Annotated in this window: 55 protein-coding genes, 3 tRNA genes and 1 pseudogene (1 of these 59 running past the window's edge); 34 read left to right on the top strand and 25 right to left on the bottom strand. The window is 46.4% G+C overall.

What is annotated here, in order from left to right; all coding sequences use genetic code 11:
* The 4 genes in view from pseH to flgH are tightly spaced (at most 5 nt apart) and all read right to left on the bottom strand, a layout consistent with a single transcriptional unit that may run on beyond the window.
* Positions 1 to 485, bottom strand: partial view of a UDP-4-amino-4,6-dideoxy-N-acetyl-beta-L-altrosamine N-acetyltransferase gene (gene pseH / locus C6H04_RS00295; protein ID WP_104695484.1) — the 5' portion only. It extends 88 nt beyond the left edge of the window; only the first 485 of its 573 coding nucleotides appear in the window; it begins with the start codon at positions 483 to 485; its stop codon lies beyond the left edge, outside the window.
* Positions 475 to 1401, bottom strand: coding sequence for a hypothetical protein (locus C6H04_RS00290; RefSeq protein ID WP_158653794.1), 927 nt, complete (start codon positions 1399 to 1401; stop codon positions 475 to 477). Before C6H04_RS00290 ends, pseH begins: the two co-directional genes overlap by 11 nt.
* Positions 1349 to 2041, bottom strand: a complete 693-nt coding sequence (pseF, locus tag C6H04_RS00285; protein ID WP_104731993.1) for a pseudaminic acid cytidylyltransferase — start codon at positions 2039 to 2041, stop codon at positions 1349 to 1351. The genes C6H04_RS00290 and pseF overlap by 53 nt, the downstream gene beginning before the upstream one ends.
* A 5-nt stretch (positions 2042 to 2046) precedes the next feature.
* Positions 2047 to 2751: a flagellar basal body L-ring protein FlgH gene (flgH, locus tag C6H04_RS00280; protein WP_104731992.1), complete on the bottom strand. Its 705-nt coding sequence runs from the start codon at positions 2749 to 2751 to the stop codon at positions 2047 to 2049.
* A gap of 79 nt (positions 2752 to 2830) precedes the next feature.
* Here flgH and C6H04_RS00275 point away from each other — a divergent pair, with 79 nt between their 5' ends.
* Positions 2831 to 3526: an outer membrane protein gene (locus C6H04_RS00275; RefSeq protein ID WP_104731991.1), complete on the top strand. Its 696-nt coding sequence runs from the start codon at positions 2831 to 2833 to the stop codon at positions 3524 to 3526.
* Here the strand turns inward: C6H04_RS00275 and C6H04_RS00270 are convergent.
* A complete protein-coding gene (locus tag C6H04_RS00270; RefSeq protein ID WP_104695489.1) occupies positions 3523 to 4065 on the bottom strand; it encodes a phospholipase D-like domain-containing protein in 543 nt (180 codons plus the stop codon). The two genes, C6H04_RS00275 and C6H04_RS00270, sit on opposite strands and share 4 nt — an antisense overlap.
* A gap of 90 nt (positions 4066 to 4155) precedes the next feature.
* On the opposite strand from C6H04_RS00270, the gene C6H04_RS00265 reads away from it, so the two are divergent.
* The 5 genes from C6H04_RS00265 (at position 4156) to hsrA (ending at position 9392) form a co-directional block, all read left to right on the top strand.
* Positions 4156 to 5952: a hypothetical protein gene (locus C6H04_RS00265; RefSeq protein ID WP_104731990.1), complete on the top strand. Its 1797-nt coding sequence runs from the start codon at positions 4156 to 4158 to the stop codon at positions 5950 to 5952.
* Entirely contained in the window at positions 5952 to 6581 is a 630-nt protein-coding gene (gene gmk, locus C6H04_RS00260; RefSeq protein ID WP_104695491.1) for a guanylate kinase, read from the top strand. Before C6H04_RS00265 ends, gmk begins: the two co-directional genes overlap by 1 nt.
* A gap of 49 nt (positions 6582 to 6630) precedes the next feature.
* The gene (locus tag C6H04_RS00255) at positions 6631 to 6870 is read left to right on the top strand and encodes a twin-arginine translocase TatA/TatE family subunit (protein WP_104695492.1); all 240 of its coding nucleotides are present in this window, start codon (positions 6631 to 6633) and stop codon (positions 6868 to 6870) included.
* 3 nt (positions 6871 to 6873) lie between these two features.
* On the top strand, positions 6874 to 8475 hold the full coding sequence (argS, locus tag C6H04_RS00250; RefSeq protein ID WP_104695493.1) for an arginine--tRNA ligase: 1602 nt from the start codon (positions 6874 to 6876) through the stop codon (positions 8473 to 8475).
* 236 nt (positions 8476 to 8711) lie between these two features.
* Positions 8712 to 9392, top strand: coding sequence for a homeostatic response regulator transcription factor HsrA (gene hsrA / locus C6H04_RS00245; RefSeq protein WP_104695494.1), 681 nt, complete (start codon positions 8712 to 8714; stop codon positions 9390 to 9392).
* Here the strand turns inward: hsrA and C6H04_RS00240 are convergent.
* The 5 genes from C6H04_RS00240 to tsaD form a co-directional block, all read right to left on the bottom strand.
* Entirely contained in the window at positions 9389 to 9736 is a 348-nt protein-coding gene (locus C6H04_RS00240) for a hypothetical protein (RefSeq protein ID WP_104695495.1), read from the bottom strand. The genes hsrA and C6H04_RS00240 overlap by 4 nt on opposite strands.
* Complete coding sequence (gene dapE / locus C6H04_RS00235) at positions 9711 to 10877, bottom strand: succinyl-diaminopimelate desuccinylase (protein ID WP_104695496.1); 1167 nt, start codon at positions 10875 to 10877, stop codon at positions 9711 to 9713. The genes C6H04_RS00240 and dapE overlap by 26 nt, the downstream gene beginning before the upstream one ends.
* Positions 10874 to 12769 carry a tRNA uridine-5-carboxymethylaminomethyl(34) synthesis enzyme MnmG gene (mnmG, locus tag C6H04_RS00230; RefSeq protein ID WP_199766059.1) on the bottom strand — a complete coding sequence of 632 codons (1896 nt, stop codon included), beginning with the start codon at positions 12767 to 12769 and terminating at the stop codon, positions 10874 to 10876. Before mnmG ends, dapE begins: the two co-directional genes overlap by 4 nt.
* Before the next feature lie 39 nt (positions 12770 to 12808).
* Positions 12809 to 14404: a methyl-accepting chemotaxis protein gene (locus tag C6H04_RS00225; RefSeq protein ID WP_104731989.1), complete on the bottom strand. Its 1596-nt coding sequence runs from the start codon at positions 14402 to 14404 to the stop codon at positions 12809 to 12811.
* A 76-nt stretch (positions 14405 to 14480) separates the two neighbouring features.
* Complete coding sequence (tsaD, locus tag C6H04_RS00220) at positions 14481 to 15509, bottom strand: tRNA (adenosine(37)-N6)-threonylcarbamoyltransferase complex transferase subunit TsaD (RefSeq protein ID WP_104731988.1); 1029 nt, start codon at positions 15507 to 15509, stop codon at positions 14481 to 14483.
* Between the two features lie 47 nt (positions 15510 to 15556).
* On the opposite strand from tsaD, the gene C6H04_RS00215 reads away from it, so the two are divergent.
* The 9 genes from C6H04_RS00215 (at position 15557) to C6H04_RS00175 (ending at position 22877) form a co-directional block, all read left to right on the top strand.
* Positions 15557 to 16552 carry an agmatine deiminase family protein gene (locus tag C6H04_RS00215; protein ID WP_104731987.1) on the top strand — a complete coding sequence of 332 codons (996 nt, stop codon included), beginning with the start codon at positions 15557 to 15559 and terminating at the stop codon, positions 16550 to 16552.
* A gap of 80 nt (positions 16553 to 16632) precedes the next feature.
* Positions 16633 to 17550: a PLP-dependent cysteine synthase family protein gene (locus tag C6H04_RS00210; protein ID WP_104731986.1), complete on the top strand. Its 918-nt coding sequence runs from the start codon at positions 16633 to 16635 to the stop codon at positions 17548 to 17550.
* 14 nt (positions 17551 to 17564) lie between these two features.
* Positions 17565 to 18707, top strand: coding sequence for a cystathionine gamma-synthase (locus C6H04_RS00205; protein WP_104732004.1), 1143 nt, complete (start codon positions 17565 to 17567; stop codon positions 18705 to 18707).
* Positions 18708 to 18725: 18 nt separating this feature from the next.
* Positions 18726 to 19184, top strand: coding sequence for an S-ribosylhomocysteine lyase (locus C6H04_RS00200; RefSeq protein ID WP_199767058.1), 459 nt, complete (start codon positions 18726 to 18728; stop codon positions 19182 to 19184).
* Positions 19185 to 19381: 197 nt separating this feature from the next.
* Positions 19382 to 19456, top strand: a tRNA-Gln gene (locus C6H04_RS00195).
* A 3-nt stretch (positions 19457 to 19459) separates the two neighbouring features.
* Positions 19460 to 19536 (top strand) — tRNA-Met (locus C6H04_RS00190).
* Positions 19537 to 19715: 179 nt separating this feature from the next.
* Positions 19716 to 19940: a tautomerase family protein gene (locus C6H04_RS00185; protein ID WP_104695503.1), complete on the top strand. Its 225-nt coding sequence runs from the start codon at positions 19716 to 19718 to the stop codon at positions 19938 to 19940.
* Between the two features lie 220 nt (positions 19941 to 20160).
* Positions 20161 to 21453, top strand: a complete 1293-nt coding sequence (gene gabT / locus C6H04_RS00180) for a 4-aminobutyrate--2-oxoglutarate transaminase (RefSeq protein ID WP_104731985.1) — start codon at positions 20161 to 20163, stop codon at positions 21451 to 21453.
* Positions 21450 to 22877: an NAD-dependent succinate-semialdehyde dehydrogenase gene (locus C6H04_RS00175; RefSeq protein WP_104731984.1), complete on the top strand. Its 1428-nt coding sequence runs from the start codon at positions 21450 to 21452 to the stop codon at positions 22875 to 22877. Before gabT ends, C6H04_RS00175 begins: the two co-directional genes overlap by 4 nt.
* A gap of 129 nt (positions 22878 to 23006) precedes the next feature.
* Here C6H04_RS00175 and C6H04_RS00170 read toward each other — a convergent pair whose 3' ends face one another.
* The gene (locus C6H04_RS00170; protein ID WP_233710460.1) at positions 23007 to 23819 is read right to left on the bottom strand and encodes a glycosyltransferase family 2 protein; all 813 of its coding nucleotides are present in this window, start codon (positions 23817 to 23819) and stop codon (positions 23007 to 23009) included.
* Between the two features lie 69 nt (positions 23820 to 23888).
* Here C6H04_RS00170 and C6H04_RS00165 point away from each other — a divergent pair, with 69 nt between their 5' ends.
* From C6H04_RS00165 to prpB, 7 genes are read left to right on the top strand one after another with little or no spacing between them, the layout of a single operon-like run.
* Positions 23889 to 25553, top strand: coding sequence for a 30S ribosomal protein S1 (locus tag C6H04_RS00165; RefSeq protein ID WP_199766054.1), 1665 nt, complete (start codon positions 23889 to 23891; stop codon positions 25551 to 25553).
* Between the two features lie 9 nt (positions 25554 to 25562).
* On the top strand, positions 25563 to 26039 hold the full coding sequence (locus tag C6H04_RS00160) for a hypothetical protein (protein WP_104695508.1): 477 nt from the start codon (positions 25563 to 25565) through the stop codon (positions 26037 to 26039).
* Between the two features lie 8 nt (positions 26040 to 26047).
* Positions 26048 to 27625, top strand: a complete 1578-nt coding sequence (serA, locus tag C6H04_RS00155; protein ID WP_104731983.1) for a phosphoglycerate dehydrogenase — start codon at positions 26048 to 26050, stop codon at positions 27623 to 27625.
* A 3-nt stretch (positions 27626 to 27628) separates the two neighbouring features.
* On the top strand, positions 27629 to 29476 hold the full coding sequence (locus C6H04_RS00150; protein ID WP_104731982.1) for a menaquinone biosynthesis decarboxylase: 1848 nt from the start codon (positions 27629 to 27631) through the stop codon (positions 29474 to 29476).
* The gene (locus C6H04_RS00145; RefSeq protein ID WP_104731981.1) at positions 29463 to 30137 is read left to right on the top strand and encodes a YggS family pyridoxal phosphate-dependent enzyme; all 675 of its coding nucleotides are present in this window, start codon (positions 29463 to 29465) and stop codon (positions 30135 to 30137) included. The genes C6H04_RS00150 and C6H04_RS00145 overlap by 14 nt, the downstream gene beginning before the upstream one ends.
* 43 nt (positions 30138 to 30180) lie before the next feature.
* On the top strand, positions 30181 to 31647 hold the full coding sequence (gene prpD, locus C6H04_RS00140) for a 2-methylcitrate dehydratase (protein ID WP_104731980.1): 1467 nt from the start codon (positions 30181 to 30183) through the stop codon (positions 31645 to 31647).
* Between the two features lie 9 nt (positions 31648 to 31656).
* Entirely contained in the window at positions 31657 to 32532 is an 876-nt protein-coding gene (gene prpB / locus C6H04_RS00135) for a methylisocitrate lyase (protein ID WP_104731979.1), read from the top strand.
* Here prpB and C6H04_RS00130 read toward each other — a convergent pair.
* The 3 genes from C6H04_RS00130 to C6H04_RS00120 are packed head-to-tail and all read right to left on the bottom strand — an operon-like array spanning position 32529 to position 35056.
* A complete protein-coding gene (locus C6H04_RS00130) occupies positions 32529 to 33665 on the bottom strand; it encodes a hypothetical protein (protein WP_233709747.1) in 1137 nt (378 codons plus the stop codon). The two genes, prpB and C6H04_RS00130, sit on opposite strands and share 4 nt — an antisense overlap.
* 57 nt (positions 33666 to 33722) lie before the next feature.
* Complete coding sequence (locus C6H04_RS00125; protein ID WP_104731978.1) at positions 33723 to 34136, bottom strand: CoA-binding protein; 414 nt, start codon at positions 34134 to 34136, stop codon at positions 33723 to 33725.
* Positions 34133 to 35056 (bottom strand): DMT family transporter, encoded by a 924-nt coding sequence (locus tag C6H04_RS00120; protein WP_233711793.1) that lies wholly within the window; start codon positions 35054 to 35056, stop codon positions 34133 to 34135. Before C6H04_RS00120 ends, C6H04_RS00125 begins: the two co-directional genes overlap by 4 nt.
* 367 nt (positions 35057 to 35423) lie before the next feature.
* Between C6H04_RS00120 and C6H04_RS08295 the strand changes: the two genes are divergently transcribed.
* Positions 35424 to 37547: a methyl-accepting chemotaxis protein gene (locus tag C6H04_RS08295; protein WP_104731977.1), complete on the top strand. Its 2124-nt coding sequence runs from the start codon at positions 35424 to 35426 to the stop codon at positions 37545 to 37547.
* A 24-nt stretch (positions 37548 to 37571) separates the two neighbouring features.
* Here C6H04_RS08295 and C6H04_RS00110 read toward each other — a convergent pair whose 3' ends face one another.
* A complete protein-coding gene (locus C6H04_RS00110; RefSeq protein ID WP_104732001.1) occupies positions 37572 to 38345 on the bottom strand; it encodes a sulfite exporter TauE/SafE family protein in 774 nt (257 codons plus the stop codon).
* A 96-nt stretch (positions 38346 to 38441) separates the two neighbouring features.
* Between C6H04_RS00110 and C6H04_RS00105 the strand changes: the two genes are divergently transcribed.
* The 8 genes from C6H04_RS00105 to C6H04_RS00070 all read left to right on the top strand — a co-directional run bounded on the left by C6H04_RS00105 (position 38442) and on the right by C6H04_RS00070 (position 44399).
* On the top strand, positions 38442 to 39581 hold the full coding sequence (locus tag C6H04_RS00105; protein ID WP_199767059.1) for an FtsW/RodA/SpoVE family cell cycle protein: 1140 nt from the start codon (positions 38442 to 38444) through the stop codon (positions 39579 to 39581).
* Positions 39543 to 39619 (top strand) — tRNA-Ile (locus tag C6H04_RS00100). The genes C6H04_RS00105 and C6H04_RS00100 overlap by 39 nt, the downstream gene beginning before the upstream one ends.
* A gap of 16 nt (positions 39620 to 39635) precedes the next feature.
* Positions 39636 to 40265, top strand: a complete 630-nt coding sequence (gene rpe / locus C6H04_RS00095; protein ID WP_104731976.1) for a ribulose-phosphate 3-epimerase — start codon at positions 39636 to 39638, stop codon at positions 40263 to 40265.
* A gap of 75 nt (positions 40266 to 40340) precedes the next feature.
* On the top strand, positions 40341 to 41108 hold the full coding sequence (fliR, locus tag C6H04_RS00090; protein ID WP_104695519.1) for a flagellar biosynthetic protein FliR: 768 nt from the start codon (positions 40341 to 40343) through the stop codon (positions 41106 to 41108).
* A gap of 130 nt (positions 41109 to 41238) precedes the next feature.
* Positions 41239 to 42540, top strand: a complete 1302-nt coding sequence (rho, locus tag C6H04_RS00085; RefSeq protein ID WP_013469104.1) for a transcription termination factor Rho — start codon at positions 41239 to 41241, stop codon at positions 42538 to 42540.
* The gene (gene murI, locus C6H04_RS00080; protein WP_104731975.1) at positions 42540 to 43325 is read left to right on the top strand and encodes a glutamate racemase; all 786 of its coding nucleotides are present in this window, start codon (positions 42540 to 42542) and stop codon (positions 43323 to 43325) included. The genes rho and murI overlap by 1 nt, the downstream gene beginning before the upstream one ends.
* Positions 43326 to 43405: 80 nt before the next feature.
* Complete coding sequence (locus C6H04_RS00075; RefSeq protein ID WP_104695521.1) at positions 43406 to 43939, top strand: hypothetical protein; 534 nt, start codon at positions 43406 to 43408, stop codon at positions 43937 to 43939.
* A complete protein-coding gene (locus C6H04_RS00070) occupies positions 43929 to 44399 on the top strand; it encodes a glycosyltransferase family protein (RefSeq protein ID WP_233711362.1) in 471 nt (156 codons plus the stop codon). Before C6H04_RS00075 ends, C6H04_RS00070 begins: the two co-directional genes overlap by 11 nt.
* A gap of 167 nt (positions 44400 to 44566) precedes the next feature.
* Here the strand turns inward: C6H04_RS00070 and C6H04_RS00065 are convergent.
* From C6H04_RS00065 to tnpA, 3 genes and pseudogenes are all read right to left on the bottom strand, one after another.
* Positions 44567 to 45223, bottom strand: a pseudogene (locus tag C6H04_RS00065) (glycosyltransferase family 10 domain-containing protein); the annotation flags it as partial.
* 159 nt (positions 45224 to 45382) lie between these two features.
* Positions 45383 to 46501, bottom strand: a complete 1119-nt coding sequence (locus C6H04_RS00060) for an RNA-guided endonuclease InsQ/TnpB family protein (RefSeq protein ID WP_104731973.1) — start codon at positions 46499 to 46501, stop codon at positions 45383 to 45385.
* The gene (gene tnpA, locus C6H04_RS00055; RefSeq protein ID WP_104731972.1) at positions 46455 to 46934 is read right to left on the bottom strand and encodes an IS200/IS605 family transposase; all 480 of its coding nucleotides are present in this window, start codon (positions 46932 to 46934) and stop codon (positions 46455 to 46457) included. The genes C6H04_RS00060 and tnpA overlap by 47 nt, the downstream gene beginning before the upstream one ends.
* A 506-nt stretch (positions 46935 to 47440) precedes the next feature.
* On the opposite strand from tnpA, the gene C6H04_RS08025 reads away from it, so the two are divergent.
* The gene (locus C6H04_RS08025) at positions 47441 to 47686 is read left to right on the top strand and encodes an aldo/keto reductase (protein WP_104731971.1); all 246 of its coding nucleotides are present in this window, start codon (positions 47441 to 47443) and stop codon (positions 47684 to 47686) included.
* A 289-nt stretch (positions 47687 to 47975) separates the two neighbouring features.
* A complete protein-coding gene (locus C6H04_RS00045) occupies positions 47976 to 48926 on the top strand; it encodes a D-2-hydroxyacid dehydrogenase (protein WP_104694911.1) in 951 nt (316 codons plus the stop codon).
* Here the strand turns inward: C6H04_RS00045 and coaBC are convergent.
* The 5 genes from coaBC to C6H04_RS00020 form a co-directional block, all read right to left on the bottom strand.
* Entirely contained in the window at positions 48923 to 50197 is a 1275-nt protein-coding gene (coaBC, locus tag C6H04_RS00040; RefSeq protein ID WP_104731999.1) for a bifunctional phosphopantothenoylcysteine decarboxylase/phosphopantothenate--cysteine ligase CoaBC, read from the bottom strand. The two genes, C6H04_RS00045 and coaBC, sit on opposite strands and share 4 nt — an antisense overlap.
* Positions 50190 to 51194, bottom strand: coding sequence for a UDP-N-acetylglucosamine 4,6-dehydratase (inverting) (gene pseB, locus C6H04_RS00035; protein ID WP_104731970.1), 1005 nt, complete (start codon positions 51192 to 51194; stop codon positions 50190 to 50192). Before pseB ends, coaBC begins: the two co-directional genes overlap by 8 nt.
* Before the next feature lie 11 nt (positions 51195 to 51205).
* On the bottom strand, positions 51206 to 52171 hold the full coding sequence (locus C6H04_RS00030) for a phospholipase A (protein WP_104694948.1): 966 nt from the start codon (positions 52169 to 52171) through the stop codon (positions 51206 to 51208).
* A gap of 88 nt (positions 52172 to 52259) precedes the next feature.
* On the bottom strand, positions 52260 to 53594 hold the full coding sequence (locus tag C6H04_RS00025) for a sodium-dependent transporter (RefSeq protein WP_104731969.1): 1335 nt from the start codon (positions 53592 to 53594) through the stop codon (positions 52260 to 52262).
* A gap of 1 nt (position 53595) precedes the next feature.
* Positions 53596 to 54930, bottom strand: coding sequence for a sodium-dependent transporter (locus tag C6H04_RS00020; RefSeq protein ID WP_104694908.1), 1335 nt, complete (start codon positions 54928 to 54930; stop codon positions 53596 to 53598).
* A 109-nt stretch (positions 54931 to 55039) separates the two neighbouring features.
* On the opposite strand from C6H04_RS00020, the gene C6H04_RS00015 reads away from it, so the two are divergent.
* The gene (locus tag C6H04_RS00015) at positions 55040 to 55426 is read left to right on the top strand and encodes a YbgC/FadM family acyl-CoA thioesterase (RefSeq protein ID WP_199766057.1); all 387 of its coding nucleotides are present in this window, start codon (positions 55040 to 55042) and stop codon (positions 55424 to 55426) included.
* A gap of 47 nt (positions 55427 to 55473) precedes the next feature.
* Here C6H04_RS00015 and C6H04_RS00010 read toward each other — a convergent pair whose 3' ends face one another.
* Positions 55474 to 56262 (bottom strand): hypothetical protein, encoded by a 789-nt coding sequence (locus C6H04_RS00010; protein ID WP_104694907.1) that lies wholly within the window; start codon positions 56260 to 56262, stop codon positions 55474 to 55476.
* A 692-nt stretch (positions 56263 to 56954) separates the two neighbouring features.
* On the bottom strand, positions 56955 to 57476 hold the full coding sequence (locus C6H04_RS00005; RefSeq protein ID WP_104731968.1) for a hypothetical protein: 522 nt from the start codon (positions 57474 to 57476) through the stop codon (positions 56955 to 56957).
* Between the last annotated feature and the right edge of the window lie 195 nt (positions 57477 to 57671).

Here is a 57671-nt window from a genome sequence, read left to right as displayed (position 1 = left end):
CCTTCTTTGCGGTAGGCATGGCGTTGATAGAAATGTAGGGCTCTGGTGTTGTTGCCCAACACTTCTAAATGCAATGCATGCAAGTGCAATTTATAAAAGGCAATAAATTCCAGCGCATCGAGAATCTGGGTTCCCACATGGTTTAGAGAGGGGTTTTTATAAATACCCAAAAAAGCATGGCGGTGGGTGGGGTGGATTCGTGTCAAAGACCCCACTCCTAGAAGTGTTTCCTCTTGCTTGAAGAGATAATAAGCGCTGCTAGGATGGGTTTTGAGCTGTTCGATAAAGTGTAGATGTGCTTCTAGGGTGATATTTTCATTGAGCATCCACGCACTGGTATCTGGATGGTTGCGAAAGCTCAAAATGGTGAGCCGTTCGACCTGAGTTGTGTGGATGAAATGGCAGGCACGCAGGGGTTTGGCATCTGGCCTGAGGGCGGTAGGAGGGATATCAAAACTCGACCATAGAGGGTTATCAGTATCCATACAATATCTCCCTCAAGCTAGATTCAAGGGCATGGCCGATACCCAAAGTTCGTTGAGCAGCTTGGCAGCATTCCCGCACTTCCAGATTGCATTGGGCTAGGTCTGTTAGCAGAGTTGCCAAGCTGGTAGGGATACACGCGTGGGCCTTGCTGAGAGTTTGGAGCTGGTGGGCTTGGTTAGGGGCAATGGATAGGGCTAAGATAGGTGTTAGGCTAAGCATGGCTTCATAGAGCATACCGCCCGCGCCCAAAAGCGCGATGTCACATGCATGCATAAGAGCGGCTATTTCGCTCAAAGAAGCATGGGTGTGCAAATTGATCCGTGTGGAGGGGAGGGATTGGACAAACGCGTGTGGCAAGACTACATGCACTTCTAGGGGGTCGTGGGCCAAAATTTCTAAGGTCTGTTGGTAAAAGGGAAGGCTTTGGACGCTGCCTCCAAAAGACACAAAAAGAGTTTTTGGAATGCTTTTAAGGACCTTTGTAGAAGCTTGAAAAGCCCTTTCATAAGGCATAAAAGCGCATCCCAAAAAATGGCGCGCACTGGGGTTGAAATAGAGTTGTGCTGCGCCATAAGAGGGGTTGAAGACCCAGGTATCAGCAGGGAGGTTTAGTGGCATGTCTTCAAACACGATGAGAGTTTTAGCATGAGTGAGGGCATGGTGGTAAAAAGATAGAGGAGCTAGATAGCTATCTACAATGAGGACATCACCCTGCTCTATGACATCAGAATGCAACCAATCTAGGGGGCGATCAGCCAAAGAATGCGGGGCTATGACACATGCTTCAAGGTTGAGATGGGCTAGATGTTTTTGGAGTTTCTGAGCGCGCCTAAGATGACCTAGCCCAGCACTGGGACTGGCATCAGCTAAGATTTTGAGCGTGGGCATGCAAGAGTTGGTATTTGAGTTTGGCAAGCTCCAAGTCTTCTAGGGTATCGATGTCTTGGGCATGGAGATGGGGCACAATGAGAGGAAAGGAGTGCGCAGCCAAGAGGGGCTCAAGTCGCTTAAAATGCTGGGCTTGGCCCATGTAAAAGAGCCCCGTATCGTGGTAAAGAGGGGGGAGGTCTTGGGAGCGTGTGCCCACATGCTCTGCAAAAAGAGGGGTGAGTTCGGGCGTGAGCCTAAAAGAGCGGTAGGGAGAAGAGGCATAGGGAGTGAGAGCGAGGGCGTATTTGTAATGGGGGTGTTGGCGCAGAGCACTAAGCGCGTCCTGGAGATAGTGTGTTTGGAGAAGCACGCTAGTGCCATAGAGGACACAGAGCAAGCACTCGGCAGGAATCTGCAGAGTTTGGATGGCATGCGCGACCACTTCCAAAGTGGGGGTGAAGTCATCGGCCAAGTGGGCAGGGCGTAAAAAGGGGATGTGTGCCCCGTGTTCTCGAGCGATTTGAGCGATCTCTGGGCTATCGGTAGACACCAGCACTTCTGTAAAAAGCCCAGAGCGCAGAGCGATGTCGATCACATGGGCTAGGAGTGGCTTGCCTAAAAACGGGTAGACATTCTTTTTAGGAATGCGTTTACTCTGGGCGCGGGCTAGAATGAGGGCAATCATACACACTAATAGGGGAATTGGGACTCCATAACATCGCTAGCGAACTTCTTTTTATTACTCGCGCTCAACGCACCAATATTGGTGTAGGAAATCTTGGCATTGGCCATATACTTAGATTGTACGGTGTTATCGCGTGTGATGTCAAAGGGGCGCACAACCCCGCTCAGTTCGATGATCTGCTTCTCTCCATCTACGAGAATCTCCTTGCTCCCATGGATGAAATAATTCCCATTCTCTAACACTTTGACAATGCGCGCCGTGAGGGTGAGCTTGAGGTCTTCGCTCTTTTTTTGTGCCCCCCCGCCCTTAAAGCTATTATTCGTTGTCGATTGAGTTAGGCTGTAATTATTGCGATCGTCCAAAAACTGCGCTTCATTGCGCTTATTGGGATCGGCGCCATTGTAAGTCAATCTAGGCGCGCTGGAGGTGCCATTAGAAGTGCTCTTGTAATCTTTAGAAGTGCTGTAATTAGCACTGGAAGCCTCAGAAATCTCCACGGTTACCAGGTCATTGGGCTTCATGGCGCGTCTATCTGCAAATAGAGGTCTCTCGCCCTGTCCAAAGAGACTCCCGGGTTTAGAGATTTCAGGGATAAACTCCTTGGAGGGCATCTCTTCTACATAGTCAGGGGGGTCAAATTTAATTCCGGGTTCCACGGCACTCATAACATTAACCAATGCCATGAGCCATATCCATTTGAGCTTGCGCATGACACTCCTTAGAATTTTTTTGCCTCTAAATTATACTATAATAGAAGTCTTGCAGTCATTAATTATTTGAGGAAAGAAAATGCAAAAACGACTTGTATTGCAGTGGGTCTTGGGGGCGATTATGGGAATGAACCTGCAGGCTGAGGACAAGCCCAATTGGATGAAGGGACTCATTGTAGGAACGAGTTACCAAACTGGAGCGATCAATATCCAAACCCGTTCTAATGGAGTGCGCAGCGACATGAATGTGGGAGCTAATGGTCTAGGATTTTTGGTGGGATATAATGGATATTTTAGAGACGATCAGATGTTTGGGGCGCGTTATTACGCTTTCTTAGACTGGCAGGGGTTTGGGGCGCATTATAAGAAGGGCTACTATGGAGGTGGGGGTTATTATGGGGGAAGCAACATGCTTACTTACGGTGCTGCCGCCGATGTTTTTTATAATTTTTTTCAGGGAGCCTTCTATCGTGATGATATTTCCTTGGATTTAGGTGCCTATGCGGGCATGGCGATTGCGGGTAATTCGTGGTACTTGGGCGATCAGGGAAAGAATAAAATGGGTATCCCATCATCGGGGGACAGTAGCGTGAGTGTGAGCACCTTCCAATTTCTCTTCAATGTGGGTGTGAGAGCACTGGTGATGGGTGAGCATGGCATTGACATGGGCTTCAAAATCCCTACGATCAATAACCGCTACTACTCTGGCAATTACTTTAGCGTCCAGATTCGTAGAACCTTTGCCTTTTACATCGGCTATAACTACCACTTCTAGCGATAGGGCGTGCAGGCCTTGAACATTTTTGTGTAGTAGCTCTGCGCCTTTTGAATGAGACTAGGGTTATCATCTCTGAGGAGCAATTCGTAGCTATTCTCAAAGGCATTTTTACTCCAGTTAGCAGAACCTAAAAAAATCCATCGGTTGTCGATGAGGGCAAGTTTTTGGTGCATAATGCCCCGATGAGTGGCCTTAGACCCCTTAGCCTGGACTCCCTGAAGCAAGCAAGTGTTGATTCCTCTATATTTGGACAAATAGCCAATGGTGGAATGCTTGGCATCAGTATTGCTACCATAGTCATAAATAATGTTGATCTTAACACCTCGATTCGCGGCATCTTTAAGCGCTTTGGCAATCTTTTGATGTGTAAAACTATAAATGGCAATATTGATGGTGCTTTTGGCTGCATTAATACTTGAGATGAGACTATTGAGCGCTTCATTTTGTTCATAGGGGAGCACATAAAGTGTAGAGCTAGCATGGACAATCCCTGCCAACGTACAGGATAGGTAAAAGGCCTTCCAAGATAATTTCACGGCAACTCCTCATTCTGTATTTAGTTAAGCAAAATAGGGCGAACTTGTATTATAATGCGGGGTTTAGGTAGTTTAGCTTAAGGAGTGGCGTTGAAGATCCTATTGGTTAATCAAAATAAGATGGTCGAGAAGTTGTTTGAGAACATCGCCAAAAAGCTTGCATTGGACTTAGTAGTACGCGAACATGTAGGGGATGCGCTTTCCAAACTTCAGGAAGACGCAGAGTGTTTCTTTTTTGCAGACGATACCGTAGTGGATGAGGAAGGCTACCAGCATCTTGCACCCTACTTAGAAGGAACTAAAATAAGTGCTTTCGTACACCGCAAAAGTGTGGCCCCCTTTGGGTCCTTTACCCATTATATTCAGAAACCCTTTTTGCCCACCGATGTTTTACACATCCTAGAAAAGACCCTGGAGGCCCTACATATCCCCCCTGAACCGGCTCCTCTTCCTCCCCAGGAACCTTCTGTGTTGCCAGAAACAGACATGGGTCTAGGTGATTTGAGCTTAGATTCTAGTTTGAATCAGTTGGAAGAATTGGAGGGACTATTAGGTGCATCCGATGGAGTAGCACCTACTTCTGCTCAGGATTCCCAGGAGACTTCTATAGTAGAGGAGCAACAAGAGGAAGCACTCGATGTGCCAGAGGTTTCGGACACATCGCTTCAATCCACCCCCCCTTCCCCAGAAGACGAACCAGTTCTCTCGCCCACAGAGGAATCTACCTCCCCTGAACCTCAGACAACAGAATCTTCCGCGCCCCAGCCCGCTAGAGGGCTTATGGATTTGTCCTTTGAGGATCTATTGCCTGTAGATAATAGCAATGATGAGGAAGAGGCGCATGGTGAGTCGTTTCACGATACACAGATTCAAGAGCAGACTCCTTCCTTAGAGCCTGATGTTCCCGTAGAAGAACCCCACGCGCCGCACATGGATTCTCCACAAATGCAGGAAGATTCCCAACCCATTTCTGACAATAAGGTTCCAGAATCTCCTGTAGGTGCGGATTCCCTAGAGGGGAGTGATCCATCCTCAAGAGATTCTGCAGCACTTTCAGAAGATGCGCAGGACCTAGAGCCCCAAGAAATTGAGCATATTGAGGATATCCCTGAACCTGTTATGGCAAGTGTGATGGACGAGCCCTTGGAGACTCCACAGACAGACTTACACGAGCACACTCCAGAGGATACGGGAGAGCAATCTGCTACTCAAGCAGAGATTTCACAGGAATCTGAGGAAGACTCTCCATTGGATGTTGCTTCTCCTAAGGATACGGAGGCGATCCCTGCAGAGCAAGGCGCAAAGCTAGATAACCCCACAGAAGAGGAGACGCAGGAGAGCGAGCTTCTCAGCCCAGCGCATGCGCCCCTACTGGATGATGTGCAGGAGGGCGATCAGACCCAGGATGTAGCTTCATCTGTAGAGGCCTCTTCTGGAGAACCTCCAAGCGAAGAGGGCCTAGAGACTGAATCTGCAGCAGAAGATCAGATAGATCGGGATATTGAGACAACTCTGTTCACGCCTACTCCAGAGCTTGCTACCGCACCTGAGGAAGCCCTTGAAGAGAGTGAGCCGGAGGCTGAAGTCCTAGAATCTGCGGAAACATTGCCCGTGACACAAGCCTTAGATTCCACACCCCAAGATTCTCCTGATTCCACTCCCCTTTCCCCTGATAGGCCTGAAGAGGAAGTGCTTGCACCAGAGACTACCCAAGAGCATGTATCAGAAGCCACACCAGATTCGACACCCACAGCGAGTCCAGCCACGCTAACCTTAGATTTACAGCCTTTCCTGCCTTTTTTGCAAACCTTATTCAAAGATGCACCCCTCGATCCCAAACTTTTAGAAGACAAGGTGTTACACATTCAGATCGCTGATAAGACCTAATGCATACAGATGCTTATAGGATGCTCATCCTCGCAGGTCCTAGCGGTTCTGGGAAGAGCACTTTAGTCAAGCACCTGAGCGCACATTGCCAGGACATTTACTTCTCTATCTCTACGACTACGCGTCCCAAGCGAGAGGGAGAAATTCAAGGACAACATTACTACTTTGTGAGTGAGCAAACTTTTTTAGAAGGGATAGCACAACAGCAGTTTTTAGAATGGGCGCGCGTGCATAACTACTACTATGGCACATCTATGCAGCCCATACAAGAGGCCTTAAAGGCCAACAAGCTGGTTTTATTTGACATCGATGTACAGGGCCATAGGAGTGTAAAAGCACTCTATCCTAAAGCTACCTCTGTTTTTATCACCACTAAGAGTGCACAGGTTTTACAAGAGCGCTTGGAGCAGCGCGCCACGGACTCCAACGAAGTGATTGCGCGGAGATTGACCAATGCGTACCAGGAATTGCAAGAGATTGATCAATTCGATTATGTGGTGGTCAATGAGTCTTTAGAACAAGCGCAGCAACAGGTGTTGTGGATTGCTAAAACTTTAAGCTACAAACAGCAGATGTTTCCCAAGGAAGACTTCTGCAAAGCGTGGAGGGCAGGCAACCTCACGCTTTAAGCCCATGTGTAGTAAAATGCCTCCCGTTATCTCTGCATAAAGGATAGTCATGGGTGGCTTTACAAGTGTATGGCATTGGCTCATTGTCTTATTTGTGATAGTGTTGTTGTTTGGGGCTAAGAAGATTCCTGAGCTTGCTAAGGGGCTTGGAAGTGGCATTAAAAACTTTAAAAAGGCCCTTAAAGAGGATGAAGAAGAGGGTAAACCACAAGAGCCTCAGGTTATACACGCCCAATCACAAACCCCTCCTCATACGGCCTCTCCCTCTTCTGAACAACATAAGGCTTAGGGCATGTACCAGCGTGTCAAGGGGGTTTTAGAGCGTCTGTTGGGCACAGATATTGTCTTAGAACACCCTAGGGATAGGAATCTGGGGCATTATGCGAGTGTGGTGGCGTTTTCTTTGGCCAAAACGCGTAAAAAGGCTCCCAAGGTTCTTGCCCTAGAACTTGTAGAACTCCTTAGACAAGAAGAGGAATGCAACGCACTTTTTGCATCCATTGACGCGCTCAATGGTTATATTAATTTCACACTCAAAGACACTTTCTTAGACTCTCTATGCCAGCAAGCTTTGCAATCAGGGCGTGATTTTGGCAGGGGGTATTCTCATCAAAGTTTATATGTAGAGTTTGTGAGCGCTAACCCTACGGGACCCCTGCATATTGGGCATGCCAGGGGGGCAATCTTTGGAGATAGTCTGTGCCGTTTGGGGCGTTTTTTGGGCTTTACAACCCATGCGGAATACTATGTCAATGATATGGGTGCGCAGATCAAAATGCTGGGTCTCTCCGTGTATTTGAGGATTCAGCAAATCCAAGGTTTGCAAGTGGAGTATCCGCCCAATGCCTATCAAGGAGATTATATTACGGAACTGGCTCAGAGCGCACTAGAGCATTTTGGCACCCTAGAGGGGGAGGAAGAGATATTAATAACGCAATTAGGAGACTTTGCCAAGGACTTAATGCTGGTAGAAATCCAAGAGACTTTGGCAGAAACAGGGATCAGCATGGATGCTTATGTGAGCGAAAAGGCCATGTTTAATGCGCAAGAGGGAGTTTTTGCGCGTTTGCAAGAAGCGGGGGGAATTTATGAAAGTGAGGGGAAAATGTGGTTAGCTTCCAGCAGGCATGGCGATGAAAAGGATCGCGTGATTCGCAAAGCCGATGGCCATTTTGCTTATCTAGCAGCGGATCTAGTCTACCATGACCACAAATTCCAGCAAAATTACGATCGCTACATCAACATCTTTGGGGCAGATCACCATGGTTATGTCGCACGAATCAAGGCTGCCATGCAGTTTTTGGGCTATGAGGCACAAAAGTTAGAGGTATTATTAGTGCAGATGGTAGCTTTACTCAAAGAGGGTAAACCCTATAAAATGAGCAAACGCGCCGGGAATTTTGTCCTCCTGAAAGATGTGCTACAGGACATTGGTAAAGATGCCCTGCGTTTTGTCTTTCTCTCCAAAAAATTGGATACACACCTAGAATTTGATGTCGCCAGTTTGCAAAATCAGGATAGCTCTAACCCTATTTTTTATATCCACTATGCCAATGCGCGTATTCACACTTTATGGCATAAATTTTTGCAAACAGGAGATAAGGAAGCGGTGTACACATGCGCTCTGAACAATCTTCCTCCCCAAGCTATGCACCTTCTGTTCAATGCACTCAATCTCCCTAAGGTGCTTGTGGGGGCTTTTGAAGATCGCGAGTTGCAAAAGATCTGCGAATACCTGAAAAATCTTGCAGGGGACTTCCATAGCTTTTACAATGCTCATAAAATCTTAGACACTCCCGAAGAACTCGCATATCTCAAGTTATGCCAAATGGTCAGTTTGAGCTTAACAATCGGATTGGATATCTTAGGAATCAGCGCTAAGACGAAAATGTGAGGGGAAGTGCGGGACGGGGAAGGAGGGGGAGGTTACCCCGCCCCGCATCGCTATTATAATAAAACTTTTGAGTTTTTTAGCTTAAACTGATCCAAATTTTCAAAAGAATTTACCTTTATTGATGAAAACTCGATTTTTTCCTGCCCCGTACATCCAAGAAATGTCAAGGGGTAGGGCGTATCTTGGATTAAAAACTTATGTTATAATTCTTTAAGTTTAACGACAAAAGGATTGTGATGCGCATTTTATTGGTGGAACACGATGCTCACTTGAGCAAACAGATCGGTGTTTATCTAGGCGAGAAGAGTTTTCAAGTAGATATGGCAGAAAATTTGGAAGATGGAGAGTACTATATTAGCATCCGTAATTACGATCTCATTTTGGTGAGTATGGAGCTTAGTGATGGGAGTGGGCTCACTCTCATTCCTTATGCTAAGTCCAAACATCCAGCCATTGTAAGCATCATGTTTGCCAACAAGGCTTCAAGTGAGCAGGAAATCAAGGCCTTTAAGGAGGGTGTGGACGACTTCATTGTCAAGCCTTTTGATTTGGGTGTGTTGGCGGCTAGGATTGAGGCCCGCCTGCGTTTTTGGGGCTCAAGTATCATCGAGATCGAGGATTTGGTCATTAATCCTGATGAAGAAAAGATTATTTACAAAGGTAAAGAAATCGAGGTCAAGGGCAAGCCCTTTGAGGTGCTCACCCACTTGGCGCGCCACCGCGATCAAATTGTTTCTAAAGAACAGCTGCTAGATGCTATCTGGGAAGAGCCCGAACTGGTAACTCCCAATGTGATCGAAGTGGCGATCAACCAGATTCGCCAAAAGATGGACAAACCCTTAGGGATTTCCACGGTGGAAACCGTGCGCCGTAGAGGCTACCGCTTCTGCTACCCCAAGGGTGGATCGGAAAACTAGAACGAAATTGTATTCTCACTGCCAAGCAGGTATTGTAGCACTTCTGGAGCGTTGGTAAGCCTGCCCACTGCCACTTCCGCTTTAAAGTGTTCTACGCAAGTCTGACAAGAAAGTATCTCTACCCCTAGTCTCTCCAGACTTTGCAAAGCCTGCAGAGCCTGGGTATTGTCTATATGAGAGTTATGCGTGCTCAAAAGTACACCGCGATTCAAAAAGATTACCTGCTTGGGCAACAGGTCTGAGGACACTTGAGAGAGACTGTTTAAAAACCCCACCACCACCTTAGCCCCCAAATCTCCTTCTCCGATTTTGTCTGAACTAAAAACTAGATGCTTGTTTGACATGCGCTTCCTTAATCATCAGATGGAGTAATTCTACAAATACTTGATAGAGATTGTTTAAATCGTGGATGTGCACACACTCATCCACGGAGTGGATGCGATCATTAACCAGGCCAAATTCTACTACCTCCACCCCACAGGCTGCAAAAAAGCGTGCATCGCTTGTACCCCCACGTGTGTTGAGTGAAGGTGTGCGCTGGAGAACTTTAGCGATGGCTTCTTGAATGTGCTCTACCAAAACACAATCCTGGGAACTTAGAAAGGGTAAAGAATTTTGTTGTAGTGTAACACTATAGGGGACTTTTTCTAACACCACATCCAAAAAATTGCTGATATCTTCTAGGGTGACTCTAGGTGAATGCCGCACATTAAAGAGAATTTCTAGGGTTTTTGGAGTCACATTGCTTGCCCCTGATTCACTTTTGATAGAGGTGATTACCAGCCTAGAAGCCTCAAACAGACTATCTGCTTTGTCTAAATTTGCATTGGCAACAAGATTGAGTTTGTCTGCGATGAGATGGATGGGATTTAAACAAGTTCTAGGATAAGCGACATGCCCGGGGATACCCTGTACGATAATTTTCCCTCCAATAGAGCCTCGTCGCCCAATTTTTACACTATCACCTAACACTTTTACACTCGTAGGTTCGGCAACAAGGGCAAAAGTAGGCAATAACTCTTGTTGTTGCAACACCTCTAACATATGCCTGGTTCCAAAACGCGCCTCACCCTCCTCATCGCTAGTGAGCAAGATAGAGAGAATAAGCGGAGGAGGATTGCTTACCGTTAAAAGAGCACACACATCACGCACCGCGCATGCAAAAGCTGCGATCCCGCCCTTCATGTCTTGAGCCCCTCGGCCGTATAAAAAATTCTCTTCTAGCACACCTTTGAAGGGATCATGCTTCCACCCTTCTTCTACAGGCACCACATCTACATGCCCTGCAAAGCAGAAATGCAAGGGAGTTTGGTTAGGATTACCAAAGCGTTTATAGAAAAATACATTGCTCACATCATTATGATCCGCGCGTAAAACCTCAAAATCCCCTAAAAATGTCCCGATATGATCAAAAATACCTTCTTCTTTGGGGGTGATGGTTTTATACGAAAGTAGTTGTTGGGTAAGTTGAACAACTGCGCTCATGAAAGCACCGCCTGTGCTTTGGCATGCAAGTGCAAATAGAGCTGTAAAACCTCCAGATTAGCCGGAGTGATTCCACTAATGTAAGAAGCCTCTAGGAGAGTTTTTGGGCGGTGTTTACTCAACTTTTCAATGGCTTCTAGTCCTAAACCAGTAATTCGCTCAAAGCTAAAGTCTTGCGGGATTTTGGTCTCCCACATACTCTCCATTTTGGCAATAGAGGCACTTTGTTTTTCAATGTAACTATGGTATTTGCATGCGATCTTGATCTGCTCGAGCACTTCGCTACCCAAGCCCTGCAAGCAGGCAAAAAAAGCACGCAACTCTTGCTCTTCAAAACCATCGCGCCCAGCCAAGAATACCCCATTGCACTTTTCATTGAAAGGAGCTTGGTTTAAGGCCTGCAACTTTTCTAAAGTTTGTCTATTGGGGGTTAAGGTGGTGTGCTGGAGGGTGTGCATGGCCTGTGTAATTTGGGCTTGCTGAGCCTGGAGTTTAGCGTAATCTCTAGAATCCATCAAACCTAGCGCGTGCGCATAAGCCCCTAACCTAAAGCACGCGTTATCCTCCCTGAGAAGGAGGCGGTATTCAGCGCGTGAGGTGAACATGCGGTAAGGCTCTTGCGTGCCCTTGCACACAAGATCGTCAATCATCACCCCAATATAGGCTTGGTTGCGCGCCAGAACGAAAGTTTTTTCTTGAAAATCCTTGCCCAAACCTAGCGCTAAAGCGGCGTTAATGCCCGCCATCAAACCTTGCGCGGCAGCCTCTTCATAACCGGTCGTGCCATTGATCTGCCCAGCTAAGTAGAGATTGGGGATTTTCTTGGTTTCCAAAGTGTGGTGCAGTTCTGTAGGCTGTACAAAATCGTATTCAATGGCATAGCCATAGCGGGTGATGTGGGCATTTTCCAGTCCCCTGATGGAGTGGATTACTTCTTCTTGAATATCAAAGGGTAGAGAGGTGCTTAGTCCATTGACATAGTATTCGCTCTGGCTACGGGTTTGGGGTTCTAAAAAGAGTTGGTGGCGTTCTTTATCTTTAAAGCGCTGAATCTTGTCTTCAATACTAGGACAATAACGGGGACCCACACTCTCAATTTGCCCGCTAAACATGGGAGCTCTATGCAAATTAGCTTGGATAATCGCGTGCGTGGTGGGGTTAGTGTAGGTTAAAAAACAAGGAAGCTGGACGGGGTAGAAATCCTGGGTTTTATAGCTAAACTTGGGGGGGTTGGGGTCTCCGTAATGAGGCTCTAAATCTCTAAAATCGATACTATGACCGGCCAACCTAGGACATGTCCCTGTCTTCAATCTCCCCACTTGCAAGCCCAGCGCACTCAAGTGCTTAGAAAGTTGGATAGAGGCACTCTCTCCAAAACGCCCGTGCTGGCTTTGGTGCGTGCCAATGTGCACCAGCCCTTGTAAAAAGGTGCCAGTGGTAAGGATGACCTTTTTGGCATGGTAAATCTTGCCTACATTGGTTTTAACCCCCACGACTTCCTCCCCCTCTAATAAGAGAGCTTCCACCATTTCTTGAGAAACGCTCAAGTTAGGGGTTTGTAACGCGAGATTTCTAGCCAAAATGCGATACGCATCCATGTCGATTTGGGCGCGTGTGCCCCGCACAGCCGGCCCCTTGGAAGCATTTAGAGTGCGCAGCTGCAAGGCGCTCTGATCGGCCAAAAGCCCCATCACCCCCCCTAGAGCATCGATCTCCTTGACCAAATGCCCCTTACCTAGCCCTCCAATGGCCGGGTTACAGCTGGCTAGAGCCATATTGTCCACTAAAAGGGTGAGCATGTGCACCCGCGCCCCCATTTTAGCCCCTACAAGGGCTGCCTCCAAGCCCGCATGTCCTCCTCCGACGACAACAATATCCACTTTCATAGCGATTCCTTTTTGGGAAATTATACCCCAAACAACCTCAATACACTAGACTTTGAACTTCATAAACTCACTTTCGAGTTCCTGATTCTTAGTCACTAACTTAAGACTATGCGCTTCTAGCTGCTTGCGCACTTCTTTAACTTCACTGAATATATTGAGAAACTCAAGGGTAACCTGATTGAGCTCCTCCATCTTGGCCACCACCACATTGGTTTGCGCGTGGGTTTCTTGAGATTTGCTCTTGGTAGCACTCAGATTCTGCGTGGCGTTCCTAGCATCTGTGATGAGCAGAGATGTTTTTTCTGAAACCTCCTGGGATTGGGTCGCCATATCCTGAATCCGTGCCCCCATGTTTTCAATACTTTGAGTAACCATATTCACCATTGCCGTGATTTCGCCTAAGGATTTCTGCGTTTTACTGGCCAAGTTGCGCACTTCATCAGCCACCACAGCAAAGCCACGCCCATGCTCGCCTGCACGCGCAGCCTCAATGGCTGCATTGAGGGCGAGCAAATTGGTTTGGTTGGCAATCTCCTCGATAATGGAGAGCACGCCCTTAATTTCATTGGCATGGCTAACTAAATCGCCCGACTCGGTGGCGATCTCTTGCTGATTCTGCGCAGAAACCAAAATCATATCCACAGAATTTTGAATCTTATCGACAAAAGCCCCTAAGATCACGCTTGTCTGATCTAGATACTCGATTGTGCTCCCCAAATTTCCCTTAGCCAAATTCAAATTTTCGCTCACCTCATGGTTAATACTTTTTAAATTTTCGACAGATTTAAATTCACGATTAGCCGCCTCATTGAGAGTGATGGTAGAGCTTTTGAGTGCGACTCCCACTTGGTTATTCTCTTCCACAATACCTTTCCCGATTTTGACAATCTCAGCGATTTTAGTGATGAATTGGTTAATGTGACTAGAGGCAATTCCCACCTCATCTTGAGACTTAATCGCAAGTTTTTTAGTCAAATCTGCTTCTTGAGAGGAAGCGAGATTTTGGGCCGTATTCTTGAGATTGTTTAGGGGGTTAATCACATCCTTTTGCACAACGAAAAAGATCAGCACAATGATGCCCAATGAAATACTCATCATCCAGATCAGAGTTTTCTTGCTAAAGGTGTCGGCATTGTGCTGAGGTTCTTCTAATGAGAGCTTAACTTGCATCACACCGATCATATCTCCAGGTTTGTTATTGGTATGGCAAGCAACACAGCTTTTATCCCCCACCAAAGGTTGCAAAACGCGCACATGACGCTCCTTGCCACTCCCACGCACTGTCACTTCTTGAGGTGTGCTAGGATTGTGGAAATACTTCAAAACTTCGGGGTCTTTTGTAAAGGTTTCATTGAGCCCAAAGAGCTTAATATCTCCCTCGCCCGGATAAAATTTCATCTGTACTCCAGGTAAGCGATTGCTATCGTCGATAGCCTTATAAATGGCTTCGGTTGTACCCACAGCGATCGCCTGTACGATGGTGTTGATAATGGAAGCATTGATGCTCTTAGCAACTTCTTTGCCCTGCATTTCTGCTAAACTTGCGTAATCGCGTTTGACAATCATAAAGATTGCAAACGCCAATGATCCAAGCAAAACAATCAAGTAAACCAACGCGCGTACCTGCAAGCTTTTAAACATCAAAACTCCTCCACCTATACAATTTGTACACCTAAAGCCGAGCCATTCTAACATAAAAAAGTAGCAAAAAATTTAGCTAGGAGTTCTCTAAAATCTCTGTCTGTGGGCTGATGTCTAAAGTTTGTAAATCTGCAAAGATTTTGTTGTGATAATTGACCACCCCCGCGCGTCCAATCATCGCAGCATTATCTGTGCAAAACTCCAGGGGGGCGAGTAAGAGCTCTGCTCCAAATTCTGTGCATAGTGCTTCCAATTGCGTACGGATATAAGCATTGGCACTCACCCCTCCCACCAAGCCAAAGCGCGTTACTTGTGTGTGTTGTAAATAGAAACGCACCTTGTGTAAGAGATGTGCGCACGCAATCTTTTGAAACCCCGCACAGATACGCGCTTGTTTTTCTTGACTTAAGGGCTGTTCATTAGAGATAGCTAGACGCACCGCGTTTTTAAGCCCAGAAAAACTAAAGGCCAATGTGCTTTTTTGCTTAAGGGGTAGGGGGAAGGGATACTCTTCTCCTACAGGACAAAGGCGCGCCAGCCTTTCCACCACAGGCCCGCCCGGATAGCCCAAACCTAGCATTCTAGCTACCTTATCAAAACTCTCCCCCAAACTATCGTCCAGACTTTTAGCGATAATACACATCTCTGTAGGACCATGTGCTTCAACAATAAGGGTATGTCCCCCAGAGACCAATAACACGCTTAAGGGGAAGCGCGGGGTAGCTTGGTTGATAAAGAGCGAATACACATGCCCTTTGAGATGATCCACACTGATAAGGGGGAGTTTTAAACTTAAGGCCAGCGCCTTAGCCATCATTAGACCTTCTAAAAGCGTGATGGCCAGTCCGGGACGTGTTGTTAGGGCGATGGCTTTAAGGAGCTTAAAGGGGTCCTGGTTCTCTTTGGTTAAAAACTCTTTAGCCTTTTGGAGCAATAGAGGTAAGTTATGGGCATGCAGGCGCGAAGCCAATTCAGGCACCACACCCCCATGTGCGCTGTGCTCCTTCTCTTGAGAAATCTTGGCATGCCAGAGTAATTTGGCATCTTCTAAGCGTGTGAGGGCTAGCGAACTATCATCACAACTACTTTCAATACTTAAAAGCATCCATTCCCTTTAGGGTATAATGTTCTCATTATACTACAAGGCAAAACATGGCACGATTTAAAGCAGAGTGGGAGGAACAGAGCGCGATTTTAATGGCATTTCCGCATGCTTCCAGCGATTGGGGGGAATATTTGCAGGAAGCACGCGCGTGTTTTTTGAATATTATCGATACCTTAGCGGCCTACCAGCGTGTGCTTGTCTGTGTGCACACCAGCGATAGCGCGGGGATTGATAAGCTAGCGCGTTTGCATAATGTTGAAGTTGTGCTGCTAGACACAAACGACACATGGGCGCGTGACTTTGGACCTTTGTGCGTGGAAACGGCAGGGGTGCATTTTTATTTAAATTTTGTTTTCAATGCATGGGGAAATAAATACGAAAGCAGGTTAGACAATACCATTAGCATGAAGCTCGCTCAAAAGGGGCTTTTGCAATACCCTTTGCGTTTTGTAGATGTGATCTTAGAGGGGGGAAGTCTTGAATGCGACGGGGCGGGTACGCTTTTAGCCAACCGTCACAGTTTGCTCAATTCCAACCGCAACCCCGACCCGGAAAAATCCATTGCTCGACTCAAACAAGAGCTCAGTTTATCTAGGATTTTATGGCTGGACACCCCTCCCTTGGCTGGCGATGACACAGACGGACATATCGATACCTTAGCGCGCTTCTTAGACCCAGAGACGATCGCTTATGTCAGTTGCGAGGATTCTAGCGATCCTCACTACCGACCCCTGCAAGCCATGAAAAAAACCTTGCAAGGTTTTAAAACCCTCGACAACAAACGCTACAAACTTGTACCTTTGCCGCTGCCCAGCCCCAAGTTTTATCAAGATCAACGCCTACCTGCTACTTACGCTAATTTCTTATTTGCTAATAATGGGGGGCAGCGCGTGCTCTTTGTACCCACTTATAACGATCCTATGGATGCACACATCCTTAGAACCCTAGAAAAGCACACCCATGTTGAAGTGGTGGGAGTGGATTGCTCCTTTTTGATCCGCCAACATGGGAGCTTGCACTGCGCGACCATGCAACTCTACTAGTTTGGATTGCTACAAGTGATTTAGTGTGTGTCTATTTTGACGATCTTCCAGCTTGGTTCATTTTTTTTAGAGGAGAAACTATGATTATCACTACAATGACAGAAGTCATTGGCTCTACCCCTATTTTTAAATTCACTAGCCAGCATTATCCTATCCCAAAGGATTCGGTGATTTATGCCAAATTGGAGTATTTAAACCCGGGAGGAAGCATTAAAGACCGCTTAGGCCAATACCTCATAGAGGAGGGATTAAAAACGGGCAAGATCACCGCTCAAACAACCATCATCGAACCTACGGCAGGCAATACAGGCATTGCCCTAGTCCTTGTGGCTTCAGAACATAAGCTTAGGAGTATTTTTGTTGTCCCAGAAAAATTTAGCCTAGAAAAACAGCAAATCATGCGCGCTTTGGGCGCAGAGGTGATCAATACGCCCACTGATCAAGGCATTAAGGGAGCAATCGCCAAGAGCAAGGAGTTAGCTCAGAGTATCCCTAATAGCTACCTGCCCCTGCAATTTGAAAACCCGCTCAACCCTCAAACCTACTACCACACCCTAGGGCCAGAGATTATCCAAGAGCTGGGCACACAGCTTACTAGTTTTGTAGCTGGGATAGGGAGTGGAGGCACTTTTGCAGGCACAGCTCAATACTTAAAGGAACACATCTCCACAATACGCCTCATTGGAGTAGAACCAGAGGGCTCGATTTTAAATGGAGGAGAGCCAGGACCCCATGAGATTGAGGGGATCGGGGTAGAGTTTATCCCCCCATTTTTTGCAGGCTTAGAGATTGATGGCTTTGAGACTATCACAGATAAAGAGGGGTTTGATTGCACTAGGGAGTTAGCTAGACAAAGTGGCTTATTAGTGGGGAGCTCTAGTGGGGCGGCTTTTGTGGCGGCACTGCGTGAGGTACAACGCCTACCAGAGGGTAGTCGAGTTTTGACGATCTTCCCTGATATGGCGGATCGCTATCTCTCTAAGGGTATTTATCTATGAAAAAAGGAAGTAGCATGCACATGCGAACAAAACTCATTCATGGGGGCATTAGTGAAGATGAGGTAACTGGGGCGGTGAGCGTGCCCATTTATCAGACTTCTACCTACCGCCAAAATGGAGTAGGGCGACCTAAGGGTTATGAATACTCGCGCTCAGGTAACCCCACCCGCTTTGCCCTCGAGGAACTCATTGCAGACTTAGAGGGCGGGGTCAAAGGTTTTGCCTTTGCCTCTGGGCTGGCAGGAATTCATGCAGTCTTTTCCCTCTTGCAACAGGGCGATCATGTGTTACTGGGTGATGATGTCTATGGAGGGACTTTTCGCCTATTTGACAAAGTGCTCACTAAGGGCGGGCTCTCTTATAGCATTATAGACACCAGCGACACCTCTCAAATAGAAAGGGCCATCCAGCCCAACACCAAAGCCCTTTATTTAGAAACCCCTAGCAATCCCCTGCTCAAAATTACCGACCTAAAACAATGCGCCAGTATTGCCAAGAATCATGAGCTAATCACCATTGTAGATAACACCTTTGCGACCCCCTATTATCAAAACCCCTTACCGCTAGGTGCGGATATTGTGGTGCATAGTGGCACCAAATACTTAGGTGGGCATAGCGATGTGGTTGCTGGACTTGTAACTACTAATAGTCAAGACTTGGCCCAAGAGATCGCCTTTTATCAAAACGCCATCGGAGGGGTGCTAGGACCTTGGGATAGCTGGTTACTCCAGCGAGGCATTAAAACCCTCGCTTTACGCATGGAGGCACACCAAAGAAATGCCTTGAATGTGGCTGAGTTTTTAGGCGCACACCCCAAAGTAGAAAAAGTCTATTACCCCGGCCTACCTACCCACCCCAACCACACACTGGCTAAAACCCAAATGCGCGGGTTTGGCGGAATGCTCTCTTTCACCCTCAAAGATGATAGCAAGGCAGTTCCCTTTGTGGAAAGCCTGAAATTGTTCATCTTAGGCGAGAGTTTGGGCGGGGTGGAGAGTTTGGTAGGTGTCCCGGCATTAATGACCCATGCGAGCATCCCTAAGCAACAGCGCGAGGCTGTGGGGATTAAAGATGGCTTGGTGCGCCTCTCTGTGGGCATTGAGGATGGCCAAGATTTATTAGAGGATTTAGAGCAAGCCCTTGCTAAATTGGGCTAATTTTAAAAGGAGTAAAACATGAAAATGAATGTGGAGAGTTTTAATTTAGATCACACTAAAGTCAAAGCCCCCTATGTGCGTGTGGCCGATCGCAAGAGAGGAGAACATGGGGATGTAATCGTTAAATACGATGTGCGCCTTAAACAGCCCAACCAAGAACACATGGACATGCCCGGCCTACACTCTTTGGAGCACTTGGTCGCAGAGTTGATTCGCAACCACGCTAATTATGTGCTAGATTGGTCACCCATGGGTTGCCAGACGGGTTTTTATTTGCTGGTGTTAAACCATGACAATTACCAAGAGATTTTAGAACTCTTAGAAAAAACCATGCAAGATGTGCTCAAGGCTACAGAAGTGCCCGCGTGCAATGAAGTCCAATGCGGTTGGGCGGCCAACCACAGCCTAGAGGGCGCACAAGCCCTCGCGCGCGCCTTTTTAGCCAAACGCGCCGAGTGGAGCGAAGTAGGGGTTTAAAAACGGATGGAGGCCTGCTAGTGAAATGTAGATAGCCGAGCTTGTTCCTGATTAAATTTGTAACTTCTTATCCTTGAGAAGAGTCCTTGCAAAGTGCCTGACTATCTTGGTGCATGTCTGGTGAGTTCAGGACATGCGCGACTCGTCATCGTCTATCTTGACATTGTTTCTAAAATAGAGTACAATCGGGCTTTTGTTGGGGTATCGCCAAGTGGTAAGGCAGCAGGTTTTGGTCCTGCCATTCCGAGGTTCGAATCCTTGTACCCCAGCCATGGCGCGGGATAGAGCAGTCCGGTAGCTCGTTGGGCTCATAACCCAAAGGTCGGTGGTTCAAATCCATCTCCCGCAACCATCTTCTACATTAGGTGAAGTCATTTTTTTTGAATGCCTAGGTGATACGCATTAGGTGTTTCTCGTTCTCTTAAAAAGTTCAATCAAATCAAAATATCCTTTAAGTATGTTGCAATGAGCGGCATGCTAGAATGCCTCCGCTATTTTTAGCAACATTATAAAATACAAGTAAGGGGATTTATGCCATATATTAACATCCGTATCTCCAAAGAACATGGAGGAGCTACAGCAGAACAAAAGCGAGCGTTGATTAGCGGTGTAACTGATCTGGTCGTTAATGTGCTGGATAAGAAGAGAGAGGCGACTATAGTCATTATCGATGAAATCCATACAGACAATTGTGGTTTAGGCGGTGAAACTATCACTCGACTAAGGCACACTCCTCCCGAACAAAAGCAAGACTGATTCGTCTTCAGAGAGCGGGTGCGTAGCCCAAGTGGTGTGCCCCCTCGGCTCTTATTCTATGGTGTTCTCCATGTTTGGTTTCTGCTGTGGTTGTGACTGATGTGAGGGTGCGTACCTTCTAGTTTCTTTTTTGTGTTGCACTTGCAGACTTTGATCTTTTATTTAGCTAGTTTCTATACAATTGTTCTCGTTGTTTTTGATCACAAAGAAGGAGTAGAACATGGAAGATTTGCTCAGTCGCAGAATTGCAGCCACGCCTAGGGGCATTGGCATTGTATGCGATTGGTTTATCAAAGAGGCACAAAACGCCACCCTCAAAAGCACGGATGGGCGCGAGTTTATCGACTTTGCCGCAGGGATTGCCGTCTTAAATGTGGGGCATCGCCACCCGCGTGTGATTGAGGCGGTGAAAAGACAATTAGATCACTTCACCCACAGCGCTTATCAAGTAACCCCCTATGAGAGCTATGTGGAGCTAGCTGAGAAAATCAACGCTTTAGCACCCATCAAGGGTGTTAAAAAAACCTGCTTTTTCACCACAGGAGGAGAAGCCACCGAAAATGCCATCAAGATTGCCAAGGGGCATACCAAACGCTACGGAGTGATCGCCTTTGGGGGAGCGTTCCACGGGCGCACTTCTATGGCGGTGAGCATGACGGGCAAGGTCGCCCCTTACAAGGCTGAGATTGGCGCAGGGATGCCAGGGGTCTACCATGCCTATTATCCTAATGCCCTACATGGAATTAGCACAAAGGACGCGCTCAAGAGTTTGGAATTTATCTGCAAGGCCTCGATTTCTCCCCTAGATGTGGCGGCCATTATCTTTGAGCCCGTGCAGGGGGAGGGGGGTTTTAATCCCGCCCCAGCGGATTTTGTGCAAGGATTACGGGAGTTTTGCGATGCACATGGAATCGTCTTAATCGCCGATGAGGTACAAACGGGCTTTGCGCGCACGGGTAAGATGTTCGCCATGGAGCATTTCAATGCGAATGCGGATATCATTTGTATGGCCAAGAGTTTGGGTGGGGGTTTCCCTATTTCGGGTATTGTAGGCAGGGCGGATCTGATGGATTCTTTGAGCGCAGGGGGAATGGGGGGCACTTATGCGGGCAATCCTCTAGCCACCATAGCCGCCTTAGAGGTGTTAAAGATCATCGAAGAAGAACAGCTTAATGCGCGCGCGCTGACACTAGGTCAAGAGTTAATGGACAGTCTCAAACAACTCAAACAAGAAGCTAATATTACCCAAATGGCTGAAGTGAGAGGATTAGGTTCTATGGTCGCCTTAGAATTCTTTGAGGGAGAAAAACCTAGCCCAGAGTTGGCTAAGGCGGTGCAAAAGGAGGCGATGGATCAAGGGCTCTTATTGCTCACTTGTGGGTCTTATGGGAATGTGATTCGCTTTTTATACCCTTTAACCATTCCCCACGAGCAATTCCAGCGTGCGTTGGAAATTTTGCGCCAAGCGATCAAAAGGGGCGTATCTAAGCTTCCTAAAAAGGCAGTTTCATGAATTTTGACCTCTTAGAACACCCTTTTGTCAGCCAAACCCCTAAGGAGGGTTTTATCGCTATTACCAATCCAGCAACTTTGCAAGAGATCGCCTATGTTAAAAGTGTAGATCGGGAACAACTAGAGCATATCATTGCTAGGTCTTATAGAGCACAAAAGGAATGGGCACATAAATTAGCCCTAGAACGGGCAAATATCTTGCTCAAATGGCGCGAACTGCTCTTGGAGAATTTAGAAGATTTAGCCCGCATTCTCACCCAAGAGATGGGCAAGCCCCTCAAGGAGGCGCGCTCTGAGATCGCTTATGGGGCAAACTATTTGAGGTGGTTTGCTGAAGAGGCACGGCGCATTGATGGGGACATTCTGCCCAGCGTGGTGGAAGGACAGAAGATCTTTGTGCTCAAACAACCTATTGGGGTATGTGGGGCGATCACGCCCTGGAATTTCCCCTCAGGGATGATTGCGCGTAAGGCCGCTCCCGCCCTAGCCTGTGGGTGTAGCATGATCATTAAACCCGCCACCCAGACCCCTTTAAGTGCCTATGCTCTCATGGTGCTCGCCCTGCGAGCGGGCGTGCCTGAAGGAATTTTGAGTGTGGTTACGGGGGACACACGCATGATTTCTGAGGCGATTTGCCAAAGCGAGCTAGTGCGCAAGCTCAGTTTCACTGGTTCTACTGAGGTGGGCAAAATTTTGGTCAAACAAAGTGCTGGTACACTTAAAAAACTCTCCTTAGAGCTGGGGGGCAATGCGCCCTTTATTGTTTTTGAGGATGCCAATCTTGAAAAGGCTGCAGAAGGCATTTTGGCTTCCAAATTTAGAAATAGCGGGCAAACCTGTGTGTGCGCTAATCGGATTTATGTGCAAAAGAGTGTATATGAACCTTTGAGTAGCATTTTAAAACGCAAGGTCGAAGCCTTGAAACTGGGCAATGGCCTAGAAGAACACACCACGCAGGGACCCCTCATCGATTCTAAGGCGGTGGCAAAAGTGCAAGAGCATATCGATGATGCCACCTCTAAGGGCGCGCATGTGCTCAGTGGGGGCAAGCCCAGCGCGTTGGGGGCAAGCTTTTTTGAACCTACAATTTTAACCGGAGTGAATCAAGGCATGCTTGTGGCTAAAGAGGAAACTTTTGGGCCCCTCGCGCCCTTATTTGAGTTCGAGCATGAAAATGAAGTCTTAACTTGGGCTAATGATACACAATATGGCCTTGCTGCCTATTTTTACACCCAAAACCTCGCCAGAGTATTTCGGGTAAGCGAGGCGTTGGAATATGGCATGGTGGGGGTCAATTCGGGGCATATTTCCACAGAAACCGCGCCCTTTGGAGGGATTAAGCAGAGTGGAATGGGGCGTGAGGGCTCTAAATACGGCATTGAAGACTATTTAGAGATCAAGTACATGGGTGTCAAATTAGATTGAGAATTCCATGGGCATTGGCAATGTTGAGCAAGAGTTTTTAACAGAGCGGGCTATAAAGTGCAAAGTCTTTCGGGTTGGTGTCCGTTGGAGTGTTTTAGCTAGGAATCTCCCCTTTCACGGGGGAGCTGTTCACCGCCAGCTAGTTCTGCGCTCTTGCAAAGTTTGCAAATAAAGCGCGTGGTTGGCTTCTAAGCTAGCGCGGCTGTTTTCTTGGTGGTGAATGTGGTAGGCCAGCGCGCAAAAGCGCAGGCGTTTCATCACCCCCGTGTTAAACAGAAAACGCGCCACGAACTCGCTGTCCTCTCTGCCCCAACCTACAAAATTTTCATTAAATCCCTCGATAGCTAGAAAGTCGGCTTTGCTAAAACTCATGTTGGCACTTCTTACCCCCTTGAGCAAGGTATTAGGCTCACAAGTGCGCACACTAAAGATATAAAAGAGTTTAGCTAGGGTTAACTGACGGTGATTCTTGTAGCTTTTTTTGTCAATGGCTAGAGTATAATCCTGGCGATCCAACATCACTTGACTCTCAGCAGAAGTTAGAATTACACGCCCCCCTTGCAATAAGGTTTTAGGGCGCGCGAAGCAAAGATGATCGTAGATAAAATAAGGGTGCAAGATCATATCGGTATCTATAATAATGATGTAGTCCCCCATGGCGCGCATGATAGCGTTATTACGACTCCTGGCCGCGCGAAAACCTAGGTCTTCCTGCCACACATGAATCAAGGGCAGGGCTTTAGCTTGGAATTTAGCCTGATAATTTTCTAAGAGTGTACGGGTCTTGGGCGTGCTACCATCATCGGCAATCAGCACTTCATTGGGCATGCAGGCTAGATGGAGCACAGAATCTAAGACCAATTGTAAGCGTGCCTCCTGATTATAGGTGGTGATCACCAAAGAGACCTTGTTGAAATAGGCGCGCACAAAGGGCAAGGACATAGGCATTCTTTTTGGTAATTATAAGTAAATAAAGGCTACAATAGCCTGAATTTTTTAGCAAGGTTGTTGATGAATCAAGAGTTGGAATCTTTGGACGAGTCTGAAGTCTTCAAGCAATACATGGACAATATGGGCAAAGAGGACGAGACAGAACAGAAGGGCATGGTCAAAGAGGGTGTTGTAGTTTCGATTAACCAGACAGAGAACTATGCCATGGTGAGCGTGGGAGGTAAGACGGAAGGGCGACTCTCTTTGGAGGAAATCAAAGATGCACAGGGGAATTTACTCTTTGGTGTGGACAGCCCTATTCGTGTCTATGTGTCCCAGAGAGGCGAACGCCCCAGCGTCTCTTACAAGCGTGCAATTGTTTACGACAAAGTGCAGGCCAAGATTGCTCAATTGGGAGAAAATTACAAAGATAAGGTGGTTGAAGGCAGGGTAGTGCGTGAAAACAAAGGGGGGTATATTTTGGCTGACAAGGAGGGAGCGGAGTATTTCCTCTCTAAATCTCAGTCCTCTTTGCGGCGCGATAGCAAACACCTTGGCAAGCATATCAAGGCTTGTATTACCTCCATAGATAAGGAGGCGGGCTCCATTGCCGTGTCTCGCAAGCGCTTCTTTGATGTACACGACAAGCAGCAGCACGAGGGCGCTAAGAAATTGATGGAATCCCAAGCAGTTTGTAGGGGTGTTGTCAAAAGCATTACGGGCTTTGGAGTGTTTGTGGAAGTGGACGGCGTGGAGGGGCTGGTGCATTACAGCGAAATTACGCACCGTGGTTCAGCCAATCCTGCAAAACATTTTAAGGAAGGGGATGAGGTGCAGGTGAAAGCGATTGCTTATGATGAAGAGAAGAAGCGGCTTTCCCTCTCCATTAAAGCCACGGTGGAAGACCCTTGGGAGGAGATTCAGAGCAAGCTCAAGGTAGGTTATGCGATTAAAGTTGTCGTGAGCAGTATCGAGAGCTATGGAGCCTTTGTGGATATTGGCAATGACATTGAAGGTTTCTTACATATTTCAGAAATCTCTTGGAATAAAGATGTCAAACACCCCCAAGATTACCTGGAGCTAGATCAAGAAATCGATGTCAAGATCATCGAAATTGATAGCAAAAACCGCCGTTTGCGTGTCTCTCTTAAACAGCTTTCTGACAAACCTTTCAATGAATTCGTTTCCAAACACAGAGTAGGAGATTTGGTAGAGGGCAAGGTGGTGAGCCTGACAGATTTTGGAGCTTTCCTCAATTTGGGGGGTGTGGATGGTTTGTTGCACAATAAGGACGCTTTTTGGGAACCCGACCAAAAGTGCAAGGATCATTTCAAACTGGGTGATGTGGTGCAGACCAAAATCGCGCGCATCAATAGGGAAGACGAAAAAATTTCTTTAGAGATGAAGTTCAAGCGACCTTCTCCCGTAGAGGCTTTTGCCCAGCAGCACAAGGTGGGTGATGTCATTCAAGGCAGTGTGGTGAACATTAAAGACTTTGGAGTATTCGTGCGCGTGGATAATATTGACATCTTAATTAAAAACGAAGACCTATCCCCGCTCAAAAAAGAGGAAATCACCATGGGGCAGGAGATTACGAGCGTGCTTGTTTCTCTTGACAAGGTCACCCACAAGGCACGCGCTTCCGTGCGTCGTTTGGAGCATAAAAAAGAGCGTGAACAATTACAAGCGTTCAATGCTGAGGGCGATAAAATGACTTTAGGGGACAAGCTCATCGGCAAATTTTGATTTTAAGCGATGAAGAAGCGGCATTTTAGGCTTGCGGTTTTTTTGGTCGTGACGGGGGCTGTACTTTTAGTCATTGCAGATATGGGTTATAAATTTTACCTCGGACATGTCAAGTCCCCGCCCTCTTCTCCGCGCACCTCTACTGATCTCAACTTAAGCCTTGCTCGATCTCAATCTTTGAACCTTCCCCATTCCAAGGTAATTGACAACATTCCAGAAGTCAAAGATTTCGACTACCCTGTCTTGGAACGTCGCGTCACTTTAGAATTCCGTGATCGCGCACAGGTGCAGAAACTCTTTATCCGCAATTTGGATGCCTACAAATTTTTCTGTCTACACGAAATTCTAAAAGAGAAGCACATCGATTTTGCTACCGATAAAAAAGGGCACACCACGACTTTGATTATCTATCTGCCTAACTCTCCCATGCGTCAAGCTTTTTTGGACGATTTGCGCTATTACCAAATCCCCTATCAACTCAATTAAGGAACACCATGCCCCAAGTTGTCATCTGCGATCCCATCCACCCTGCAGGTAGCACTCTGCTCCGGGCACAGACAGATTTAGAGCTCTTAGATCACTCTAGCACCCCTAAAGAGGCATTGCCTTGTGCACTCAAAAATGCCCACGCGCTTATCACGCGGAGCATGACCCCCATTGATGCACCTATACTCGAGCACGCCTCTGAGCTTAAGGCCATCGTGCGTGCAGGGGTGGGTGTGGACAATGTCAATATCGATCTGTGCTCCCAACAGGGAATCGTGGTGATGAACGTGCCCACAGCCAACACCATCGCAGCCGTGGAGCTCACCATGGCACATTTGCTCAACGCCGTGCGCTATCTTCCCAGTGCCAATGCACAACTTAAATCTGAGAGAATTTGGAGGCGTGAGGATTGGTATGGCACAGAACTTAAGGGCAAGAAGTTGGGTATTATTGGCTTTGGGAATATCGGTTCGCGCGTGGGGGTGCGCGCACTTGCCTTTGGGATGGAGGTGATCGCCTACGATCCCTATATCCATAAATCTAAGGCCACAGACTTGGGTGTGCACTACACCACGGATTTTAACGATATCTTGGCCTGTGATTGTATCACCATCCACACTCCTAAAAACAAAGAAACTATCAACATCATCGACGCGCCCCAGATCGCCCAAATGAAAGAAGGGGTCATTCTCATCAACTGCGCACGCGGCGGGCTTTACAATGAAGAGGCCCTTTTAGGGGCACTGCGTTCTAAAAAAGTGCGTTGGTTGGGCCTAGATGTCTTTAGCAAAGAGCCTGCCACTCATAATCCTCTGCTAGATTTAGACAATGTCTATGCAACACCCCACATCGGGGCCAATACTTTGGAATCCCAAGAACAAATCGCCCTAGAAGCCGCCCAAGCTGTGATCCAAGCTCTAAGAGGCAGTAGTTATCCTAATGCACTCAATCTCTCCATCAAATCCCATATGCCCCCCTATGCCAAGGACTATCTGCAACTCACTCAAAAGCTGGGCTTTTTCTCTGCACAGATCAACAAAGATGCTGTTGACGCGCTGGAACTCATTGTAGCCGGGCCGGTGCGCGAATACGCAGATTCCCTACTCACATTTGCCCTTTTAGGACTACTCAAACCCACCTTAGGTGATAAAATTAACGAAGTAAATGCGCGCTTCATCGCTAAGGAGCGCAAGATTGCCATTAGCACGCGCGCCTTAGATAACGCCACGCCCTACACCAATGCGATCACGCTCCAGCTTACTACTTGTACACAAACCACCCAGGTGAGCGGGACTATCTTTGCAGATAATTTACTCAAAATCACTAATATCAACGGCTTTGAGATGGATATTAAACCCCATGGGCATATGATTTTATTTAAAAACACTGACATGCCCGGAGTAGTGGGGAATGTGGGGCAGACTTTGGGTAAACATGGAATTAATATTGCAGATTTCAGGTTGGGACGCAATGACAAGCAAGAAGCTTTAGCGGTGATTTTGGTAGATGCGCCTGTGAGTGCAGACATTTTACACGCACTCCAACAAATCCCTCATTGCTTGCACGCTTGCTTGGTCTGCATTTAACGCGTGCGCGCCTTTCTTACCCAGTTGGAAAGCTTAGGGGAGCTACAGACCCTAGAAACCCCCTTAGATATTCACTTAGAAATCCCCCATTTAGCCTATTTAGAAGCCAAAAAACCCCAAGGGGGTAAAGCTCTCTTATGCACAAAACCCATGGATGCTAAAAATAATAAGCATTTTGATATACCCGTGCTCATTAATCTTTTTGGTTCCTCTAGGCGCATGGAGCTCGTCTTGGGCAAGCCTATTAGTGCGTGTTGTGTCCAATTAGAGGCTTTGCTCAGTGCGCGAAAACCCAAAAACCTTAAAGAAATTTGGCACGCGCTTAGAACTCTCAAAACCCTCTATCATATTTTCCCCAAAATCTCTAATAAACCCACTGATCACATCAACTATACTAGCGATCAAGTCAACCTCTACGACCTGCCCATTCTCACCACTTGGGAGAGGGATGCCGCTCCTTTCATCACAATGGGGCAGATTTACACCCAAAGTTTAGACGGGGCACACAAAAATTTGGGACTATATCGCTTACAGGTCTATGACAAGAATCATTTAGGCCTGCATTGGCAAATCCACAAGGATGGCAACCACTTTTTTCATGCCTATAAGCGAGTGGGGCGTAAAATGCCCGTGAGTGTTGTTATTGGAGGTGATCCACTCTATACTTGGTGTGGGCAAGCACCTTTGCCCCATGGCATGTTTGAGCTATGGCTCTATGGTTTGCTCAGGGGTAAACGCGCTCATCTGATGCGCTCGCGCACCAATCCTATTTGCGTGCCCCGTGATGGGGACATTATTATTGAGGGCTGGGTAGACCCAGAACAGATGCGCTTAGAGGGTCCCTTTGGGGATCACACGGGTTTTTATACCCCTCAAGAGCCCTACCCGCTCTTAGAAGTGAGTATGCTACGAATCAAACCTGACCCTATTTATCTCGCCTGCGTGGTGGGCAAACCCCCTTTAGAAGACAAATACATGGGCTATTTGACCGAACGGCTCTTTTTACCTCTGATTCAAAAAAGCACTTATGGACTTTTGGACTACCACATGCCCGAAAATGGAGTGTTTCACAATCTGATTTTAGCCCAAATTGCGCCCAGCTACCCCGCACATGCCAGCCAAATCATGCACCACTTTTGGGGTACGGGACAGATGAGTTTTGTCAAGCACGCCATTTTTGTCGGCCCCAATGCCCCCAGTTTGCAAGATTACCCGGCTATTTTTGCCCATATTTTAAACCACTTTGATCCACATAAGCTTGTGGTGAGCGAGGGGGTGTGCGACGCGCTCGATCATGCCAGCCCTAACTTTGCCTTTGGGGGGAAATTAGGCATTGATGCCACCATGCCTAGCTCTAAGACTCCTTGTATCTTGGAAGATAGCGTGCTATTAGCCCGCATGCAAGCGGTGTTGCCCCAAGCCCTGATCCTAAGACAATATGGCATCCACACCGCTAACCCCCTTTGTGTGGTGGGGGTGCAAAAAACGCGCCCCTTATTAAACGCGGTGCATGGACTCAAAGACCTGCAAAGCGCGTTAAGCATTATCATCTTTGTGGACGCGCTTAAAAACGATCTCAACAATCCCTATATGTTACTCTGGCGCATCACCAATAACTTAGATGCCAAACGCGATCTCAAGATAGAGGAGGGACTAGTGTTCTTGGATGCCACAGATAAAAGCGCACTAGAGGGGCATACTCGAGAGTGGCCCCTAGAGACCGATTGCAGCCTAGAAGTCTTGCAAAAATTATCTAATCTAGGACTCATTCCTCCTTTAGATGATCCTATCTACCACCGCTACCATATCTACAACTCCCCCAGCACTAAGGAGTCGCATGAGTTTTGCTAAACGCTTGGATCAGATCATTAAGCGCATTGAAAAAGCCCGCTTAAACTACAATCGCCACCATATTGTGCAACTCATCGCCGTGTCCAAATACGCTACCTCCCAACAGGTGCGCGCGCTGTATACCTGTGGGCAACGCGCCTTTGGGGAAAACAAGGTGCAGGACCTACAGAGCAAATCCAGCGCTCTGGAGAGCTTGCCCCTAGAGTGGCACATGCTAGGCTCTCTGCAACACAATAAAATTAACAAGCTCCTAGCCCTCAAACCCTTTTTATTCCACGCCCTAGACTCTTTACAACTCGCCCAAGCCATAGAAGCGCGCAGCACAGACACCCTAAATGCCCTCTTACAGGTCAATATCTCTAAAGAACACACTAAAAGCGGGGTGATCCCAGAGCAAGCCCTAGAAATCTACACCCGTATTAATCAAACCTGCCCGCATATCCACCTCAAGGGCATGATGGTAATTGGTCCCACCCCCCCAGCTACCCCCAGCTTCAGCCACGCCCAAGCCCTAGAGCGCGCTTTTGCGCAGGCCAAAGATATTTTCGATACTTTACCTAACGCCTCTATTCTCTCCATGGGCATGAGCGCAGATTTTGAGTGCGCGATTGCTTATGGAGCCAACATGGTGCGTATTGGGCAAGCTCTCTTTGCGAATTAAAATTCGTGGGCTATAATTTTTCATCTCAACATTAAGGACATACATGGCACACATGGGCACTTTACAAACCGCTAGACCTGAATTTGACACTTTGCTTTCCACCATCGCGCGTTATGTGGTGGATTATGAAATTACCTCCGATCTCGCCTACCAGAGCGCTAGGCTATGCCTGATCGACTCCATTGCCTGCGCTCTGCTCTCCTTAAAACACCCTGAATGCACTAAATTGCTAGGCCCCAGTGTTCCGGGCGCACAATTGCGTCCTCTAGGCACGAAAGTTCCAGGAACTGCCTACCAGCTCGAACCCATCCGCGCGGCCTTTAACATTGGATGCATGGTGCGCTGGTTGGATTTCAACGATACATGGTTAGCGGCTGAATGGGGACACCCCTCAGACAATCTAGGAGCAATTTGGGGCTTGGGGGATTACCTGAGTAGAGAGAGGCGCACTAGGGGGCAAAAACCCTTGCAGGTTAAACAGATTTTAAGCGCAATGATCAAAGCCCATGAAATTCAGGGAGTCCTAGCTTTGGAAAATTGCTTTAACATGGAGGGATTAGATCATGTCTTGTTAGTGCGTATTGCTAGCACGGCGGTGAGTGCTGGGCTATTAGGAGGGAGCTTTGAGGAGGTGCGCAATGGAGTTTCTAATGCCTTCGTGGATGGGGGAAGTTTACGCTGTTATCGCCACGCCCCCAACACGGGCTCTAGGAAGTCGTGGGCAGCGGGGGATGCGAGTAGTCGGGGCGTGGATTTAGCCCTCAAAGCCCTCAGTGGGGAGATGGGTTATCCATCAGCTCTAAGCGCGCATTACTGGGGTTATCAAGATGTCTTCATGAAAAACCAACAGGAGAGGGGCGAAGCGTTACACATTCCCCAAGAGTTTTCTAGTTATGTAATGGAAAATGTACTCTTTAAAATTTCTTTTCCTGCGGAATTCCACGCCCAAACTGCTGTAGAATGCGCGTTCAAATTACATGCTGAGGTCAAAGACAGACTAGACGACATTGTAAAAATTGAGATCACTACTCAAGAATCCGGACACCGCATTATCAATAAGGAAGGGGAACTGCATAATTACGCCGATCGCGATCACTGCATCCAATACATGGTTGCCTACGCGCTCATTTACGGAGAGTTGGACGAGCATTCCTACAGCGATGTAAGTGCGTCTGATCCGCGCATTGATACGCTCAGAGCACTCAGTGAGGTCAAAGTGGACGATCGCTATACACGCGAGTACCTAGACCCCACCAAACGCTCCATTGCTAACGCGTTGCAGGTATTCTTTAAGGATGGGAGTAAAACCCAAAAGTTAGAGATTCACTATCCCATTGGGCATAAATTCCGACGCGAGGAGGGGTTGCCTTTGCTCTATCAAAAATTCAAACAGGCTTTGAGAGGGGTGTATGCCCCCAAACGCGCTAGCCAGATTGAAGAAATTGTGTTCCACGAGGAGGCGTTATTGCACATGGATTTTGATAGCTTTAGCGATCTCTTTGCCCTCTAGGAGGCATGCATGAGTGCAGGAAAACGCTTTAGAGAAGCTTTAGCCACACACACACCCCTACAAATTGTAGGCACGATCAACGCGTATCAAGCCCTGCAAGCCACCCAAGTGGGGCACAAGGCTTTGTATCTTTCAGGGGCAGGGGTAGCTAACGCGTCTTATGGCTTGCCAGACTTGGGGATCACGGGTTTAGAAGAGGTGTGTATTGATGTGCGGCGCATCTGTGCGATCTGTGATACTCCCTTGATTGTAGATGCAGATACAGGTTTTGGACATGCTTTTAACATCGCTAGAACGATCACCCAGCTCATTAAAAGTGGAGCAGCAGGAGCGCATATTGAAGATCAGGTGAGTGCGAAACGCTGTGGACACCGCCCCAATAAGGCATGTGTAGATACCCAAGAAATGTGCGATCGCTTGCAGGCAGCCCACCATGCGCGTCAATTAGACCCATATTTTTACTTGATTGCGCGCACGGACGCACGCGCTAAGGAGGGTTTAGAGTCTGCCATTGCGCGCGCACAAAGTTATGTGCAAGCGGGCGCAGATGCGATCTTTGCAGAGGCTTTAGAGAGTTTGGAGGAATATAGCGCCTTTGTTAAAGCTCTACATGTGCCTATTTTGGCCAATCTTACCGAATTTGGACGCACCCCTTTATTTAGTCTTGAGAAGCTTAAGAGCGCGGGCGTGCAAATGGCCCTCTATCCTTTGAGTGCCTTTAGGGCGATGAACAAAGCTGCCTTAGAAGTCTATCAAGACCTTAAAGACAAGGGCACACAGCGCGATTTGATCGCGCGCATGCAAACTCGCGAGGAGCTTTATAATATGCTCCATTACTACGATTATGAAGCCCAGATGGACGCGCTCTTAACACGCAAAGACTAGGGCTTATGCACGAGATTGTAGCTGGCGACTATTTGATGGTTGTAGGTAATGTTAATGTCTCCGAGTTTGTTGGATTCAAGGAGGAAAGTTTTTCCCCCCTCTTGGATGCCGTAAAAACGCAGGCGTAGCGCCATTTTAGGAGAAAAAGTGTGTATGCGTTGCACCCCACGCGCTTGCAATTCTAAGGCTAATTCTTTAGCAATGTAGTGTGTGCGCACGAAAGGGTTATACCCCCCCCATAAATACAGACTTTCTAAAAGTAGAGTGCCAAAGACCAAACTATAGCGGATGCGGTAATGGGTGCGAAAGAGGGGTAGGTGCACACGGATGCTCGAGAGAGCATGGTTGAGTAATACTGGAATGCCCAGCACCCCATAAGCCAAGAATTGTGGGCTAATTTCTTGGCGTAAGGAGAGCAGCAAGGGCAAACAAAAACCCACTGCGCCTACCATGCCTACCAGGCTATCTTGTTGGCGCGCTTTAATCACCTGTGCATAAAGCGCATAAGGGTAGTAGAGGCATAAACAAGGGGAATAGAGCACAAACATCACAAAGAGTGTTTCTAAAAAAAAGCCCTGAGGCATGCCAAAAACAGGTTTGAAGTAAAAGACATTGAATGCCAAAGCTAGTCCCAGTAACCCTGTTTTAAGACGATAGTGGTGTTTGAGCGCGTAGAGAAAAAGGGCGGTGAGTAGGACCATACAGCTTGGATCAAAGAGGGCGAGCAGGGGAATGAGAGCGTAGAAAATGCGTGTGTGGAATAAGAGCATGCTAGAGAGGGCTAGAGTGAAGAGCAAGCTCACTTTGCCCAAGAGAATTGCACCTAGCTGCACGCCCGGAAGGAGTGCAAAGGTGAGCACACTTAAAAGAGGATCATAGGGTTTTTTGGGTTGGAGTTTAAGACTTAATTGATAGAGTAAGACGAGGTTAAGCGCGTGCAAGAGCAGGCTGGGTAGACGCAAAGCTAAGTCATGAGGAAGGGATTTACCTAGAACCCCTACAAAATTACGCAATGCCCCCAATAAAAGGGCATCCAACCAAAAACTGGGCACGCTGAAATAGAGCAGGGCTTCTTTATAGCTAATGGAAATTTCCAAGCTTTTGATCGCCCCTAGCACTAAACTCACTAACACAAGCAGACCCAAGAGGCGGCTATAAAGAGGGCTGGACGCGCTGGAGGGGAGAATTGTCTAGCCTTGTGTTTTGCGATGCTCGATGAGGGCACAATGATTTTGTACCACCACCACACCATGTGCTTGTAATAATTCTTGGGCTTGGGCGTTTGTAATGCCCAATTGCATCCAAAAGAATTTGGGGAGGGGCGTGAGATTTAAAAACTCTTGGGCTAGGGGCAAAATTGCCTCAGATTTTCTAAAGATAATCACTCCATCCAATGGCTGGGCGTGTTGTGCCTCTTGTAATGTAGCAAAGACAGCCTGACCTAAAATGGGCGTATCTGTCTTAGGATAAATAGGCACAATGTGGTATCCCTGTGCCTGCAAATAAGCCCCAACCCTGTAGCTGTCTTTGTGCGCATCGGGGCTTAAGCCCACAATTCCTAAATAATGGCTTTTTAGAAGTAAGTCTAAAGCTTGTGCGTTCATGTTTTTACCTTTGTTTTAGTTTTACTCTCTAATACGATGAGAATCCCAGAGAGCACGATGAGTCCCATGCCCAAAATTTGCAGGGTGTGCAAGGGCGGGTCGCCCAAGAGCATACCAAAGAGCACTGCCCAGAGTAAACGGGTGTAATCCACGGGTGAGATGAGCCCGGCTGGGGCAATCATGTAAGCCTTAGTTATAAAACACTGCCCTAAAGCCCCGCTCAAACCCGTGCCAATTAGAAGCCACAAATCCCAGTGCCACCACACCCCCTCAAAGCGCAGGGGGTGGTAGCCTGAGGCAAAGGGGGGAATGTTAAAGAACATGAGAGCTAGGCTCATCAGTGTTAGAGATATCGAAAAGACCACGATCACAAATCCTCCATCGTAGTACTCTTTGAGTTTATTCAAACTCACATAGGCACAGGACATCATCAAGCCGCTCAACACCCCTGAGACCACCAACCCCCAAGAGAGACCGCTAGTGTGCGGGTCAGCCACCAAACCCACCCCAAAAATCCCCAAGAGTGCTGAGAGCACTAATTGCCAAGTAATGCGCTCTTTAAGCACCCACCACGCGATGAAGATAGCATAGATAGGCCCACTTTGGCTAAAGGCAATCGCGCTACCCAAGTCCATGTTGGCGATATTGTAAAAGATCAAAATCATGCCCACTTGCCCGATGAAAACCCTAGAGATCAACAAAGGGAGTCCGCCGGGTTTGTGCGCTCTAAAAGAAAAGGGTTTGATATAGTAAAGCCCCCACAAAAAGAAGAGCATGAAAAAGGAGCGATAAAAGACATTCTCTAGGGGCGAGTAATAAGAACCCAGCATTTTAATGAGCGCATTGAGTACTCCAAAGCTCAACGCACTTAAGGCCATGTAGAACACCCCCAAGCGCACATTTAAATTCGAATCTCTCACAATGCGTAAAAATCTCCACGAGAAATAACCTCCATGTTAGCATAGATTAATGAATACAGCCTATGTAGGAGCGGCTGGCTTTTAGTGCACTCCCTACAGCCTTTAGTTTCTGAATGTGAGGATATTTGGCATTTTGTTTATTTTCTATAATATAATGCCCTTATAGAGTTGGGGCATCAACTCTTGGAAGAGAGCTCATAAGGTCCCGCTGACATGTAAGCTCTAGGATGGTGTGGTCCTACAGGCTTTAGACCCGGCGGGATGTATTAGAAATCAACATATAAGGTTTTTGTATGCCCCATTGAAGCCCCTATCTAGTTTTGATCAAGCTGGAATGAGACATCCGGTATCTAAGGAAGGATAAACCATGCGTCTGTCAAATCTCAAGATTGGGACAAAGCTCGTTGCCCTAGTCATTGGGGTTCTTCTCCTCATTTTCATCGTGCTCTCTTGGATCACGGCTTACAAATCTTCCAAGACTCTACAGGCAGAGGCTTACAAAACGCTTTACAATGTCGCCAAAAGACATGCTAACCGCATCATCCCTTCCTTCAACCAAAGCTTTGCCCTGTTAGAAACCTTGCGCGAAACCATTCAAACCTCTATCGCCAATGATTCTCTATATCAAGATGTGTTGACTACCTTTGTCCGCACGGCTTTTGATGAAGCTAACTGGTCAGACTACTGCTTCCTCTATCTTCCACGCTCTGTTTTTAAAGATGCACAAGAACATGGAAAACTTGCCCCCCGACTTAATCATGCCAACCATCCTGTTCCCCAAGGATTCTACTTGGCTCTCAAAGACACCGATCCAGACCGTATAGGCGGGATTATTCCTTTGTCCATCCAAGCAACCATGAATGTCTTTAACAACACCCATGTCAAACAGGCTTTGCACGACAATAAAGAGACGCTCAGCGACCCCATGCACATCGAGATTGCAGGTGTAGACGCAGTGGCTGCTCTGATCACCGTACCCATTAGAGATGAGCAAGAACAAGCCATAGGGTTCATCAGCTTGGTCGTCAATTTGGCTAAGATGCGCCACGATATTATTTTAGATAAGACGAGTTCGGTTTATCAGGGTGACATCATTGCTGTGATCTCCTCTGCAGGTAAGGTTGCCGCCTTCCCTGACGCTAAAATGATTGGGAAGCCATTGATTGAGGTTAATCCGGGACCCTTGACAGAGGCTGCTCTGTCAGCCATGCGAGAGCATAAAGATGGAGTGTTTCCCTATATCAACATTAGACACGAGGAGGCCTTTATCGGACTCGTGAATTTCAAAGTTTGGCGCGATCTCGATCAGTTTTGGTCAGCTTTTATCGTCACACCCAAGCATTCTATCTTCAAACCCAGGGATGAACTCACGCGGCTTATCATCATCACCGCATGTCTTTCGCTCATTATCGCTGGGGTGTGCGTGGCACTCTTGGCCAATAGGCTTATCTCCGCGCGTTTATCCATGGTATTGGAGGGCCTGATCTCCTTCTTCAAGTTTTTAAACCATGAAAACACCTCTCCAAAACTTTTGAAGCCTCGGAGTGAGGACGAATTAGGGCAGATGGTCAATGCTATCAATACCAATATTCAAAAAATTCAAGTTTCTTTGGATGAAGACAAGCAGGCGGTGTCCCAATCTGTCAGCACAGCCAAAGCCGTAGAGGCAGGCGATTTAAGTGCTAGAATCACGCAAATCCCTGCTAATCCCCAGCTTAAAGAACTCAGAGATGTGTTGAATACTATGCTCAATACTTTGCAAGACAAAGTGGGGAGCAATATGAACGCAATCAACACGGTTTTTGAGGCATACAAGAATTTTGACTTTACGGCTAAAATTCCTGATGCTAAAGGTGCTGTAGAAATCACCACTAACATGTTGGGTCAGGACATGCGCAAGATGCTCAACGCATCTTCCCAGTTCGCTAAGGAATTGTCTATACAGAGTGAGGCTTTAAAAGAAGCGATGCAAACTCTTTCTAAGAGCAGCACCTCACAATACACCTCCCTAGAAGAAACTGCCAAACAAATTGAGGAGATCACCACATCTATACAAAACACGAGTGCAAGAACTACAGAGATCACCAAGCAGGCTGAAGAGATTAAGAGCATTATTGGGATTATCAAGGATATTGCTGACCAAACTAATTTGCTCGCCCTAAATGCTGCCATAGAGGCTGCGCGCGCGGGCGAACATGGGAGGGGATTTGCAGTAGTGGCCGATGAAGTTAGAAAGCTGGCGGAGAGAACTGGCAAATCTCTAGGGGAGATAGAAGCTAATGCCAACCTGCTGGTCCAAAGCATCAATGAAATTGTTTTTAATATCCAAGAACAAGCAACAGGCATCGGACGAGTCAACCAAACCGTCGAGCAACTAGAGGTTGTGGCGCAAGAAAATGCCCAAATCGCTCATAGCACTAATGAGATCACTCAAAAGGTCAATAGCATTGCTAAAGAAATTTTGGACGATGTAAACAAGAAAAAGTTTTAGCAATCTTGTTCAGTTGTGTGCAGCTCAAAACCACTTGTAAATGGAGACTGCGATCGCGCAAGCATAAACACCCAAGAGCGCACGTCTGTGCCACAGAGCACTCACTGAGGGCATGAGCTTTACACCTACCATCACTCCTCCCACGCTCCCAAGTCCTACCATCAAACCCCATTGCAAATCGTGCAAATTGAAGAGTGCGTGGCGCGCTAAAGAGATCACCCCACTTATGGAAGAGAAAATGACAAAAAACAGTCCCAATGGCACGCTCTGCTTGGCAGGGATTTTGAGATAATAAGCCAGCAAAGGCACCATTAGCACCCCTCCCCCAATGCCTAAACTAATGGCAAACACTCCAGTGAGCGCGCCAATACCCAGCAAGAGGGTTTTTTGTTTAAGTCCTAGAGTGTGGAGGCCCTCTAAAGACGCAGGGGGATTTTTGGATTTAAAAGCAAAGCGTATAAAGGAATATAATGTTACTAAAATGAATATTCCCAAGAGCATTTTATGCGAAAAACTGCGTAAAATAAGTCCGCTAAAACTCGCTCCAACCATCCCTCCAAGTCCGACATAAATTCCTGTGCGTACATCTAAAAGCCCCTTTTTGAAATTGGCCAAACTCCCCACGATAGATGAGCAAGCCATCTGTAAAATTGAAATTCCCACTGCACTCTCATAAGAATGTCCAAGCAGTAACATAATGGGCACAATCACCATGCCTCCCCCAATACCAAAAAATCCCGACAGCACTCCAGTGATCCCTCCCAACAGCAAGAACAACCCCAAGTAAAATACTTCCATACATACCTCTAAATTTTTATGGCTCAATCAGGCAATCCAAGACCAATGCCCTTGAATTACAATCAAGCGAGTTTGTGTTATGCTAATGCCATGCAAATTATGTTCGACCGGCGCATGCTCACGCATTTTGATTTCCTCTTGTTTTTCTTCTTGCTCCCCCTCATGGGCTTATCTGCTTTTCTCATCCACGAAGCCAATGGTGCCTTGAGTTTCAAGCAAGGGATTTATTTTGGCTTGGCTTTTGGAGTTTTTTGGATAGCTTTTTTCATCCCCTTCCGCCGCTTGGATCGCAGTTTTCATGTGTTTTATTGGATTTGTATTGTTCTATTATTGCTGGTGAATATCATGGGCACGAGCAAGCTGGGCGCGCAACGTTGGTTGACCATTCCAGACACCTCCATCTCTTTCCAACCTAGCGAACCCGTCAAGATCGCCATTTTATTGTTGTTAGCTCATCTGATCCGCGCCAATCCCGTGCCCAGTGAAGGGTATGGCTGGAAAACTTTTGGCAAGTTGAGTTTTTACATTGTACTCCCCTGTGTCTTGATCCTAAAACAGCCTGATTTGGGCACGGCGTTGGTCATTTTGATCATGGGTTTTGGAGTGCTTTTCTTGGTGGGCGTGCACCCCAAGATTTGGATCACTCTAGGGTTAGTTTTTGCCATCGCCTCTCCACTCATCTATAGCTCCTTACATGATTATCAGAAAAAGCGTATTCACGATTTTATCGCTGAAAAACCCAATTACCATGTCCGCCAGTCCATCATCGCCATTGGTTCTGGAGGATTCCTAGGCAAATCCCAAGAAGAATCCACGCAGGCTAAACTCAAATTTCTACCCATCGCTACCAGTGATTTTATTTTTGCCTATTTTGTAGAACGCTTTGGATTTTTGGGCGCGTTTTTATTATTGAGCTTTTACATGGGCTTTGTGTTGCATTTTCTAGCCTATTTCAGAAGCGATCCAAGAGATTATTTCCTGCAGGCTATCACGGCTGGCATTGCGATTCTGATTTTTGTCTACACCAGTGTGAATGTAGCGATGACATTGGGTTTAGCCCCCGTGGTAGGCCTGCCCCTACCCTTATTTAGCTATGGGGGCAGCAGTTTTATCACTTTCATCGCGCTCTTTGGCATCTTTGAAAATCTACTTGCTTTTAAATTCGGTTTTGGTTATAATCGCCCCGCTCGGAAGAAGGGATTCTTAGCTCAGCTGGTTAGAGCACTCGGCTCATAACCGATTGGTCGTAGGTTCAAGTCCTACAGAATCCACCAGCTTTAAGGATTCCACATGCACATTGCCGCCAGTCTTTTAAGTGCTGATTTTCTCAACCTCCAAACCAGTTTAGAAAGAGTTAGGGGAGTGGATTTTTTCCACATCGATGTGATGGATGGACATTTTGTGCCCAATCTCACCTTTGGACCCTGTGTGCTCAAAGACCTACACAAGGTGTTTAACACACCCTTAGATATCCACTTAATGGTAGAAAATCCTCTCTTCTTTGTGGATCTCTACAAGGACTTGCAACCCACTTTTATCACTTTGCACATAGAAAATACGCCTCATCTACACAGAAGTGTGCACTATATCAAAAGTCTAGGTATCAAAGCAGGTGTAAGTTTAAACCCGGCCACACCTCTATGTGGGCTGGATTATATTGTGCAAGATTTAGACTTGGTGTTGCTCATGAGCGTCAATCCGGGTTTTGGAGGGCAGAGTTTTTTGCCCTTTATCCTAGATAAGCTCAAAGCGTTCAAAACGCGTTTTCCTCACTATCAAGGTGTCTTGGAAGTGGATGGAGGGATTAATGCCAATAATGCCCCCTTGTTGCGTGTCTGTGGGGCTAATATGCTTGTGGTAGGCAACTACCTTTTCACGCACAGCGATCCCACCCAAGCGCTTTGCAAATTGCGCTCTTGAATATGCGGTTTACCTACACGCAAGTTCCTAGTTTGGTGGCGGGTTCTTGCGCCATGAGGGCTAGGATCGTTTTCTGTGCTTGATTGGCTTGTATGGATGCAAAATCAGAATGTGGTGGGGTTTTGGCTGCTTTTCGTGCGCCTTGCAGGGGTGATGGCGTTTTTCCCTTTTTTTGACAATAATTTGGTCCCCATGTCGGTGCGGGGAGTTCTAGGGTTTTTCCTAGCCTTAGTCTTTTACCCCACTATCTCGCACACTCCTCTCAATCTCAATACACAAGAATTTCTCATTGCCCTGCTTTCAGAACTCTTGCTAGGGCTATGCGCCTCATTCTTTCTGCATTTGGTTTTCAGCACTCTAGCCTTTGCCACGGACACCATTAGTTTTTCGATGGGTTTGACAATGGCGAGCGCTTACGATCCCATTTCGGGTGCGCAAAAAGCCATCGTGGGGCAAGTGGTTTTGCTCTTGGCAATTTTGGTTATGCTCCAAACTTCCATGCATCATTTCATCATTCTTTGGGTGCAACACAGTTTGCAAAAAGTGCCTTTGGGGAGTTTTGTGCTCTCAGCTGATGTCGCTAAAGCGAGTGTCAAGGCATTCGCCTACCTGTTCAGCATAGGATTTAGCATGGCTTTTCCTATTCTCGCCCTAATCATGTTGAGCGATGTGGTGTTTGGCATGATTATGAAAACACACCCTCAGTTTAACCTGCTGGCCATCGGTTTTCCTCTTAAAATTGCGATCGCGCTCATTGGGCTTATTATGGTTTTAGGTTCCATAATACACCGCTTTAAGGATCACCTCCTAGATGCCTTTCAACTGCTCGCCAAATTATTCTAGGCTCCAACCCCTGCCAATATAAGCCATTTGTAATTTTAGCTATGTTAGAGTGGGTTCTTTGATCGCTTCCCTAAATTTTAAAAATATCAGCGTAGGTTTGGCTTGACCCCATCCGCCCCTAAGGATTTTAATGGCTCACGAGCAACATAAACAAAGAACCCATACCCCTGTGAGTGGGTATCGCATCGAGGAATTGCGCGCAAAACCCACTGAGAAACTCTTAGCAATTGCCAACGAACTCAAAGTCGAAAACCCTCAAGAATACAAACGCCAAGATTTGATGTTTGAAATCCTCAAAAATCAGGTTAGCCAGGGGGGCTATATTCTCTTCACGGGTATTTTAGAGATGTCCAATGAGGGGTATGGTTTTTTAAGAGGGATGGATGGGAGTTTTTCAGACAATCAGAATGACACTTATGTGAGCCACTCCCAAATTAAACGCTTTGCCCTGCGCAATGGAGATATTGTAACCGGTCAAGTGCGCGCCCCCAAAGATCAAGAAAAATACTACGCTTTGCTCAAAATTGAGGCGGTGAATTATCTCCCTTTAGATGAAATCCGCAATCGCCCTCTCTTTGATAACTTAACTCCACTCTTCCCAACCGAGCAGATCAAGCTGGAATACGAACCCACTAAAGTAACCGGGCGTATGCTCGATCTCTTTAGCCCCATTGGCAAGGGACAGCGCGCCCTCATTGTCGCCCCGCCCCGCACGGGTAAAACCGAGTTGATGAAAGAGTTGGCCCATGGGATCACCGCCAACCACCCAGAAATGGAGCTCATTATTTTATTAGTAGATGAGCGTCCCGAAGAGGTTACGGACATGCAACGCAGCGTGCGTGCCCAAGTCTTTAGCTCGACTTTTGATCTGCCCTCCCATAACCATGTGCGCATTGCCGAATTGGTGCTAGAGCGGGCTAAAAGGCGCGTAGAAATGGGTAAAGATGTGGTGATTTTACTAGATTCGATCACCCGCTTAGCCCGTGCTTACAACGCGATTACCCCCTCTAGTGGTAAGGTGTTGAGTGGGGGCGTGGACGCGCACGCCTTGCACCGCCCTAAGCGCTTTTTTGGCGCGGCGCGCAATATCGAGGAGGGGGGGAGTTTGAGCATTATCGCTACTGCTCTCATTGAAACCGGATCGCGCATGGATGAGGTGATCTTTGAGGAATTTAAAGGCACGGGCAATAGCGAGATTGTATTAGCTAGAAGTATTTCCGATCGGCGCATTTACCCCGCCTTTGATGTGCTCAAATCGGGCACGCGTAAAGACAATATCTTGCTGGGCAAGGATAAGCTCACCAAAGTTTGGGTTCTACGCAATGTGATGCAGCAAATGGACGATGTGGAAGCTCTGAACTTTATCTACTCTAAAATGCAAACTACGAAGGACAATGCCGAATTTTTGGACTTGATGAATCAAGGTTCTTAGTGCGCGTAGGGGTTTTTGATAGCGGGGTGGGGGGTTTGAGCGTGCTTAAAAGCGTCTTAGAGGCACGCTTGTTTGCAGATATTATCTACTATGGTGACACTGCGCGCGTGCCCTATGGACCTAAAGACAAGGCTACGATCGAGCACTTTGCCCTAGAGGCTTTAGAATTTTTTAAACCTTATAAAATTGAAATGCTGTTAGTGGCGTGTAACACGGTAAGTTCCCTAGCCCTAGAGGTGATGCGCGCGCATTCTTCTATCCCCATTGTGGGCGTGATTGAATCGGGCATTCTAGCCATCACGCAACAATTCAAAGACAAGCACACGCCTATTTTGGTGCTAGGCACACGCGCCACTATTGCTTCAGGCCAATATGCCCAGCAACTCCACGCGCACGGTTATATTAATGTGCACAGTTTAGCTACAGGGCTTTTCGTGCCTTTAATTGAAGAGGGAGTGCTAGAGGGGGATTTATTGCAAGCGTGCATGCAACATTATTTTCAAGCCATCGAACATGCGCCTGCAGCGATTATCTTGGGCTGCACGCATTTTCCCTTTATCGCCCCTAGTTTGCAGAGGTATTTTCAAGAGCGTTTTAAATGCTCCTGTATCTTAGTGCATTCTGGAGATGCGATCGTGCACCACCTACAAGAGAGCCACCGCCTCACACCCCTCACTGCTCCCCCCCAAGTGCGTTTTTTTGCCAGCGGAGATGTAAATGCGCTTTGCATCCAAGCTGAGGCGTGGCTGGGTTCAGCTCTTTACCCTTCTTGCCAGAATGCTTAGAGTCTTTTCTCCTATTAAGACTAGGTTAACCCAATCGCGCTAGACCCCTCTGCAAATACAACCAAACCAGGAGGTTCCTCATGAAGCCTTTTGTTGCTACCGCTCTTTGCGGATTCCTCAGCTTTAGCGCTCCTCTGTGGGCAGCTACTTCTATATCAACCATTTCTGAAGAAAGCACGCGGTTTGATAATTTTTTTCTTAACAAATTTGCCCAAGCACTCTTTGGCCACGACGCAACCCAAAAGCAGGCTCGTTACGAATTCTTACAAAGCGTGCTCGACCCCAAATTAGAGTCTGCGGTCCTCGAACAATTCAAGCGTAACGCTCAGGTGTTTGCACCCCATGCGATCGCCAAGGCATATCTCTTCACCCAGCCTAGGATCGTCGCTTTAGCCAATGGAGTGAAACAGGCGCATTTTGAGGTGGCTGTCAAGGCATATAGCAAGGAAAACATGGAACCCTTGGTGCACGCTCGAGAATGGGTGCAGGTTACCTTTAGTTATCCTGAAACTGCGCACGGCCATACAGCCCTAGGCGATAATCTTTCAAATTTCAAGGTACTTAGTTTTACCCATCGCCCTGCAAGTAAAATTCATCCGGTGTGTGGCATTTGAGTTAAGCCAGATTGGCTTTGACGGAGGTGTGGGGGGTGAACTGATCCAAGCCCTAGAGAAGGCAAAGTTTAAAGTTAAGGCCTATGGATACGGCTTTGGAGGTCGTTTGCCTTTAGAGCAAACCAACGAATTTTTTAACCAATGCGAATTAGTGTTAGGCTGTGGAAATGTAGAATCGTTAAACTTTATCAATATGAAACTGCGCGACTTTGATGCACCCATGAGTGGGGCAGCTTACATCACTACTTACAACAAAGATTTGGAGGCTCTCTTTGAGAGAGATAGCATGATCTTCTATCGTAGTATTCCTCAACTCGTTCAACAAGTGCGCTACTACTTGGACCACAAAGAAGAATTGCAAAAAATCAGGGATAAAGCTTTTAAAGAGGCTTCCAGCAAACACACCTACGAAAAACGCTTCAGGGATGTATTTGATAGGATTATTCATGGAGTAAACTAAGCTATATCTACAAAGCCTCCAACATTAAACACTGGGAACACTTGTGTCTGATGCTAAAGCGATCGTGACGATTGGCTGATTATATCAAAACTCTTTTGAGATGAAACGATGATTCAACGCTACCTTTTCTTTATTTTTCTAGACAGCTTTCTAGTCAGTAGGTTCAGTAATTCTCTAATCGTCATGGAGTACGCACCGTCGTTATGGTAAATCTCGGTTGAATAGATCGCATTTTGTAAAAATGCTAAAATTTTAGCAAAGCTCAGGTCTTGATGGAATTTGGGTTGGCCCTCTATAGTGTTAAGTGGATGGGCATGAAGCATCTCCAAGTAGGCGTTATCGTGGGTATCTAGGTAACGGACGTAATCTAGGACTTCTTTAAAATCCTTAAAATCGTGCACATTGACAAAACTCTTGGGATTGAAATCTCTAGCCACAACGGGATTACCCCAATAAATGGGAATAGTGTGGGCAAAATAAGCATCAACGATTTTTTCGGTAGTATAGCCATGGTCTTTGGAATTTTCAAAGCAGAGATTAAATTTATGCTGGCTTAAAAACTCCCACTTGTTCTTAATAGGTTTGCCAATCGTGTTAAATACCCCCCCCCGCAACTGGGCGATATGCACAAAGCTCTTGATAACAGGCATTGCGCATAGGAGCGTTAGGATTAGAGGCTACAAAGCTTGCAAACCCTCTTTGAAGGGGATCACTCTGATTTTTAGCTAGAAGATACAATGGGGATAGTTATCTTTAAAAGAGGCGTTAAGGGTGATGGTACAGTGGGGGGCCTTCTCCGTATATTGGTAGTTAGAGTTTAGCTCGAGATAGTTTTTATAAAAGGCCTGCCTGGTCCGCTCATCCACTTTAAATGGGGAATCTGGACTCATGATAGCAAGTTTTAAGAAAGTCCAAAGATGTGTATATTGACATACTCCCCATAGCTAAAGCTAGGGGATTCTGGTATCATCAAGGCTAGCCCGCTAGGCGGGTCTTAGCGCCTCTACTCCAAGAGTGGATGCCCCCACTCTGTGTATATTGATGCTTGCGTTTAAATCTCTACCCACTTCAAAACCACAGCCCAAGCATTTAAACACCCTATCCTTTAGGCTTAAATCCTCTTTGAGTGTCCCACAGCTAGAGCAGGTTTTAGAGCTGGGATAGAATCTATCAATCTTGACCACTTGGGTTTTTCTCTCCAAGATAGCCACGAATTCACCAAAAGCCAAGTCATTAATCTTACGTCCCCAAAGTTTAACCATACCCTTCAGGTTCAAATCCTCAATGAAAATAGTGGTGTATTGCTTAGATAGGCTATTGGCAAGCTTATAGAAAAAGTCTGTTCTTAGATTTTTGATTTTTCTATGCAACCTAGCAAGTTTTAGCCTAGCTTTCAAGCGTCTATGGCTACCTCTTTTCTTTTTGGATAGAGAACGACTACAAGCACGAATCAAAGGCAAATATTTAGAGAAAAATAAAGGCGATGGTATCTGTGTGCCATTAGAGCAGGTGAGAAAAGTCTTCAACCCAAAGTCAAGCCCCACGCTGTTACCGCATGCAGGCTCGCTCGCAAACGGCTTCAAGCATTCTGCTTTCGCCGGCTCGTCCTCTTTTTCACATACAAGGCACAAGAAATGATCACCCAGATTATTTCTTTTAATGGCTAAGGTCTTGGGTTTGCCTACAAGGTCATAGGCCTTGACAAACTTAAAAGCATAGCCATTAAAAGAAATAACATTGTCTTGGATTTTACAACCTACCTTCCCCTTAGATGTGAAAGCTTGATACAGAGCCACCTTTTTAAAACACGGGGGTCTGTTTTGCTTTTTGAAAAACTTTTTGTAAGATTTATCTATTCGTTCTACCAACTCCTGCAAGGTTTGAGACCCTAGAGTTTTTAAAAAGCTAAAGCGTGTTGTTCGTTTTAATTTAGTGATATGTTTTTGCAGAGTATAGAGCTTTAAGTGTTTCTTGTAGAGCCTATAATACCTCTTATGCAAAGCAATACAATGGTTATAACAAATGCCATAAAGGCGCAGAAGTTTGCTTATATGCTTATTTCTGCTTGTGCTGTAGAGTTTCTGCTTGTAGGCGATTAACATAGTCTTTCCACTTGTTTTTCTGCTTGGGTCTTTCAGAGTTTTGCTGGTTGGCGATGTATTGCTTGATTACCTCCAAAGGTGCACCCCCTACAGAAGAAATAAAACAAGAGTTGGTCCATAGTGTAGGCAATCTAGTTCTCAAGTGTGCAAACTCTTGTCTTAAAAGCCGACTACTTCTACCCTTAGCTGTTCTAATAAACTTCATCACTCCAAAGCTTGGATCAACTTCTGCCAAAATGTGGATATGATCCTTATCTGTTTCCATTTCTAAAATCTCCACTTCTAGCTCTTGTGCCACTTCCAAAATGATTTGCTTTAACCTTATCTCTACCTGATCTACAAGGACTTTTCTCCTATATTTGGGACACCACACAATATGGTATTTGCAAGAATAGACAATATTATTATTACTTTTGTATTGGATAGTTTGCATGTTTTGTATTATACAAACATAAGATTAACTAATACTTTAAAGTGGATATTTTTTTATTATGCTCTAAAGAGCATACGCCTTATATCCCCATAGCTAAAGCTAGGGGCTTTACGGCGCGATTGGTAACGGACGTAAAGATTGGCTACACTCAGACCAGGTTGTGTTTTAGCATGTCAGGACAAGACGCACTAGCAAAAATGTGAAAAATGTGAAGGACTGAAATAGATCAACTGGACTGTTTGTACCTTTTCTGCAACAATCATATCGTAATTCGGGTACGAAAATTAGATAGCTTACGCATAACGAGGGGGTTGAAGCTGAATCAAATAACCTCTTTTTCTTAAATCTATTCTATCAGAACGCGTGTAAAACTCAATCCTTATAGGGCACTAAATGTAAGTGTATATAAGAAAATAAAAGCCATCCTCGCAATAGGTAAATGGGATTAGTAAAACCTGATATGGCAGAGTTGTATACGCTCATTCTAGCCGCCAAGATTAAGCGTAATGACGCGTTGGCAGCTAAGCTCCACCCATTGTGGGTTTTTGGTCTGTAAGGGCTTTGAAAATTTAGTCAAAAATGACATTTTAGTGAAGTCGTTACAAGATACTGCTAAGAGTAAAAACGCCACCCCAGTCCAAATCGCCCTATCGTGGATTTTGCGCATGCAAAGTGGGACGATCCCGCTGTTTGGCACAACTAAAGAAGAGTGCTTGACTGAAAATATTGGGACTTCACGCGTGCAGTGGTAAGCTGGCGGGCTGGAAGACTTTAACCAAGAGCTGGGCAAAATCGCTGCAACTGGGGATCGCCACCCCAAAAATCTCAACAAGAAGGTGGTAAATGAAACAATCAAATCTTGCGCGTGTAGCGCAAGTTGTCTTCTAAGCGATCTAGGTATTCCTCTAATTGGGTGAGGCGATCTAAGTTGCGCGCAATGCTCTCCTGCACCTTGTCAAATTCCCTAAATTGCAGAGTTGGTGTTCAGCTCACATTGCTAATTTTGTGCTAATCTTGCTCACAAAATGCAAGGGAGAATCGATGAAAATTAAAGCAGTGATGTTAGAAGCGGATTCTTTAGGGCGGACTCATAAACTTGCTCCCCTAGAGGAATTTGTCGATCTAACTTCTTACCCAAACACGCCTCAAGAATTAGTGTTAGAGCGGTGCAAGGATGCTGAAATAGTCATTCTTAACAAGGTTGTAATGGATGCACCCACGCTAAAAAACTTGCCTAAACTCAAACTTATTTGCGTTACTGCCACGGGGACAAATATCATCGATCATTCTTGCGCGCAGGAATTGGGTATTGCAATCAAAAATGTAGAGGGGTATTCCACCCACAGCGTAACCATGCATACCTTTGCTCTAGTGTTTGCCTTGTTGTCTAATATGTTCTATTACGATCGCTATTGTAAAAGTGGAGAGTATTGCAAGAGCAAGGTTTTTACACATTTTAATAAGGATTTATTGGCCTTAGAGAATAAAGAGTGGGGGATCATTGGTTTGGGTAATATTGGAAAAAGCGTGGCTAAGAGCGCGCTCAGTTTTGGCGCGCGGGTGAGTTATACCTCGACGAGTGGGCGCAACCACGATAGTACTTATCCTGAAAAATCCCTAGAAGCGTTGTTGCGCACTAGCGATGTGATCACCATCCACGCCCCGCTCAATGAGCAAACCCATAACCTCATCAATGCCTCTAATCTGCCTCTCTTAAAAGAGAAGGCGGTTTTAGTCAACGTGGGGCGAGGGGGGATTGTCAATGAGGAAGAGGTGGCTAAGGCACTAGTAACACAGGATTTTTACTACGGCACAGATGTGTTTGAACAAGAGCCCATGCGTGTTAATCACCCCTTTTTAAACCCCGATATCCAACATAGACTTTTGCTCACGCCCCATATCGCTTGGGGTTATGGCAATACCATTAAAAAGCTCGTAGCGGGCACAATCGAAAATGTTAGAGAGTATATCCATCTACGTCAACACACTTAGAACTGCTTTTGCTCTAAGTAGTTCTCTTGTACAAAGTCTAAAATTTCCAAGCTTAGATTGAACTTGTCCATGCGCGCGCTGCGCCGGCACGCCAATCTGCTCAAAAAGGTGATTTGGTTTTCTAAAGCTCCAAAAGGGTTTTGCTCTAGGGTGTTTAGGCACACAATCTGACATCCCTTGCCCCCGTTTTCCACATCTTCTAGTAATGTTTGGGCATTCTTCAGGGCAGAAGAGAGGTGCATGCCTCCCTCTTCTGCCTTAAAGGCAATCTTGTAAAATCCCTGCACAGCGCGCAAAATATCCACATTTTGCATACATTCCAAAGCCCAATGCACTCCTAAATCTTGTTTTTTAAGTTTGCCTACATGGGGATGGGTGGGCTTGTAATCACTGATAGCTGCGAGCATGAACAAGAAGGGAGGGAATTCAAGATTTTGCTTAGTTTGTAGGGCGTTCAAATAGTCTTGTGCGCTTTTAACACAGATGCACCCTATATCCATAGGTAGACTTAAGGGGAAGGCGCTAGAGATTAAGAACACTCGTGCGCCCTTGAGCCAGAGGGCGAGAGCTAGGGAACTTGCTTGCAATCCACTTGAGTGGTTAGACACATAGCGCACCGCATCGATGCGCTCTATACTTCCTCCGCCCGTGATCACCACTTCTTTTGAGACCCAAAAGGGGGTGCGCATTAAGGTACGCGCGCTAGCACTTACAATTTCTAAAATTTCTGCCATCGCACCTTTGCCTGTTGTGTTGCAGGCGAGTAGATCTACTCGCGCCTCTACAATTTCACAGCCCCATGCCTGCAGGCGCGCCAAATTCTCTTGAGTAGCGCGTGCCTCTAACATCTGGGTGTTCATGCTGGGGGCTAAAATTTTGGGCGCGCTGCTGGCTAAAAAGGTAGCACAGAGCACATTGTCCGCTAAACCATGGGCAAGCTTGGCTAGAGTGTTAGCACTTGCGGGCGCAACCACAACTAAGTCTGCCCATGTGGCATAAGTAATGTGGTTGGCGCACATGCCTTCTTGTAAATTCCAGCGTTCACTCTGAGAAGTGAGCACACTGCAATGACTCAGGGCTTCAAAACTGAGCGGGTTCACAAATTGGCATGCATGCGCGCTCATCACAACGCGCACCTGAGCTCCCATTTTCACAAACACGCGCACCAGGTCCAAGGCTTTATAAACAGCGATCGAGCCACTGACGAGCAATAAAATACGCTTGCCCTCTAGGAGATGACCAGAACACAGCCAATCTAAAGTATCAGGCATGATCATCTAAACTGCTAATCATCTGCAGGAGCGTAGAGGTGTCTAGTTTGTTGGGATTGTCCAAACTATTATAACTAAACCCCTCAGGTACAGCGACTCCCTGCTCTCCCAATAAGGTTTTGCGGTAATCTATAGGAGTTTGGAAGGAAATAGTAGGCTCTAAGATATAAAAATGCTCAAATTCTAACGCTTTGTCATCAGCGCTGATCATCACCTCATGCAATTTCTCCCCGGGGCGCACTCCGATGATTTTTAGGGGCAGATGGGGTGCTAGGGCTTTAGCCAGTTGGATAATTTCCATGCTGGGGATTTTAGGCACAAAGATTTCCCCCCCATGCATGCGTTCTAAGCTCTTGAGCACAAAGGCGACTCCTTTTTCTAAGGTGATCCAAAAGCGCGTCATGCGTGTGTCTGTAATGGGAATACTCTGTGCACCCTGTGCGATGAGGGATTTAAAAAAAGGCACCACACTGCCCCGACTGCCTACAACATTGCCATAACGCACCACGCTAAACTTTGTGCGCGCCTTCCCCTTCATATTATTAGCGCTGGTAAAGAGTTTATCACTGCAAAGCTTGGTTGCTCCATACAAGTTGATAGGATTGCTCGCCTTGTCCGTGCTTAAGGCGATCACATGCCCCACATGTGCTTGCAGACACGCCTCAATCACGCAACTTCCCCCTAAAATGTTGGTTTTAATGCATTCTAAGGGATTATATTCAGCAATGGGAACATGTTTGAGCGCGGCTGCGTGGATACACACATCTACCTCTTGCATGGCTGCACAGAGTCGGTCCTTATCGCGCACATCGCCCAGAAAAAAGCGCATTCTAGGGTCTTTATAGTGTTGCGCCATTTCGTATTGCTTGAGCTCATCACGACTATAAATGATGATTTTTTTAGGATTGTGTTCCTGCAAGAGTGCACGGGTGCACGCTTTTCCAAAACTCCCTGTACCTCCAGTGATAAGCACATTCTTTTGTTCCAAAAACCCCATTAAGCAACCTTTTAGGGACTAAGTCGGATTCCTACCCCAAAGCGGTTGGAAAACACATTATATTCGTAGAGTCCATCTCCATAGCCGTTAAAATATTGGGCGTAAAAGCCCACGAAGGTGTTAATGCGAAAAGTGTAGCCCAGACGCACTGCACCATGCCAGCGCTTGAATTTCCAATAAGGAGTGAAAATGTCATAGAGGCGCATTTCAAAATGATGCCGTCCGCGTCTGTACTCTACAAGAGCATTCCCATAGCCCATGTAATCGATCAAATCTGGGTTGGATTGGTTATAGGGGATGTAGGGCCAGTAGGCAACATTAACTTTTAACCCGCCCTTTTGCCACACTAGGTGAAAAACTGGGCGTTGTCCGGCACTCACTGAGCGGCACCCCCCTTCGATCTCTTGTTGTCCATTGCTGTATTTCACCACACGCACAGGACCCCCAGGAAACGCCCCCAGGGCATTTCCATCTTCATATTTTTGATAACATTGCCGCCCCCCAATCCCATTGGAGATATGTTGCCCCCCAAACCAAAACTCACTCAAAGTCCCCAATTTACCGTGCCAAATAGAGAGATTGAGAGGATAAACATAAATGAGTTCAGGCATATAGTTAACCATGCGCATGGGCGCGCTTTGAGGGTTGTTATAAATTTGAAACCAATTAGTTTGTGTGTAGGCCAAATAAAGCGTGCCCGTGGTAAAGAGAAAATGCCTGAATACAGGAACTCTAAAGCTAATTTGGAATTTAAATTCTGTAGATTGGTAACGGTTAATATCAGGGTGATACCACTGGTAAATGGGTGTGAAGCTGTGGTAATAAGGCATAAAATAAGTCCCTCTATACTCCATTAGCTCTAAGTATTTCCGGGCAAACTCCACAAAGGGATGAGTTTTTTTAGGCTTTGCGGGGGCGATTTCCCAGCTGTCTTTGAGGCTATAAAAACTTGGCTTGTAAAAACTCTCAGAAGGCATGGTGCCAATATAACCCGTATTTTTGAGTTGAGAAGAACTTAGCTCCAAGCTTTCTGAGGTGCAACAAGCGCAGAGGATTAAAAGAAGCTTACGCACTTTTAAAAAACTGCAACATGAGAATGAGTAATACAATAATCGGGGCAATAAAGCGCACACTAAAAAACCACACCACAAAGGCAGGGCGGCTTAAAAAACGCGCGCTGGCCTTGTAAATACGTTTTTTGTGCATGAACCATCCTAGGAAGATAAGTGAAAAAAGACCTCCTAAGGGCATGGTGACTGAAGAAGTGATGAAATCCGCCCAGTCAAAGACGCTTTTGTGAAAGAAAGTCAGGGCTTTGGAATAATCCTTGTGGATGGAAAAAATCACCAGCAACCCTAAGAGAAAAATCCCCAGGCCAACCAAATACGAGGCTTTAAAACGACTCCATTTAAAGTGGTTCATCAGATAGAGAATCGCAGGTTCTATGAGAGAGACCGTAGAGGTGATTCCTGCAAAGATCAGAGCCAAGAAGAATAAAAAGGCAATCAAGGGACCTATGGCACCCATACTATGGAAGATCAGGGGCAAGGAAATAAAGACTAGACCCACGCCCTGAGAAGGCTCGCCATTGAAATTAAAAATAAAGGTGAAGATCATCAAACCGGCTACCAAGGAAACAGCAATGCCGGGCAAAACTACCCATAGCGAGCTCCCTAGGAGATTTTCATTAGAGCGCGTGAAAGCGGCATAAGTAGTGATGGTGCCCACCCCTAAACTCAGAGAGAAAAACATCTGCCCTAAGGCCTCTAAAAGCACTTCAAGGGTGATCTTACTAGCATCAAAACTAAACATATACGCCATGGCCTTGGAAAAACTAGGCAAGGTCATGGCATAAATGAGCAAGCCAATGAAGATGATGAATAAAAGAGGCATAAGCCATAGGCTCAGGCGCTCAATCCCCTCTTTAATCCCCTTAGAAACAATCCACACCGTAAGCCACAGCCAAAGACTAAACCCCCCTATTTGCCATGCTAGATCACTAGAGCTCAATGTGCCAAAGGTTTGTTGGGCTATTTCTAAAGAAACGGGCAAATTAAAGCTCACTTTTAATAAATAGTAGAGAATCCAGCCCAATACCACGGCATAAAAGGACATGATAATAGGTCCACCTAGGAGGAGTAAAGCACTCCATGACCATACTTTTCTGTGTTTGGTGTTGAGATGTTCATAGCAAGAAACCACATCTTTACGCCCCAAATTGCCAATAACCATGTCCACCAAGAGCATGGCCACTCCCAAAGTGAGAGTGAGTCCTAGATAGAGCAAGACAAAGGCCCCTCCGCCATTGCTCCCTGCCATGTAGGGAAAGCGCCAAATATGCCCTAGTCCAATGGAACTCCCCAAGGTGGCTAAGATAAAACCTAGTCTAGAGAAGCCCATGCTAGCCCTGCAAAATCTTCACAGCCCAAATCACCAAAATTACTATAGGCGCAATAAACTTGAGCAAGAATACCCATACAAGGAACATCAACTTGTTCAAAAAGTGCAGGCTCACTGCATAGAGTTTAGTTCTGCTCACCACCCAACCTACAAAGATGACAGATACAAGTCCCCAAAAAGGCATCAGAATGGAGGTAGAGAAAAAGTCCGTCAAATCAAAGAGATTTTTGCCAAAAAAGGTCAAGTGCGCCCCATACTTAGCGTTTAACGAGAAGATGAGCACCACGCCCACCGCAAAAACCACCGCTGTAAGTACCCATGTTGCTTTGAAACGGGAATAATTCTTGTCCACCAAATACTGCACAGGGGGTTCTAATAGCGCAATGGTAGAAGTCAAGCCTGCAAATGCCAAAGCACACAAGAATAAGACAGAGACCACACTTCCTATCGCCCCCATCTTGGAAAACACCACAGGCAAGGATACAAAGATAAGCCCTGCGCCCTGCGAAGGATTAGCTCCATATTCAAAGACAAAGGTAAAGATCATCAAGCCTGCCATCAAGGAGATCGCAATCCCTGGCAAGACAATCCAGACTGCACTCTTGAGCAAATCCTGCTTATAATGGGTGGAAGAAGCGTAGGCGATATTGATCCCTATGCCTAAACTCAAGGCAAAGAAGACCTGTCCTAGCGCACTTACGAAGACCTTCTGATTAAACTCAGCAATGCGGATCCCAAACATGAAATCCAGAGCTTTTTTAAAAGAGTCCTGGGTGGAAGCATAGATGAGCAGGCCTACAAAGATGATGAACAATAAGGGCATCAAAACAAAATTAAGCTTTTCAATGCCATCCTTGACACCCCTAGAGACCACCCAAGCACTGAGCAAGAGGGTTACAGCCAGTCCGACGACTTGCGTGCCAACGGAATTGCCTAAAAGATTGGTTAGGATCTGCTCAGAAGCCTTGACATCTGTGGGTAAATTGAAACTTACAACCGCTAAGTAGTAAAATACCCAGCCCAATACGATTCCATAAAAGGTTAGGATGATGGGACCGGTGAAGAGCATTAGCCCCGCATAACGCCAGGTTTTGCGCTCAGGGTTGGGGTCTAACTCTGCAAAGGCACAAGCGACATCTTTTTGGGTGCTCTGCCCTATCACCATTTCGGCAATCAACATCGTGAGCCCTATAGTGAGTGATAGGATTAAGAATAGAATGACAAAGCCACCCCCACCACTTGTGCCGGCCATATAGGGGAAACGCCAAATATGTCCTAATCCTACCGAACTCCCTAAAGCGGCTAAAACAAAGCCTAACTTGGAGAAGTTGTTCACTTAAGGCTCCTTTCTGTTGGAATAAAAAAAGACGCATTCTAGCATAGTAAGAATTAAGATTTACTTTATTTGGGTAGAATTGTGCCCCTTAACAATGATTTGGATTGGCATGCGCTTTAGAGTTTATTACGAAGATACCGATTGTGGTGGGATCGTCTACCACGCTAATTATTTCAAATATTGCGAGCGAGCTCGCAGCGAACTTTTTTTTGCCCATCACCTGCACCCCCAGGATCAGCGTGGGTATTTTGTGGTCAAATCCATCCAGGCAGAGTTTTTGGCTCCTGGCCAGCTGGGCGACACCCTCGAGGTGCACACCAAGCTCAAGGTATTGAAAAGAGTTAGTGTGATCTTGGAACAGGAAGTATTAAAAGTTACCTCTGAACCCACGCGCCTTTTTTGCATGCAGGTCAAACTAGCCTTCATCTCTCAAACCACCCACACCCCCATTCCCATCAGCGTACCCTTTGCATCTCTCTTGAAAAGTTTGCTCTGAACATTCTGGGGCGAATCTCTTCATGTTGAATGGCTGTTGAACTAAATTTAGATGGCAAATTCTTTAAGCTTTTCTAGCACCACTTCGGGCACTGCTTCTTGATGAATTTCTGTAAAGAAAACACGATTCACGCACGCCCCGCCCGCGCACGCCCCGCCCTCACTCTTATCGATCCAAAAATCTGAATCCAAGACAGGAATGGACTCCCTTTGGCCTAAAAAATGTAAGGCCTTCTCCTGCCTAAGGCCTACAACCCAACCATAACTACTCGCAGTGTTTGTAATGGGTTGATAGAGTTCTTCAGAAAGGTTATGTGTGCGCGCATCAAATAGCAAACCACAGACTTTAGAATCCTTGTAGGAGCGTAACCAATCAGCGTAGTACACCCCTGCATTTTCGATATGCTCATCTTCAAATTCCTCACTAGCTCCTACAGCTCTAGCGGTCATTTTCAGGAGTGCTAGAGGAGAAGGAAGCTGGGTTAGTATGTGCACATGTAAAGTGTTAGTGGCGGTGTTGACTAATGAACTTGTGATAGCACGCAACTCCTCATCTGCCATGAAAACTTTGAGAGCATAAGTGCTACGGCTTTTTTCAGCCATCTTGGCTACTAGAGCGCGGTTAGTTTGTAATTCCTCTTCTAAGAGTTTATCAAAGCGCAAGACTAGCACATCGGCTTTCAGCAAAGAAGCGACCTGTTTCATGTAATTACTATAAAGTGTAGCATCATGCCAGGGATAGGGTTTCTGTTGCATAAGCACCTTGTGCGCGTAGGCACGCGCATCTAAAATCAAACGCTTTTGGGAGTCTTGCAAAAGACTTGGTAGAGGATTCATACTTATCCTTTAATTGGAATCAGAAGGTTGATTATACTAGTCACAGGATTAATTTGCACACTTATACACAGATTCTTCTCCATCATAAGGCCTATCTGCCATGTGTTCTGATCAAATAAATCCATTAACAACTCGATTGGTTATTGGTAACCTGCGCGCCCCTATCCTACTAGCCCTCAAAAAGAGCATGCCTAAACCCCCCTAACTCCCTTGAGCACAGAAGGACAAATCCTGCGTGCCATGCTAGGGCATGCTGATTTTCGCTTTAGCGCCTCCATACCCAGGGCTTCAAAACAATGTCAGAGGTGTTTTTAGCCATTACACAAGGTCAGTTGGATGGTTTGAGCTTCTTAAGTCAGTTTAGACCCATTGAGCCTGCAGATTGGGACTTTGAGAACTCAAGCTAAGAGGCCTCAAAGCCTCTCTAGCCCAAGTCCTTCAAGAATAGATTACATCCCAATCATCGCACTTAATTTTAGTGGCTAGAATGAGCGCATCCAACTCTGCTGCACCAGGTTCTCGCTAATCTCGATTATCTATTGCGAGGATAGCTTTGTCTTTTCTTAGCATGCACCTACATCTTGAGCCCCAAAGAGTAGAGTTTTACACGCAATCTGGATAAAACCACGCACCCAAAAAGCCATGCAATACAACAACTTATATCTATCGAGCATACCTGACCTTATCCTCAACTATACTTTGAGTAAAAAATCCTCTCTAGGCACTGCGTTGAATACTTTCACCAGCGCAACAAAGTCGTATAAAAAATTTTCTTGGAGTGCGGCCAGGTTGGGGTATGTCTTTTCGTGTTTGTATTGATAAGCCCCTTTCTCAAAAGTGAATAATTTGTCTAAAGCTGTGCATTTTTGTTTGGAAGCGTTGCTATAATTGTTGGAACAACCGATACGTAACTTAAAAGTGCGCCTTTTCCACTGGCAACCTAGCCAAATATAAATCCCATGTTGCTTTTTAAAAATAGGACCATTGACATAGTTATCACCCAAAATATCCTTGCGCCCAAAGCAGATCGTGGGCTGGTTGTGCTCCCAAAAACTAATATAGGTCGTGTAATTGAGATTTAAGTTTTTTAACCATAAATCCCATTGTGCTTTAAGGGGGTTAAAATACCCAGCCTGAGCATTGGAATTACCTCTGTATTTTTCGTTTTTCTCTTTAAGATTTATAAATTCTTGCAATAACTCTTTTTGTCCCATAGAGAGCCTTCAACCAAAGATAAAAGGGTGTTTTAACAAAAAATCCTACAGACTGAAGAAAAATATAAAGAGATTTTTTTAAGGTTTTAAGAAAATCCAGGAGATTTTGAACAAACCTTAACACCTAAGCAAGAGAGCCTTGAGCCTGCTCTAAGACAACGAAGTCTTAAAGGGTTTCTCTAAGAAAGGAGGTGA

This window comes from Helicobacter salomonis (assembly GCF_900197775.1).
In the GTDB taxonomy this organism is placed as follows: Bacteria; Campylobacterota; Campylobacteria; order Campylobacterales; family Helicobacteraceae; genus Helicobacter; species Helicobacter salomonis.
The sequence above is the reverse complement of the archived record's forward strand: the minus strand, read 5'-3'. Positions and strand labels throughout refer to the sequence as shown.

Bases quoted from the DNA above. Each gene is read 5' to 3' on its own strand.
- pseF (WP_104731993.1), bottom strand. From the start codon at position 2,041: ATGATTGCCCTCATTCTAGCCCGCGCCCAGAGTAAACGCATTCCTAAA.
- flgH (WP_104731992.1), bottom strand. From the start codon at position 2,751: ATGCGCAAGCTCAAATGGATATGGCTCATGGCATTGGTTAATGTTATG.
- C6H04_RS00275 (WP_104731991.1), top strand. From the start codon at position 2,831: ATGCAAAAACGACTTGTATTGCAGTGGGTCTTGGGGGCGATTATGGGA.
- gmk (WP_104695491.1), top strand. From the start codon at position 5,952: ATGCATACAGATGCTTATAGGATGCTCATCCTCGCAGGTCCTAGCGGT.
- C6H04_RS00255 (WP_104695492.1), top strand. From the start codon at position 6,631: ATGGGTGGCTTTACAAGTGTATGGCATTGGCTCATTGTCTTATTTGTG.
- argS (WP_104695493.1), top strand. From the start codon at position 6,874: ATGTACCAGCGTGTCAAGGGGGTTTTAGAGCGTCTGTTGGGCACAGAT.
- hsrA (WP_104695494.1), top strand. From the start codon at position 8,712: ATGCGCATTTTATTGGTGGAACACGATGCTCACTTGAGCAAACAGATC.
- C6H04_RS00240 (WP_104695495.1), bottom strand. From the start codon at position 9,736: ATGTCAAACAAGCATCTAGTTTTTAGTTCAGACAAAATCGGAGAAGGA.
- dapE (WP_104695496.1), bottom strand. From the start codon at position 10,877: ATGAGCGCAGTTGTTCAACTTACCCAACAACTACTTTCGTATAAAACC.
- C6H04_RS00225 (WP_104731989.1), bottom strand. From the start codon at position 14,404: ATGTTTAAAAGCTTGCAGGTACGCGCGTTGGTTTACTTGATTGTTTTG.
- tsaD (WP_104731988.1), bottom strand. From the start codon at position 15,509: ATGCTTTTAAGTATTGAAAGTAGTTGTGATGATAGTTCGCTAGCCCTC.
- C6H04_RS00215 (WP_104731987.1), top strand. From the start codon at position 15,557: ATGGCACGATTTAAAGCAGAGTGGGAGGAACAGAGCGCGATTTTAATG.
- C6H04_RS00210 (WP_104731986.1), top strand. From the start codon at position 16,633: ATGATTATCACTACAATGACAGAAGTCATTGGCTCTACCCCTATTTTT.
- C6H04_RS00205 (WP_104732004.1), top strand. From the start codon at position 17,565: ATGCACATGCGAACAAAACTCATTCATGGGGGCATTAGTGAAGATGAG.
- C6H04_RS00200 (WP_199767058.1), top strand. From the start codon at position 18,726: ATGAAAATGAATGTGGAGAGTTTTAATTTAGATCACACTAAAGTCAAA.
- C6H04_RS00185 (WP_104695503.1), top strand. From the start codon at position 19,716: ATGCCATATATTAACATCCGTATCTCCAAAGAACATGGAGGAGCTACA.
- gabT (WP_104731985.1), top strand. From the start codon at position 20,161: ATGGAAGATTTGCTCAGTCGCAGAATTGCAGCCACGCCTAGGGGCATT.
- C6H04_RS00175 (WP_104731984.1), top strand. From the start codon at position 21,450: ATGAATTTTGACCTCTTAGAACACCCTTTTGTCAGCCAAACCCCTAAG.
- C6H04_RS00170 (WP_233710460.1), bottom strand. From the start codon at position 23,819: ATGTCCTTGCCCTTTGTGCGCGCCTATTTCAACAAGGTCTCTTTGGTG.
- C6H04_RS00165 (WP_199766054.1), top strand. From the start codon at position 23,889: ATGAATCAAGAGTTGGAATCTTTGGACGAGTCTGAAGTCTTCAAGCAA.
- C6H04_RS00160 (WP_104695508.1), top strand. From the start codon at position 25,563: ATGAAGAAGCGGCATTTTAGGCTTGCGGTTTTTTTGGTCGTGACGGGG.
- serA (WP_104731983.1), top strand. From the start codon at position 26,048: ATGCCCCAAGTTGTCATCTGCGATCCCATCCACCCTGCAGGTAGCACT.
- C6H04_RS00145 (WP_104731981.1), top strand. From the start codon at position 29,463: ATGAGTTTTGCTAAACGCTTGGATCAGATCATTAAGCGCATTGAAAAA.
- prpD (WP_104731980.1), top strand. From the start codon at position 30,181: ATGGCACACATGGGCACTTTACAAACCGCTAGACCTGAATTTGACACT.
- prpB (WP_104731979.1), top strand. From the start codon at position 31,657: ATGAGTGCAGGAAAACGCTTTAGAGAAGCTTTAGCCACACACACACCC.
- C6H04_RS00125 (WP_104731978.1), bottom strand. From the start codon at position 34,136: ATGAACGCACAAGCTTTAGACTTACTTCTAAAAAGCCATTATTTAGGA.
- C6H04_RS08295 (WP_104731977.1), top strand. From the start codon at position 35,424: ATGCGTCTGTCAAATCTCAAGATTGGGACAAAGCTCGTTGCCCTAGTC.
- C6H04_RS00110 (WP_104732001.1), bottom strand. From the start codon at position 38,345: ATGGAAGTATTTTACTTGGGGTTGTTCTTGCTGTTGGGAGGGATCACT.
- rpe (WP_104731976.1), top strand. From the start codon at position 39,636: ATGCACATTGCCGCCAGTCTTTTAAGTGCTGATTTTCTCAACCTCCAA.
- rho (WP_013469104.1), top strand. From the start codon at position 41,239: ATGGCTCACGAGCAACATAAACAAAGAACCCATACCCCTGTGAGTGGG.
- C6H04_RS00075 (WP_104695521.1), top strand. From the start codon at position 43,406: ATGAAGCCTTTTGTTGCTACCGCTCTTTGCGGATTCCTCAGCTTTAGC.
- C6H04_RS00060 (WP_104731973.1), bottom strand. From the start codon at position 46,501: ATGTTAATCGCCTACAAGCAGAAACTCTACAGCACAAGCAGAAATAAG.
- tnpA (WP_104731972.1), bottom strand. From the start codon at position 46,934: ATGCAAACTATCCAATACAAAAGTAATAATAATATTGTCTATTCTTGC.
- C6H04_RS08025 (WP_104731971.1), top strand. From the start codon at position 47,441: ATGACGCGTTGGCAGCTAAGCTCCACCCATTGTGGGTTTTTGGTCTGT.
- C6H04_RS00045 (WP_104694911.1), top strand. From the start codon at position 47,976: ATGAAAATTAAAGCAGTGATGTTAGAAGCGGATTCTTTAGGGCGGACT.
- coaBC (WP_104731999.1), bottom strand. From the start codon at position 50,197: ATGCCTGATACTTTAGATTGGCTGTGTTCTGGTCATCTCCTAGAGGGC.
- pseB (WP_104731970.1), bottom strand. From the start codon at position 51,194: ATGGGGTTTTTGGAACAAAAGAATGTGCTTATCACTGGAGGTACAGGG.
- C6H04_RS00030 (WP_104694948.1), bottom strand. From the start codon at position 52,171: ATGCCTTCTGAGAGTTTTTACAAGCCAAGTTTTTATAGCCTCAAAGAC.
- C6H04_RS00025 (WP_104731969.1), bottom strand. From the start codon at position 53,594: ATGGGCTTCTCTAGACTAGGTTTTATCTTAGCCACCTTGGGGAGTTCC.
- C6H04_RS00015 (WP_199766057.1), top strand. From the start codon at position 55,040: ATGCGCTTTAGAGTTTATTACGAAGATACCGATTGTGGTGGGATCGTC.
- C6H04_RS00010 (WP_104694907.1), bottom strand. From the start codon at position 56,262: ATGAATCCTCTACCAAGTCTTTTGCAAGACTCCCAAAAGCGTTTGATT.
- C6H04_RS00005 (WP_104731968.1), bottom strand. From the start codon at position 57,476: ATGGGACAAAAAGAGTTATTGCAAGAATTTATAAATCTTAAAGAGAAA.